Source organism: Pseudomonas sp. S2_H01 (assembly GCF_054668305.1).
In genome coordinates this window covers 2,126,340-2,182,759 of record NZ_CP162756.1, presented here as the reverse complement: position 1 = coordinate 2,182,759, position 56,420 = coordinate 2,126,340, and the positions used below count along the sequence as shown (strand labels likewise).

Here is a 56,420-nt window from a genome sequence, read left to right as displayed (position 1 = left end):
GCAGCCCATCTGCAGGCTCTCACGCAGCAGCGGCTCGAAACGCTGGCCGATGATGAATTCGGTACTGCCGCCGCCAATGTCGGCGACCAGACGCTTGCCCGGTGTGTCCGCCAGCGTATGGGAAACACCCAGATAGATCAGGCGCGCTTCTTCACGACCGGAAATCACTTCAACCGGATGGCCGAGGATCTCTTCGGCGCGGTGAATGAATTCGTTGCGGTTGCGCGCTTCGCGCAGGGCGTTGGTGCCTACGATTCGTACGGCGCCGCTGGGCATACCGTTGATCAGTTGGGCAAAACGCTTGAGGCAATCGAGCCCCCGCTGCATGGATTCTTCGCTGAGCTGGCGCTCGTCGTCGATTCCGGCGGCCAGCTGCACTTTCTCGCCGAGCCGCTCAAGGATGCGGATTTCGCCCTGATTAGCTTTGGCAACAACCATATGGAAGCTGTTGGAGCCCAAGTCGATCGCGGCGATCAGCGAGAGATTTTTGGCGGTGGATGGCGGCATGGTGAAAGGTCTCGGTCGATAACCCCGACATCGTGCCACGATCCATCACTGCCGCCAAACGGGGAAACTGATATCCATGCCTGGCACAGATCACCTGTAGGAGCTGCAGGAGGTTACGACGGTGGCGAACGCGGATTGTCATCCACCGCAGATGTCGCCCTGCGACCGAGTTCGCCAGCAAGCCGGCTCACCATTCTGATGGCTGCCTCAACTTCCGGGAACGTCGCAATCCCTGTAGGAGACGTCCGAGGTTACGAGGGCAGCGAATGCTGAGTATCAGCTACTGTGGAAGGCGCTGACCCACCGCATTCGCCAGCAAGCCGGCTCCTACAGTGTCCGCATCGTTCTTCAGTCTTCGGAACGACGCAGATGCTGTGGGAGACGTCCGAGGTTACGAGGGCCGCGAATGCTGAGTATCGGCTACTGTGGATGGCGCTGACCCACCGCATTCGCCAAGCCGTCACGAGGTTGCGGTGTCCTCAAGCCTGTTCGACGGACCCGATGAAGTTCGCCAGCTCAGGCGTTTTCGGGTTGGCCATCAATTCTCGCGGGTCGCCCACCTCGTGCACTTTGCCCTGATGCATGAACACCAGCTTGTCGCCGACTTCACGGGCAAAGCGCATTTCGTGGGTGACCATGATCAACGTCATGCCGTCTTTGGCCAGCTCGCGCACCACGCTCAGTACTTCATTGACCAGCTCAGGGTCCAGTGCCGAAGTGATTTCGTCGCACAGCAGCACTTTAGGCGACATCGCCAGGGCACGGGCGATGGCGACGCGTTGCTGCTGGCCGCCCGACAGGCGATCCGGAAATGCATCGAATTTTTCACCGAGCCCCACGCGGTTGAGCATCTCCTTGGCCAGCTTGGTCGCCTCTGCCTTGGAGACCTTCTTGACCACCTGTGGCGCGAGCATCACGTTCTCGCCCACGGTCAGGTGTGGGAACAGGTTGAACTGCTGAAAGACCATGCCGACCTTCTGCCGAAGGCTGCGCAAATCCGCGCGGGCCGCGTCCAGGTATTCGCCATCGACTTCGATCACACCGTCGTTGATCGACTCAAGGCCGTTGAGCGTGCGCAGCAACGTGCTTTTGCCCGAACCGCTGCGACCGATGATCGCCACGACCTGACCTTCTTCGACGGTGAGGTCGATGCCTTTGAGGACGTGGTGGTCGCCGTAATATTTGTGCAGGGCGGAAATTCTAAGCAGAGGCATGAAGTCTCCTTTCCAGGTAGCGCGCGCTGAGCGACAACGGATAGCAAAGCAGGAAGTAGCCCAAGGCGACGAAGCCGTAGACCATGAAAGGCTGGAACGTGGCATTGGCGAGCATGCCGCCGGTTTTGGTCAGCTCGGTAAACCCGATGATCGAGGTCACGGCGGTGCCCTTGACCACTTGCACCGAGAAACCCACCGTGGGCGCCACCGCAATGCGCAACGCTTGCGGCAGGATCACGTAGCGCAGTTGCTCGAATGGCGTGAGCGCCAGGCTGGCCGAAGCTTCCCATTGACCATTGGAAATCGACTCGACGCAGCCCCGCCAGATTTCGGCCAGATAGGCGCTGGTAAACAGCGTCAACGCCAGCGCTGCCGCGAGCCATGGCGAAATGTCGATGCCCATCAAAGCCACACCGAAGAACACCAGAAACAGCTGCATCAGCAGCGGTGTGCCCTGAAACAGCTCGATGTAGCAGCGGGCGAGGGTGCGAACGGCCGAGGTGTCGGAGATGCGCATCGTCATGACCAGCAAGCCGATCACGCCTCCGCCGATGAAGGCCACCAGCGACAGCGCCAGCGTCCATTGCAGGCCCGTGAGCAGGTTGCGCACGATGTCCCAAAGCGTGAAATCCATCAGCTATTCCTCGCGATGTAGCGACGCCCGATCCATGCCAGCAACTGACGAATCAGCAGGGCCATGCACAGGTAAATCAGCGTGGTGATGATGTACGTCTCGAAGGCGCGGAAGTTGCGCGACTGAATGAAGTTGGCGGCGAAACTCAGCTCCTCGGTGGCAATCTGCGAACAGACGGCCGAGCCGAGCATGACGATGATGATCTGGCTGCTCAGTGCCGGCCAGACCTTGCCCAGCGCGGGCACCAGCACCACGTGGCGAAAGGTCTCGAAACGCGTCATCGCCAGCGCGGCGGAGGCCTCCAGTTGTCCGCGAGGTATCGCCTGGATGCCCGCGCGGATGATCTCGGTGGAGTAAGCCCCCAGGTTGATCACCATCGCCAGCACCGCCGCCTGCCACTCGGAAATCTGCACGCCCAATGAGGGCAGGCCAAAGAAAATGAAGAAGAGCTGCACAAGGAACGGCGTGTTGCGTATCAGCTCGACGTAGACCCCGAAGATCACCGAGAAGGGCTGGATCTTCCAGGCTCTGACGATCGCGCCAACGATGCCCACGCTGACGCCGAGCAAGGTGCCGATGGCCGTCAGCTCCAGCGTGAACAGGGCCCCGCGAAGCAGCAAGTCAGCGTTTTGCAGGACCGGAATGAAGTCGAACTGATAAGCCATCTAAAAGCCTCGGGTCAGCAATCGAAAATCAAAGATCGGCCGGCAGAGGCTGCTTGAGCCAGGTCTGCGAGTTCTTTTCCAGCGCACCGTCTTTCTTCGCCGCTTCGAGGATTTCGTTGACCTTGGCCAGCAGCTCAGGTTGACCCTTGTTGACGCCGACATACACCGGCGAGTCCTTGAGCTTTACTTTCAGCGCGGGGATGCGCTTAGGGTTCTTCTCGCTGATCGCGACCATCACCACGTTACCGCTGGCGATCAGGTCGGTCTGGTTGGCCAGGTAGGCGGCGATGGTCGAGTTGTTGTCTTCGAAGCGCTTGATGGTCGCTTCTTTAGGGGCGACGGCGGTCAGTTCGATGTCTTCGATGGCGCCACGGGTGACACTGATGGTCTTGCCCTTGAGGTCGTCCACGCCGGCGATGGCGGCGTCAGGCGGGCCAAACACCGCGAGGTAGAACGGCGCGTAGGCGTGGGAGAAGTCGATGACTTTCTCACGGTCCGGGTTTTTGCCGAGGCTGGAAATCACCAGGTCGACCTTGCCGGTGGTCAGGAACGGGATGCGGTTGGTGCTGTTGACCGGGGTCAACTCGAGTTTGACCTTCAATTGATCGGCGATCAGCTGCGCGGTGTCGATGTCCAGGCCGCGAGGTTTCATGTCCGGGCCGACCGAGCCAAAGGGCGGGAAGTCTTGCGGTACGGCGACTTTCAGGACACCGCGTGCGGTCACGTCATCCAGGCCGTTGGCATGGGCAGGGGCCTGGCCGAGCATGAGGCTGGCAAACAGGGCGGCAAGCAGAGCGCTGTAACGCTTGGTCATGTGACGTCTCCGAAATCAGGGCGAGTCGTGGGTGATGACGAATCTCCAGTGCACAGCCCATGCCAGCCGCGAATTCGCGACCATTAAATGCGGGCTGCAAGCCTCTTGCGGTCTAACTGGTCTGAACAGTTGGCGATTCGCTCGCCCTGCTTTGGCGCGCCTCAAAGCCGCGGCGCCCCTTGCTTGGGCGTCACTTGCTGAATCTTCGCGATGGCGATACAAGAGGTTTTTTCCACGGTTATTGCGTTTGAATCGCCATGCACCCGAGCCCAATTGCAGTACCTGAAGCCGCCTTTCAAGCGATCCGCAAACTGATCGCCGAGCAGGGCTATGGCCCCGGCGACAGCTTGCCTTCGCAGCGGGATCTGGCGGTTCGCCTGGGTGTCAGTCGCGCTTCGTTGCGCGAAGCGCTGTCTTCGTTAAGCGCGCTGGGTGTGGTCAGTGTGCAGCCGGGGAAAGGCGTATTCGTTCAGGCGATTTCTGAACCACAACAGAGCACGAGTGGTTTTTCCTGGCCTTATGCTGCCCAGGCGTCGCCTTCGGAGACGTTTCAACTGCGTTATGCGCTGGAAGGTTTTGCGGCGGGGCTGGCGGCAGTCACGCTGACGGCCGATGAGCGCGATGTGCTGGAAGACAACGTCGAAGCCATGCGCCTGGAGTTGAAGGCCGGGGATTTCGACTGTGCGGCAAAACTGGATTTCGATTTCCACCGGCGCATTCTGGTCGCCAGCGGCAATCAGGCCATTCTCGGGATCATCACCGCCAGCGCCGACATTTTTCTGGAAAGCCAGAAACTGCCTTTCATTCGAGCGGGCAGGGCGATGGAGACGTGGCAGGAACACCGCAAGATCCTGCGCGCGCTAGCCCGCAACGCCTCGGGCCCGGCGCAAAAAGCCATGCAGGAGCACATCAGAGGCGCTGCATTGCGGACCGGAATCGTCTTCGTCGCGCCTTCTGCCTAGGTGCACAAACAGCCAAGCGCATGATCCTGTGGGAGCGAATTCAGTCGCATTGGCCGTGACATCCAACGCATCTTCATTGAACTCACCATCGAATCGCGAATGAATTCGCTCCCACAGGGCGTCTCGCGCTCGGTATCTGGCACTCCGTACATTGTAGGAGCGCGCTTGCCCGCGATCTGGCGCGCAGCGGCAGCAAACCATTCGATCTCGTGGTGTCAGGGCCAACCACGCAGCTGGCGCCTTGGGCAGAAGCGAACTCAGGTTGGTCCGCCAGTCACTTCGATAAAGCTAGTCATAAATGTTCATAGCAAGAGACAATCGCCCGCGCCTTCCTGTCACGGCGTGACACAGTTATGATGGTCCACGTTTTTTTGCCTATGACCTCGGAGACATCTCATGAGTAGCGACCTTATCAAACACGTCAGCGACGCGAGCTTCGACGCCGATGTCCTGAAGGCTAGCGCTAGCGTTCCTGTGCTGGTTGATTACTGGGCTGAGTGGTGTGGCCCATGCAAAATGATCGCTCCGGTTCTGGACGACATTGCTGGCACCTACGAAGGCAAGCTGACCATTGCCAAGCTGAACATCGACGAAAACCAGGAAACGCCAGCCAAGCACGGCGTTCGTGGGATTCCGACCCTGATGCTGTTCAAGGACGGTGAAGTGTCAGCGACCAAGGTCGGCGCACTTTCCAAGTCCCAGCTGCAAGCATTCCTCGACGCCAACATCTGATGGCGCAAAGGCCCCGCAAATAGCGGGGCTTTTTTTCTGGTGTTGCACTAGACGCTCGGAAAATCAAGTGGTACATTCGGCCCCGCAACGGCTTCTCCGTTGCCCCCTGCTAGCCGTCGCCGACGCTCTCCTTTCGATTTGTACGCGATCCTGTCGCCTTCTCTGCGGCGCGGCCTCATTAAGCCAAAAGCTTAATTTCCCCCTCCATACATGATTACGTCATTCCTATATGAACCTGACTGAACTCAAGCAAAAGCCTATTACCGATCTGCTCGAAATGGCCGAACAGATGGGCATAGAAAATATGGCCCGTTCGCGCAAGCAGGATGTGATCTTCTCCCTGCTGAAGAAGCACGCTAAAAGCGGCGAGGAAATCTCGGGTGATGGCGTGCTGGAGATCCTCCAGGATGGCTTCGGCTTCCTTCGTTCTGCAGACGCCTCCTACCTTGCCGGCCCAGACGACATCTACGTCTCGCCGAGCCAGATCCGCCGTTTCAACCTTCGCACGGGCGACACCATCGTCGGCAAGATCCGTCCACCGAAGGAAGGCGAGCGTTACTTCGCACTGCTCAAGGTCGACACGATCAACTTCGACCGTCCAGAAAACGCGAAGAACAAGATTCTGTTCGAAAACCTGACGCCGCTGTTCCCGACCGTGCGCATGAAGATGGAAGCCGGTAACGGTTCCACCGAAGACCTCACCGGTCGCGTCATCGACCTGTGTGCACCGATCGGCAAAGGTCAACGTGGTCTGATCGTTGCACCGCCGAAGGCGGGCAAGACCATCATGTTGCAGAACATCGCGTCGAACATCACCCGCAACAACCCTGAAGTTCACCTGATCGTTCTGCTGATCGACGAGCGTCCGGAAGAAGTGACCGAGATGCAGCGCACCGTGCGCGGCGAAGTGGTTGCCTCCACCTTCGACGAGCCACCTACCCGTCACGTGCAAGTCGCCGAAATGGTGATCGAGAAGGCCAAGCGCCTGGTCGAGCACAAGAAGGACGTGGTCATTCTGCTCGACTCCATCACCCGCCTGGCTCGCGCCTACAACACCGTCATCCCGAGCTCCGGCAAGGTACTGACCGGTGGTGTCGACGCTCACGCTCTGGAAAAACCAAAGCGTTTCTTCGGTGCGGCTCGTAACATCGAAGAAGGCGGCTCGCTGACTATCATCGCCACCGCGCTGGTTGAAACCGGCTCGAAGATGGACGAAGTGATCTACGAGGAATTCAAAGGCACCGGCAACATGGAACTGCCTCTGGACCGCAAGATCGCCGAGAAGCGCGTTTTCCCGGCCATCAACATCAACCGTTCCGGCACGCGCCGCGAAGAGTTGCTGACCGCCGACGACGAGCTGCAGCGTATGTGGATTCTGCGCAAGCTGCTGCATCCGATGGATGAAGTCGCTGCCATCGAGTTCCTGGTCGACAAGCTGAAACAGACCAAGACCAACGATGAGTTCTTCCTGTCGATGAAGCGCAAATAACGCGCTGAACGGCGGTAGAAAAATGGTGTCCTTTTGGGGCACCATTTTTTTTGCCTTTTTTTCAGTCACAGCGCCAGACAAGGAGCGTCATGCACACCTTTGGAAATCGTCGTGACATCGACGGGCTGCGGGCCCTGGCCGTCATTCCCGTGGTGCTCTACCACTTCGGCTTCGGTGCCTTCAGTGGCGGGTTCGTGGGTGTCGATGTGTTCTTCGTCATCTCCGGCTTTCTGATCACCTCGATTATCGTTCGGGAAATCAGCGCCGGACGCTTCAGCTTTGTCGATTTCTGGGCGCGGCGTGCGCGCCGTATCATTCCTGCCCTGAGCGTCATGATGCTCGCCGCGCTGGTGGTGGGCTGGATCATCATGCCCGCCAATGATTACTCGCAGCTTGGCCGAGCCGTGCGCTATCAGGCGATGTTCGCGTCCAACATCCTGTTCATGCGCCAGGACGGCTACTTCAACCCGGCTTCGGACTTCAAGCCGTTGCTGCACACCTGGTCGCTGTCGGTCGAAGAGCAGTACTACATTCTGTTTCCTCTCTTGATGGTGCTGTTGACCCGCTTCCTGCGGCACTGGCGCTGGATGTTATTCGGGCTGTTGGTCGTGTCATTTGCGGTCAACGTATGGGCCATCAAACGTGAGCCCGACGCCGCGTTCTTTCTGTTGCCCATGCGGGCGTGGGAGCTGCTGTGCGGCGCGATGCTGGCAGTGATTCCGGCAGCCAGTCGCGAGCGGCCGGCGTGGGTGTATCAACTGGTCAGCACGCTGGGCCTTTGCGCGGTGCTGTACGCCATTTTCGGATTTGATAAATACACACGATTCCCAGGCTGGGCGGCACTGTTTCCAGTGCTGGGCGCTACGGCGATGATTTGGGCCAACGGTCATGCGCCCACGCTGGTTGGGCGCCTGTTGAGCGTGAGGGCAATGGTCGGCGTCGGCCTGATTTCGTATTCGTGGTACCTGTGGCACTGGCCGGTTTTTGTCTACGCCAACGCCGTTTCCGTGGACGGCATGCAGGCGTTGGAGGCCGCTGGATGGGTCGTGTTCACGCTGCTTCTCGCGTGGATGAGCTGGTGTTTCGTCGAGCTGCCCTTCCGCGAAAAGCGTTTGCTGGCCGGGCGTAAGCCCGTACTGGCAGCCGGACTGGCTGCGTTGCTGGTCATTGGCGTCGCCGGGCAACTCGTGCGCGACGCTGATGGCGTGCCGGCACGCCTTTCCGGCCAGGCGATGCAATATGCCAAGGCCCGCGATTGGCAGCAGGGGCAGATGGAGTGCCTGCTGCAGCGTAAAAGTGAGGATCTGACGAAGGTCTGTCGCTTCGGCGGTGACGAGCACACGCCGCCTGTGCAACTGGTATGGGGCGACAGTCATGCCGCCGCGTTGAAGCCTGCAATCGAGGCAGACGCCGAGCGTTACGGGATTCCCGTCTGGCTCGCCAGTCTCTCCGGTTGCTTGCCGATCCTGGGTCACGAAACCCGTCAGCAATGTCAGGATTTCAATCAGGCTACGCTGCAATCCATTCGCGAGTACAAGATCCGCGACGTCGTCCTGGCTGCGCGCTGGAGCCTGTATCTGTACGGCGAAGAAGACGGTGACATGCAGCACGTGCTGTATCGCGACGACAGCCGCCCGGTCGCCGAGCAGCAAGTGGCGAAGGACCTCACCGCCATGGTTCACAGTCTGCGAGCAACAGGCGCACGCGTATGGATTTTCAAGGAGGTGCCGCTGCAACGGCAGGGCACTGTGGCGCGCCTGGCGAGTCTGGCCATGATCGGGCGGTCTGCCGAACGGTTGGGGCGCCCGATCGCCGAGCATCTTGCCCGTCAGCAGTTCCTGAGTTCGCTGTTCAGTCAGTTAAGCAATGAAGACCCGCAAGTACGCGTCCTCGACCCGACGGCATTAATGTGCCCCGGCGGTATTTGTCGCGCTGAGTTCGACGGCTATTCGCAATACATGGATGAAAATCATCTGTCTGATAAAGGTGGCGAGCGCATGAAGCCTTTGCTGGCGCCGATCTTCCTCAGCGAAAACGCCGTCCAAGGCGGGTGATTACGCTTCAGGCTGCTGCCGTCGGCCGTCAGAGCAGGTAGGATGTGCATCTATTTGTTAAGTGGCCGGGTTAATGAAATTCAAGGATCTACGGGATTTCGTGCAGCAGCTTGAGCAGCGCGGAGAGTTGAAACGCATTCAGGTACCCATTTCTCCCGTGTTGGAGATGACCGAAGTCTGCGACCGGACCCTGCGCAACAAAGGGCCGGCCTTGCTGTTCGAGAACCCGACCGGCTTCGATATCCCGGTGCTCGGCAACCTGTTCGGCACGCCCGAGCGCGTGGCGATGGGCATGGGCGCCGAATCGACCGAAGAGCTGCGTGAAATCGGCAAACTCTTGGCGTTCCTCAAAGAGCCCGAGCCACCCAAGGGGCTGAAAGACGCCTGGTCCAAGCTGCCCATCTTCAGAAAAGTCATCGCCATGGCGCCGAAAGTCGTCAAGGACGCGCCTTGCCAGGAAATCGTGATCGAGGGCGACGACGTCGACCTCGGCGTGCTGCCCGTGCAAACCTGCTGGCCCGGCGACGTCGGCCCGCTGATCACGTGGGGGCTGACGATCACCCGAGGCCCGAACAAAGAGCGGCAGAACCTTGGCATCTATCGCCAGCAGGTGATTGGTCGCAACAAGGTCATCATGCGCTGGCTCAGCCATCGTGGCGGCGCGCTGGACTTCAAGGAGTGGTGCAATAAGCATCCTGGTCAGCCATTCCCGGTGTCCGTGGCCTTGGGTGCAGACCCGGCAACCATTCTCGGTGCCGTGACTCCCGTGCCAGACAGCCTCTCCGAATACGCGTTCGCCGGCCTGCTGCGTGGCAACCGGACCGAGCTGATCAAATGCCGTGGCAACGATCTGCAGGTGCCGGCTAGTGCTGAAATTGTGCTGGAAGGCGTTATTCATCCGGGTGAAATGGCCGATGAGGGCCCTTACGGCGACCACACCGGTTATTACAACGAAGTCGACAGCTTCCCGGTGTTCACCGTCGAGCGCATTACCCACCGCATCAAGCCGATCTACCACAGCACCTACACCGGCCGCCCGCCGGATGAACCGGCGATTCTCGGTGTGGCGTTGAACGAAGTGTTCGTGCCGATCCTCCAAAAGCAGTTCCCGGAAATCACCGACTTCTATCTGCCACCCGAAGGTTGCTCGTACCGCATGGCGGTGGTGACCATGAAGAAGCAGTACCCCGGCCACGCCAAGCGCGTGATGTTGGGTGTGTGGTCGTTTTTGCGACAGTTCATGTACACCAAGTTCGTTATCGTCACGGATGACGACATCAATGCCCGTGACTGGAATGACGTTATCTGGGCAATCACCACGCGCATGGACCCCAAGCGCGATACGGTGATGATCGACAACACGCCGATCGACTACCTCGACTTCGCCTCGCCCGTGTCCGGGCTGGGGTCGAAAATGGGGCTCGATGCGACGCACAAATGGCCGGGCGAGACGACCCGTGAATGGGGTCGCGCCATCGTCAAGGACGAAGCCGTCACTCGCCGGATCGACGACATCTGGAATCAGCTGGGAATAGATTGATGCGCGTAACCTTGCAGCCATCGGGCGCCGTACTTGAGACATTGCCCGGCGAGCGGATCCTCGATGCCGCCCAGCGCCTGGGCTACGAATGCCCGCAGAGCTGTCGCAACGGCAACTGCCATATCTGCTCGGCGCTGTTGGTCGAAGGCAGCGTCGTGCAAAACGGTGAGTTGCAGAGCCACGGCGAAATCTATACCTGCCTGGCTGTGCCGCAGGAAGATTGCGTGGTGCTCTGGGACAGCGTATTGCCGCTGGGAGAGTTGCCTGTGCGCACGTTCGCCTGTCAGGTGACTGAGTGCGTGGAAGTCGGCGGGGATGTGTGGCGCGTAATGTTGCGCGCCCCTGCGGGCAAGCCGCCGCGTTATCACGCCGGTCAGTACCTGATGATCGCCCGGGACGACGGCGAGAAGTCCGCTTTCTCCATGGCTTCAGCGCCTGAAAGCGGCCGTGATCTGGAGTTTCATGTGCTGGCTCGCGAAGCCAGTGCGCAGAATCTGATCAAGCAGTTGCAGCGTGAGGGGATGGCGCGCGTTGAGTTGCCCTTTGGCGACACGCACTTGGGCGAACTGCCCGACGGTCCGTTGGTGTTGATCGCGGCAGGGACCGGCATGGGGCAGATGCACAGCTTGATCGAGCATTGCCGTTCCAAGGGGTTCCCGTACCCGGTTCATGTCTACTGGGGCGTGCGGCGGCCTGAAGATTTCTACGAACTCAAACATTGGGACGAGTGGAAAACACTGCCAAACCTGCATTTGCACAAGGTCGTCAGTGACCTGTGTGGCTGGGAAGGTCGTTGCGGCATGTTGCACGAGGCGGTGTGCGAAGACTTCGCCGACCTCAAATCGATTCAGGTCTACGCCAGCGGCTCGCCCAACATGGTCTATTCCACCCTCGATGCCCTCGTGGTCGCCGGCATGGACGCGCATCAGATGCGTGCCGACGTCTTCGCTTACGCGCCACGCTCCTGACCGTCCGCCCGATGGCAGGCGCCGTGGAGAGTTAATTGCATCAGAATAGGTGCAGGGTCGGTTTTAAGGCGTGACGGCCTGCACATTGCTCGCAACGGTGTCTGCCTGTGGATTCGCTGTTGCGTGAGCCGCTTTAGACGTGTTCAGCACTACATTGGCATTACGTTGGCCAATGGGGGAGCCAGATGGGGAATCAAATCAATAGCTTGGTGGAAGCCGTACACGACGGCCTCGGGCTGTCTTACCCACCCGTTATCGACCTTGGGCCGAAGCTGACCCGCGACCAACTCCTCGCTTCCATGCATGCCACTATGTCCCGTCACGAAGGTGGTCCTGTTTGGCTGTTCGCCTACGGATCACTGATATGGCGCCCTGAGTGCTCCGCCGTGGAGCGTCAGCGCGGCCGGGTTCATGGCTACCATCGCGGCCTCTACCTCTGGTCTCACGAACATCGTGGCACCCCCGAGCAGCCGGGACTGGTCTTCGGGCTGGACCGTGGCGGCTCGTGCAGCGGTTTCGCCTATCGCCTGCCGGAAGAAAACATCGAAGAGTCATTGCTTGCGCTGTGGCAGCGGGAAATGCCTTTTCCGTCCTATCGCCCGCACTGGCTCAGTTGCCGACTCGAAGATGGCACCAAAGTACAGGCCTTGGGTTTTGTGCTTGAACGCCACCTGCCCAGCTACGCCGGCAACCTGCCTGACAGCGTGCTGACCCAAGTCTTGGCCAGTGCCAGCGGTCGTTACGGCACCACGTGGGAATACGTCGAGCAAACCATTCACGCCCTGCGCAGCCACGCCATGCCGGATTTGAGCCTGGAAGAGCGGTTCAAGCGCTGCAAGCCGATTTTGCTGGCGGTTTGAATACGGCACGAACTGCTCCCACTCTAGCCGCGCTCACAGGATTCGCGCGATCTTCCAGGCCCTTGGCGTCGACGCGGTCCCTGTAGGAGACGTCCGAGGTTACGAGGGCGGCGAACGCGGTGGGTCATTCAGCGCTAATGCTGCTGATCCAGCGTGTTCGTCGGAACGCCGCCCAGACCAAACTCGCTCCCACAGGTTTCGCGTGATGTTCCAGGCCCATGCATCGACGCAGTCCCTGTAGGAGACGTCCGAGGTTACGAGGGCAGCGAACGCGGTGGGTCATTCAGCACTGATGTCGCTGATCCAGCGTATTCGTCGGAATACCGCCCAGACCAAGCTCGCACCCCCTCCGGGCAGACGCACAGAGCGGCGCGCTTGCTCCCTGCGTTCGTTCCCTCAGCGATGGCGCTTGTTAGGCGCCATCGCCAGAGCACCCACGAACGTTTAAGCCGTCGCCTCACGCGACTGACTCGCCACCCGCGTATGCCGCAACGTAGGGATCAGGAAAGCGATCGCCAGTAGGCATGACGCCACGAGAATCACGAAGCCGCCGTCCCAGCCGAAATGGTCAACGGTGTAGCCCATCAGCGCACTGGCCGCGACCGAGCCGCCCAGATACCCGAACAAGCCTGTGAAGCCTGCGGCTGTTCCGGCTGCTTTCTTCGGCGCCAACTCCAGCGCCTGCAAGCCGACCAGCATCACCGGGCCGTAGATCAGGAAGCCGATAGAGACCAGTGCGATCATGTCGACCGTCGGGTTACCCGGCGGGTTGAGCCAGTACACCAGCGTTGCGACCGTCACCAGCGCCATGAACACGATGCCTGTCAGGCCGCGATTGCCCCGGAAGATTTTGTCCGACATCCAGCCGCACAGCAGCGTCCCCGGAATGCCCGCCCACTCATAGAAGAAATACGCCCACGAGGTCTTGTCCACGTCGAAGTGTTTGGCTTCTTTCAGGTAGGTGGGCGCCCAGTCCAGCACGCCATAGCGCAGCAGATAGACGAACACGTTCGCCAGCGCGATGTACCACAGCATTTTGTTGCGCAGCACGTATTTGACGAAGATTTCCTTGGCGCTGAATTCTTCTTCGTGGCTCGCGTCGTAGCCTTCCGGGTAGTCGTTCTTGTACTCCTCGACCGGTGGCAAACCCACAGATTGAGGGGTGTCACGCATGGTGATGAAGGCAAACAGTGCCACGAACAATGCCACCGCAGCCGGCACATAGAATGCCGCGTGCCAGTCGTTGGTCCAGCCCAGGCCGAGCAGGAACAGCGGACCAATCAGGCCGCCACCGACGTTGTGCGCTACGTTCCACACCGACACCACGCCGCCGCGTTCTTTCTGCGACCACCAATGCACCATGGTACGTCCGCTCGGTGGCCAGCCCATGCCCTGCGCCCAACCGTTGATAAACAGCAGGATAAACATGATGGTCACGCTCGATGTTGCCCACGGCGCGAAACCGAACACGAACATCACCGCCGCCGACACCAGCAGGCCGAACGCCAGGAAATAACGCGGGTTCGAGCGATCCGAAACCAGCCCCATCAAGAACTTCGACAGACCGTAGGCAATCGCGATCGCCGAGATCGCCACGCCCAGTTCACCTCGGGTGTAACCCTCATCGATCAAGTACGGCATCGCCAGCGAGAAGTTCTTGCGCAGCAGGTAGTAGCCCGCGTAACCGAAGAAAATACCCGCGAAAATCTGCCAGCGAAGGCGGCGGTAGGTGCTGTCGACGCGCTCTGCAGGCAGCGGGGCCTGATGCGCGGCAGGTCGGAAGAAGGAAAACATCGAAACACTCCAAGGGTTTTTATTTTCTTATGCGAAATCGAATATTACATTTTCGTTACAGAAAATAGGAAGGCTTCTCATCGGAAAATATCCCGAATTCAGGCGCATTGGCGTGTTGGATTTCGAACATGGCTTGAGTGTGTAGGCGGACGCTTGATCTTTAGGATCAGTCCTACTCGAGAAACGGACTCGATAACCTTATCCGCGCTGCCTCGCGCACCTACCATCGCGCCCTTCAGTCGTAGTGGCGTTTTGGGGCGAGGTGAATGTGAGCGGGTGGCGAAAGTATGTGAGCGTTCTCGGGCTTTGCCTGATCGCACTAAGCGGCACTGCCGCAGGCAGAGAGATTCATCCGCTGTTTGATCGGTACATCTCGCCGGCTTACCCGTCCGCGCTACGCGGTGGCCGAATGTTCGCGAGCGTGCGGGTGAATTACGACATTCACAACGACGGGTCTGTCAGCGGAATCAGGGTCACCGAGCAAACTGATCAAAAATCAGCCAATGCCGTGCTTTCGGCAATCAAGCGCTGGCGGTTCAAGCCATGGGACGTGACCGAAGACATGCCTGCGTCCATCGGCGAATCCGTGCAATTCGTTTTTGATCAGGAGCGACGTGAGCGTCGGTTGAGAATGGTGATTTCGTGGGCGCGGAGGGAAGTGCCGTGACACGGATGCTGAAATGGCTGATGTTCGCCTCGTCGCTGATTTCTGGGTCGCTGCTGGCTCATGCGGTCGAGCTGAAATATGCGCACCAGCCCGCACCTGCCTACCCGCGCTCATTGTATGAGCAGGCCGTGTCAGGGTTGGTGCTCGTCGAGTTTCGAGGGCACAGCGATGGTTCGATTACAGATGTGAACGTTATCGACAGTTCACATCACAACTTCGCCAAGTCAGTTCTGCGCGCAGTCCCGGGATGGCGGCTCAAGCCTTGGCAGGTCGTCTCTGAAACGCCTGAGACGATCAGCTTCAGGCAGGAGCTCTACTTCACCCACTCAAGTGAGAGGCAAGAGCCACACAGGTGGATACGCCGTCACGTTCGCGTGCTGTCCTGCAACACATTCAACAAAGCACTCAAGACCTTTCGCGCCAATTCGCCCGACCATGATGTGAGGGACATGCATCACATCACCTACACCTTCAGGGTGCTGGGGAGGTCAGCGACGAGGCTGAAAATGACAGACGATCAGAGAGCGGAGCTGGGTGATGATTTTGTTCGGGCAATTCCTGAGGTCATCCAACGATGCAGAGCTCAACCGGGGCTGCGCTACAAAGAAGCGCTGCCGGAAAGTGTGCGTAAGCTGATTTAATTCTGGAGGGGCTTACTTCTTTCGTTAGCGGGCGAAACGCAGAGCGGGTCTGCGTTTCGCCTTTAGTAGGACTTCGTTAGGACTTCATTTACCGGAGCGCGTTAGATGCTGTCCTTGGCCAATGACGGCACGGGGCCGCAGCAGACGTGGCAGACCGTCAGGCGATTCACCTCACCCCAACCACCACCTTCCCAACCGCCTTCCTCTGCCCCAACGAATCAATCGCTTTCCCCGCCTGTTCCAGCGGGTAAACCTTCGACACCAGAGGCTTCAACTTCCCTTCGCCGTACCAGGTGAACAGCTGTTGAAAGTTCGCTGCATTGTCCTGTGGCTGGCGCTGGGCAAATGAACCCCAGAACACACCGACGACCGATGCGCCTTTGAGCAGCGCGAGGTTCACGGGCAGTTCGGGGATGCGGCCGCTGGCGAAGCCGACGACGAGGAGGCGGCCGTTCCAGGCGATGGCGCGGACGGCCTGGTCGAAGAGGTCGCCGCCGACGGGGTCGTAGATGACGTCGACGCCGTTGCCGTTGGTGAGGCGTTTGAGTTCGTCCTTGAGGCTGGTTTCGCTGTAGTTGATGAGTTCATCGGCGCCGGCGTTTCTGGCGACTTCGAGTTTGTCGGCGCTGCTCGCGGCGGCGATGACGCGGGCGCCCATGGCTTTGCCGATTTCTACGGCGGCCAGGCCCACGCCGCCTGAGGCGCCGAGCACAAGAAGGGTTTCGCCAGGTTGCAGATTGGCGCGTTGTTTGAGGGCGTGCATGGAGGTGCCGTACGTCATGCTGAAGGCGGCGGCGGTGGTGAAGTCCATGGCCTCGGGAATCGGCAGGACGTTGTAGCCCGCGACGGCGATTTGTTCGGCGAAGCTGCCCCAGCCGGTAAGGGCCATCACGCGGTCGCCGACCTTGAGGTGGCTGACTTTTTCGCCCACGGCGGCCACGACGCCAGAGGCCTCTCCCCCCGGGGAGAACGGGAAGGGTGGTTTGAACTGGTACTTACCCTCGATGATCAGGGTGTCGGGGAAGTTGACCCCGGCGGCGTGCACGTCCAGCAGGATTTCATTTTTCTTGGGTTCGGGGGCTGGGATGTCTTCCAGCACCAGATTTTCGGCGGGGCCGAAGGCTTTGCAGAGCACGGCTTTCATCGGGGACTATTCCTTTTCCAGTGATGGCCGATAAGTGTAGGTAGAGGGGGTGTGGGGTCAATGAGCATGCCCCGGCCTGATAGGCGTGCATAAGCTGAAGTAAGCTATGCCGCGAACCGGATTGAGGAGTGGAATGTGAAAGCGTGGATTCTGATGCTGTTGGCGTTGTCGATGCCTGTTGTGGCCCTGGCCGAAGAGGGTGGTGGCGAGAAGGATGACCCGAACAAGGTGTCTTACGTGGCGCTGACCCCACCCTTCGTGGGTAACTACGCGCTGGACGGCGGCCCTAAGCTGCACGTCTATAAGGCTGACGTGGCGCTGCGGGTCAAAGGGGCCGAGGCGCAGAAGCTGGTTAAACAGAACGAGCCGCTGATCCGTAACCAGTTGGTCGCGCTGTTCACGCAACAGACGATCGACAGCATGGGTAACGTCGACGCCAAGGAAAAGCTTCGTCAGGAAGCCTTGAAGCAGACCCAGCAGGTGCTCACCCAAGAGACCGGCCAGCCTGTGGTTGAGGACTTGCTGTTCAATAACTTTATTGCGCAGTAAGACGGCTCCCTTTCCGGCGTGAGCGTGCTCGCGATTGCGGTGTGTCAGATTGATGCAATCTGATCAGACAAAAAGCAACCGCGGGCAAGCGCGCTCCTACAGGGATGTGCACCGCCCGCTCAGCGCAACGCCAGTACCGCCGCCCACTGTTCGGCGGTCACCGGCATGACTGACAACCGGCTGCCTTTTTGCACCAATGGCATCTGCTCCAGTGCGGTTTGCTGTTTCAGGTAGCCCAGGTTCAGCACCTTGGGAAAGGTTTCGACAAAGGCGACGTCGATGGCGCTCCATGGGTTCTTTTCCTGGGTGGCTTTGGCGTCGAAGTAGTGGCTCTTGTTGTCCAGAGCGGTAGGATCCGGGTAGGCGGCCTGGATGATCTTGCCGATGCCGGCGATTCCGGGCTCCGGACAACTTGAGTGATAGAAAAAGAATTCGTCGCCGACCGCCATCGCGCGCACAAAATTGCGGGCCTGGTAATTGCGAACGCCGTCCCAACGGGCTTGGCCGAGTTTTTGCAAATCCGTAATCGAGAGCTCATCGGGCTCGGATTTCATCAGCCAATAGGCCATATGTTGTGTCTCCCGGAGGGTAACTGGACAGGTTGTCCTACGTTTTCATGACAAACCGACAGTCGGCTGGCGCCAGTATTTGCGTGTTGGTTCACGTTATCGCAGAATGCCGGGATTTTAAGGGTTACACCGTTACGCGGCCTACAGAAAGACGCTGCGGACGTCAGTTTTTGATTCGCCAAAGGGGGGCAGTCAATGCAACGCAAGCCGGATTTACTATGGATTTTGGTCATTTTGTTCGGCTTGGGCATTGTCACCACCGGGTATGCGCAGGGTCTGTGGTCCGCCAAGGCCGACGCGCCGGTTGAGATCACTCAGCAGCAACAGCAGCAACCGACCCGCCGTTAGTTTTATTTAGCTTTTCTTTTTTGTAGGAGCGCGCTTGCCCGCGATGAGACCCGCGCGGTCGATGCAGGTGTGTTGCCTGGAAGATTTTCGCGGGCAAGCGCGCTCCTACAAAGTCAAAGCCCCGATCAGACTAAATACCATCGCTTGTCCGACACCGTTCCCTGCAACGGCACATCCCAACTGGCGACCGCCAGCTTTCCGACTTTCTGACACTCATGGGCCAGACCGAGCAGCACCGGTTTCTGCCAGGCTTTGCGACGCGCCTGATACGCCAGACTGCGGTCGTAGAATCCACCGCCCATGCCCAGTCGACCGCCTTGGTCATCGAAACCCACCAGCGGCATCAGAATGAGGTCCAGCGCCCAGATCTTGCGTTGTTTTCTCGCGTCGATCCGTGGCTCGGGAATGCGGAATCGGTTCGGTCGAAACCTTTCTCCCGGCTTCACCCGCTGAAACACCATTTTGGTTCGGGGCCAGGCACTCAGCACCGGCAGATAGGTTTTCTTGCCCCGTCGCTGTGCTTCGCGAAGCAGCAGGCGCGGATCGATTTCACCGTCCATCGGAAGGTAGAGCGAAACGTGTCTGGCACGACGAAAAAGCGGATCTTGCGCCAACTGGCGGTACAAACCCTGCGCCGCCTGTCGCTGTTCTGCGCGGTTGAGCGAGCGACGGGCCGTGCGCAGGAGACGACGCAATTGTGGGCGGGAAAGGGCAGAGGAATCGTTCAGGGAAGCGGCGCCAGAAGAAGTCATGCAGGCGGGTCCGTGCGATTTGGATGGGGGCTCGAGAGATCAGGCTGATTCACGATAGCTGTCCCCAGTTCCACCGCCAGGCGGGGCGCTTGGCAATGGCTTGAGATGTGAGACTCCCCGACGAACCGCTGTCGGTGTAGCCCTTGAACCCGAAAGTTCAAGGTGGAGATTGCAGGAGGTTTTAAGGCTTTCCGTCGAGCGGACATGCACACCAACCCCAACGTGCAACCCCCGTGGTTGTGCGTATCGGCTCAGGGACATGACCGACTGGCAAGCACTCCAGGGAGCGGTCGCAAGTATACCGAATCATGTCGGAACAATCAGCCTTGTGCTTTTGGTTCATCCGTGGCAAGGACCAGGTCCACCCGGTCCAGAAGGTCGCGCACTTGCTCGCGGGTCGAGCCACTTGCCTGGTTCGTTTCAGGCAACTCCTGCTTATGCAGCAGGTCATGGGTAATGTTCAGTGCGGCCATCACCGCGATACGGTCGGCGCCGATGACTTTGCCGCTGCTGCGAATCTCGCGCATCTTGCCGTCCAGGTAACGCGCTGCGCTGACCAGATTGGTGCGCTCCTCTTGAGGGCAGATGATCGAATACTCTTTGTCGAGGATTTGCACGGTGATGCTGTTGCCATTACTCATGAGTCTTGCTCCAGGGCCTTGAGGCGCGAAATCATGGACTCGACCTTTTGCCGGGCGATTTCGTTTTTTTCAATGAGGTGAGCGCGTTCCTCGCGCCAGGTTTTTTCCTGAGCTAATAAGAGTCCGTTTTGACTTTTTAGTTGCTCGACACGATTGATCAATAACTCCAGTCGAGCCATCAGCGCTTGCAGGTCGTTGTCTTCCATTGTTTTCCACTGATTACTTTCAGATGAGTGGTGCAGGAGCTGGCGTCTGGATTCGCCTTGAATATCGCCTGATAGCTTGGGCGCGTCTGCCGGTGCTAGGATACAAGGCCTTCATTCTAGACATTGCGCCGCTTGGCGCCTAGTTACCCATGCCCAATCAGAATTCCCCGTATAACGCATTCGTTACCCTCCTCAAAGACAGTGGTCACTCTGTCTCTCCTGCAGAACTGCAGGGGATGTTGCTCGGCCGCAGTTGCTCGGGCGCCGGTTTCGACGCCGATGAATGGATCGCCGACGCACTTGAACTGCTGGTGAAAGAGCCTGAGGACAAAGTCCGCCAGGCGTTGATTGGCTTGCAGGAGATGGTGAAACACGAACTGACCGGTGACGACATGGCGGTTGTCCTGCTGCTGCCCGGTGACGATGAACCCCTGACCGCCCGTACCGCTGCAATGGGCCAGTGGTGCCAAGGTTTCCTCATTGGCTTCGCCCGCGTCGGTGGTCAGTCGCTGAGCGAGGACGCCCGGGACGTGTTGCAGGATCTGGCTGCCATCGCGCAGATTCAGGACACGCTGGAAGAGTCCGAAGACGGCGAAAGCGACTACATGGAAGTCATGGAATACCTGCGCGTCGCGCCGCTTCTGCTGTTCACCGAGTTCAACAAGAAAGCGGAACCTGAAGCGAAACCGTCTTTGCACTGATTGCTCATCGTCGCCGACCCGGTCGTTGTCTCCCCGCAGGCGTCGATGACCGGTGCGCTCATCCGGAGGACCGCAGTTGCCCATGATCCATATCCCGAAAGCCGAATACGCCCGTCGCCGCAAAGCGTTGATGGAGCAGATGGAGCCTAACAGCATCGCCATTTTGCCGGCGGCTGCCGTGGCCATTCGGAATCGAGATGTGGAACATGTGTACCGTCAGGACAGTGATTTCCAGTACCTGAGCGGCTTCCCCGAGCCTGAGGCCGTTATCGTGCTGATCCCCGGTCGGGAGTACGGCGAGTACGTCTTGTTCTGCCGCGAGCGCAACCCTGAGCGCGAGCTGTGGGACGGGCTGCGTGCCGGTCAGGACGGAGCGATCAGCGATTTCGGCGCCGACGATGCGTTCCCCATTACCGATATCGACGACATCTTGCCCGGCCTCATCGAGGGCCGTGACCGTGTGTATTCGTCGATGGGCAGCAATCCGGAATTCGACCGTCATGTGATGGAGTGGATCAACGTCATCCGTTCCAAGGCACACCTGGGCGCTCAGCCGCCGAAAGAGTTCGTTGCGCTGGATCACCTGCTGCATGACATGCGCCTGTATAAGTCGGCCGCCGAAGTGAAAGTCATGCGCGAGGCTGCGCAGATCTCGGCGCGCGCTCATGTGCGTGCGATGCAGGCCAGCCGTGCTGGCCTGTATGAGTTCAGTCTGGAAGCCGAGCTGGATTACGAGTTTCGTAAAGGCGGTGCGAAGATGCCGGCTTACGGCTCGATCGTGGCCTCGGGTCGCAATGCTTGCATCCTGCACTATCAGGAAAACGATGCGGCGCTCAAGGACGGTGACCTGGTGCTGATCGACGCCGGTTGCGAGATTGACTGCTACGCCAGCGACATCACACGCACCTTCCCGGTCAGTGGGAAATTCTCCGCCGAGCAGAAAGCGATCTACGAACTGGTGCTCAAATCCCAGGAAGCGGCGTTCGCGGTCATCAAACCAGGCAACCACTGGAACCAGGCGCATGAGGCGACCGTTCGGGTGATCACGGCCGGATTGGTAGAGCTGGGCCTGTTGCAGGGCGAGGTCAATGAACTGATCGCCGCTGAAGCGTACAAAGCTTTTTATATGCACCGCGCCGGTCACTGGCTGGGTATGGATGTGCATGATGTCGGCGAGTACAAGGTGGGCGGCGAATGGCGCGTGCTTGAGGCTGGCATGGCGCTGACGGTCGAGCCCGGTATTTATATTTCGCCGGACAATCAGAACGTCGCGAAGAAATGGCGCGGGATCGGCGTACGAATCGAGGACGATGTCGTGGTGACCAAAAAAGGCTGTGAAATTCTCACTGGCGGCGTGCCCAAATCCGTCGCAGACATCGAGGCCTTGATGGCCGCTGCAAGAGCTGATGCCGCATGAGCCGTTTCAATCTGGCCATCGTCGGTGGCGGGCTGGTGGGCGCGAGCCTGGCGCTGGCATTGCAAGCGGGCGCCAAGGCGCGCGGCTGGAAGATCGTTCTGATCGAGCCTTTTGCGCCGGGCGACACGTATCAGCCGAGCTACGATGCGCGTTCTTCCGCGCTGTCTTTCGGCGCGCGGCAGATCTACGAGCGTTTAGGGCTGTGGCAGCAGATCAGCCGCCGCGCCGAACCCATCCTGCAGATTCAGGTGTCCGACAAAGGCCGCTTCGGCGCAGCGAGACTGTCCTCGATGCAGGAAGGCGTGCCCGCGTTGGGTTACGTCGTCGAGAACGCCTGGCTCGGCCAATGCCTGTGGCAGGGGTTGGATAAAGACGTGATCAGCTGGCGCGTGCCGGCTGAAGTCAAACACATGCAGGCGTTGCCCGAGGGCTATCGCCTGACTTTGAGCGACGAAACACAACTGGACTGCGATCTGGCGGTACTCGCCGATGGCGGTCGCTCCACCCTCCGCGAGCAGTTGGGCATTGGCGTGCGCACGACGCCTTACGACCAGAGCGCGCTGATCGCCAACATCACGCCTGGCGAGGCCCATTGCGGTCAGGCGTTCGAGCGATTCACCGATGAAGGTCCGATGGCGCTGCTGCCGCTGCCGGAAAATCGCTGCGCGCTGGTGTGGACTCGCAAGCCCGAAGAGATAAAGCGCCTGATGGCGCTGGACGACCGCAGTTTCCTCGCCGAGCTGCAAGGCGTGTTCGGCTATCGCCTCGGCGCGTTAAAGCAGGTGGGTGTGCGTCATACCTATCCGCTGTCGCTGATTGAGGCCGAGGAGCAAGTGCGTGCTCACCTGGTCGTTTTGGGCAACGCGGCACACAGCCTGCACCCGATTGCCGGTCAAGGTTTCAACCTGTCGCTGCGCGATGCGGCGTCACTGGCCGAAGCACTGCTCGCCAGCGATGCGAATCCTGGCGATCTGGCGACGCTGCAGGTGTATCGGGATCGGCAGCGCATGGATCAGAAACTCACGGTCGGCTTCTCCGATCAGGTCACCCGCCTGTTTGGCAGCCAGCAACCCGTGATTACGGCAGGCCGCAATATCGGCTTGCTCGGCCTGGACCTGTTGCCTTCGGCCAAGAGCTGGTTCGCCCGCCAGGCCATGGGGCTGGGAACGCGGGCCGATGTTTAACCCCTCTTTTCATTCGTGGCCGTTGCCACACGCGAGAACGATTTAAAGCATGGAAACGCGCGCAGATCTGCTGATTGTCGGGGCCGGAATGGTCGGTAGCGCACTGGCGCTGGCGCTGCAAAACAGCGGGCTGGATATTCTGGTGGTGGACGGAAGCCCGATGAGCGTCAAACCGTTCGACCAGGCCTCGCCGTTCGAGCCGAGGGTCAGTGCACTGTCTGCGGCCAGTCAACGCATTCTCGAACGTTTGAATGTCTGGGACGGTATCGTTTCGCGTCGCGTCAGCCCGTATGGCGAGATGCACGTGTGGGACGGCAGCGGAACCGGCAAGGTGCATTTCTCGGCGTCGAGCGTGCACGCTCAGGTGCTGGGCCATATCGTTGAAAACCGCGTGGTCCAGGACGCATTGATCGAGCGGCTGCATGACTGCGACATCGGCCTGCTGGCCAATGCGCGTCTGGAGCAGATGCGTCGTTCCGGTGATGACTGGCTGCTGACGCTGGCCGACGGCCGCACCTTGCGCGCGCCGCTGGTGGTGGCAGCCGACGGCGCCAACTCCACCGTGCGGCGCATGACTGGCACTGCGACGCGGGAGTGGGACTACCTCCACCACGCCATCGTGACCAGTGTGCGCACGGCGGAATCCCACCGCAAAACGGCCTGGCAGCGCTTCACCGATGACGGCCCGCTGGCCTTCTTGCCGCTTGAGCGTGAAGGCGAGCACTGGTGTTCGATCGTCTGGTCCGTCACGCCGACGGAATCCGAGCGCTTGATGAAGCTGGAAGACGACGGGTTCTGTCGCGAGTTGGAAAAGGCGTTCGAGGGTTGTCTTGGGCAGGTCGTTTCGACGGATGCGCGCTTGTGCGTGCCGCTGCGTCAGCGTCATGCCAAACGTTACGTGGCTGAAGGTCTGGCGCTCATTGGCGATGCTGCGCACACCATCCACCCTTTGGCCGGGCAGGGCGTGAATCTGGGTTTCCTCGATGCGGCCGTGTTGGCTGAGGTGCTGCACAGCGCCGTCGAGCGAGGCGAGCGTCTGGCCGATCCAAAAGTGCTGAGCCGCTACGAGCGTCGGCGCATGCCGCACAACCTGGCGCTGATGGCGGCGATGGAAGGCTTCGAGCGGCTGTTTCAGGCCGACCCGCTGCCGGTCCGCTGGCTGCGCAATACCGGCTTGAAGATGGTCGATCAGTCTGCCGAAGCCAAGGCCATGTTTGTGCGTCAGGCGCTGGGGCTGAGCGGGGATTTGCCGGAGCTGGCCCGTATTTGATTGCACCGTAGCGTCTGCGGGACAAACCGGATCCTTGTAGAAGCGCGCTTGCCCGCGAAGCCGTCAGTACATCCACCGCACCTTCAGCGTTAGTTACTCAGCCTTCGCGGGCAAGCGCGCTCCTACAGAAGAGAACGCTTGGGCGTACTCCGCAACATCTCGTAACGGCTCTGCTCAGACTTCGTTGATGCGATTCACTACCATTTCGCCTCATTTTTCAAACGAGGTCTCAGCATGCAGGCGAGCAAGCGTCTTCTGGCTGTCCTGGCATTGGCCGTGCTCGGCAGCACTGCCCAGGCGGCTGATGAAGTGGTGGTGTATTCCTCCCGGATCGACGAGCTGATCAAACCGGTTTTCGATGCCTACACCGCCAAGACCGGCGTGAAGGTAAAGTTCATCACCGACAAGGAAGCGCCGTTGATGCAGCGCATCAAGGCCGAAGGGCAGAACGCGACGGCCGACCTGCTGCTGACTGTGGACGCCGGCAACCTCTGGCAAGCCGAGCAGATGGGCATCCTGCAGCCGTTCACATCTGCGGTGATCGACGCGAATATCCCGTCGCAATACCGATCCTCTGCTCATGCCTGGACAGGCCTGAGCCTGCGCGCACGAACCATTGCCTACTCGACCGACCGGGTCAAACCCGAAGAGCTGACCACCTATGAAGCCCTGGCCGATAAGCAGTGGGAAGGGCGTCTGTGTCTGCGCACCGCGAAGAAGGTCTATAACCAGTCGCTGACCGCAACGCTCATCGAGACCCATGGTGCAGAGGCGTCGGAAAAGATCCTCAAGGGCTGGGTCAACAACCTGTCCACCGATGTGTTCTCCGATGACATTGCGGTGCTGGAGGCGATCAATGCCGGGCAATGCGACGTCGGCATCGTCAACACCTACTACTACGGTCGGTTGCACCAGCAAAACCCGAATCTGGCCGTACGGCTGTTCTGGCCGAACCAGTCGGACCGTGGCGTTCACGTCAATCTGTCGGGCATCGGTTTGACCAAGTACGCGCCGCATCCCGAGGCCGCCAAAGCGCTGGTCGAGTGGATGACCGGGCCTGAAGCGCAGACGATTTTCTCCGGCACCAATCAGGAGTTCCCGGCCAACCCGAAGGTTGCGCCGTCGGCAGAAGTCGCGAGCTGGGGCGCGTTCAAGGCGGACACCATCCCCGTCGAGGTGGCCGGACGACGCCAGGCCGAAGCGATTCGCATGATGGATCGCGCTGGCTGGAATTGATCTTTCGCGACCTTGATTATTTGATTGATCGCGGATACGGCGGAAGAAACTGGGCCCTGTGGGAGCGAATTCATTCGCGATGGGCCGGTGCATCCGCCACATTTCCATCGGCTGTGCCAACGCATCGAGAATGAATTCGCTCCCACCGGACGCATCCGCTAACTCCGACGCCTCACGAGACCTCCCCGTGGCCCATCCCGCCCAGCGTCGCTGGTATCCCCTGGTTTTCGCCATCGCCGCGCTGGTGTTGCTGCCGCTGAGCGTGCTGCTGCTCTCTTGGCAAACCATCGATTACGAGATCTGGTCCCACCTGTGGGAAACCCAGATGCTCCGGCTGCTCGGCAACACGCTGACGCTGGTGGTGGGCGTAGGGCTGGGCGTGACGCTGTTGGGCGTGAGCCTTGCCTGGCTGACCGCGCTCTGTGAGTTTCCGGGCCGGCGCTGGCTGGACTGGGCGCTCATGTTGCCGTTCGCCATTCCGGCGTACGTGCTCGCATTCGTCTTCGTGGGTCTGCTCGATTTTGCAGGCCCCGTCCAGACGCTGATGCGTGAGTGGTTCGGCACGGGCCTTCGCTTGCCACGTGTACGTTCCACGGGCGGCGTGATCACCGTGCTCGTGCTGGTGTTTTACCCGTACGTCTACCTGTTGGCCCGCACCGCGTTCCTTGCGCAAGGTAAAGGCCTGATGGAAGCAGCACGGATTCTTGGGCAGTCGCCCTGGCAGGCGTTCTGGCGAGTGGCATTGCCGATGGCCCGGCCAGCCATCGGCGCGGGCGTCGCGTTGGCGTTGATGGAAACCCTGGCCGATTTCGGTGCGGTGTCGGTGTTCAACTTCGACACGTTCACCACCGCGATCTACAAGACCTGGTACGGCTTCTTCAGCCTGTCGAGCGCGGCGCAACTGGCGAGCCTGCTGCTGTTGGTGGTGATGGTGCTGCTCTACGGCGAGCGCCGCGCACGAGGCGCCAGCCGGGCGAGCAACGAGCGGCCTCGTGTAAGCGCGCTGTACCACTTGCACGGTTTTAAAGCTGCCGCGGCGAGCACATGGTGTGGGTTGGTATTCGCCTGCGCGTTCGTGGTGCCGCTGATGCAACTGATCGTCTGGGTCTGGCAGCGGGGCCGTTTCGATCTGGACGAGCGCTACACCGGCCTGATCCTGCACACCTTGTACCTGGGGGGCATTGCGGCCTTGGTCACGGTAAGCGTGGCGATGATTCTGGTGTTCGCGCGTCGTTTGGCGCCCACCCGTGCGATCCGCTCAGGCGTGAGTCTGGCGAACATCGGCTATGCGTTGCCGGGCTCGGTGCTCGCGGTGTCGATCATGCTGGCCTTCAGTTATCTGGACCGAGAGCTGGTCGTGCCGCTGTCCGGTTGGCTCGGTGGCGCAGGCAAGCCATTGCTGCTCGGGAGTCTGGCGGCGTTGGTGATGGCGTATCTGGTGCGCTTCATCGCCGTGGCTTACGGTCCTCTGGAAAACAGCCTGTCGCGGATTCGCCCGTCTTTGCCCGAAGCGGCGCGCAGTCTCGGAGTCGGGGGACCGCGTTTGTTTTTCAAGATTTATCTGCCGTTGCTCATTCCGGGCACGTTGAGCGCTGCCTTGCTGGTGTTCGTCGATGTGCTCAAGGAAATGCCCGCCACCCTGCTGATGCGCCCGTTTGGCTGGGACACGCTGGCGGTGCGTATCTTCGAAATGACCAGTGAAGGCGAGTGGGCGCGCGCGGCTTTGCCCGCACTGACATTGGTCATGGTCGGTTTACTACCGGTAATTGGCTTAATCAGACGTTCGGCCAGACCGATCGGCTAGGTGCGGGGTCACAACCTTGCGGCTACAATGCGCCGCAATCGACACGGTCTGTCAGACAATTCCGCAAATTACCAAGGGTTCCAGACCCCGAGTCATGGGGGATTTGCCGTTATTGTGAGCGACCGTGTCTTCGCCAAGCCCGGAAGGAGACACCCATGGGACAGCGCACGCCCCTCTTTGACCTGCACCTCGCGCTTGGCGCGAAGCTGGTCGATTTTGGTGGTTGGGATATGCCGTTGCACTACGGTTCACAAGTCGAAGAACACCATCAGGTGCGCCGCGACTGTGGGATTTTCGATGTGTCGCACATGCACGTCATTGACGTTTCAGGCAGCCAGGCCAAGCCATGGTTGCAACACCTGCTGGCCAACGACGTCGGCCGACTGCAGCACACCGGACGAGCGCTCTACAGCGCCATGCTCGACACCCAGGGCGGGATCGTCGACGACATGATCGTCTACCTGACCGAACAGGGTTACCGATTGGTGGTCAACGCGGCCACCGGCGCCAAGGATCTGGCCTGGATGAATGCCCATCTTTCCGGTTTCGACGTGCACCTGACTCACCGCGCCGAGTTGGCCATGCTGGCCATTCAGGGTCCGCACGCCCGGCAGAAGATCGGCGAGCTGGTAACACAGGCCCGCGCTGAACTTATCCACACCCTGCGACCGTTCGAAGGCCAGCAGGAAGGCGACTGGTTCATTGCCCGTACGGGTTACACCGGCGAGGACGGGCTGGAAATCATCCTGCCGGCCGAGCAAGCCTGCAGCTTCTTCAACGACATGGTCGGAGCGGGCATTTCCCCGATCGGGCTGGGTGCGCGCGATACCTTGCGTCTGGAAGCCGGCATGAACCTGTACGGTCAGGAAATCGACGAGCAGGTGTCACCCTTGATCTCCAACATGGGCTGGACGGTGGCCTGGAAACCGGAGGACCGCGATTTTATCGGCCGTGCTGCGCTGGAAGCCGAGCGCACCAAAGGAATTGCCTCCAAGCTTGTCGGGCTGGTGCTCGAGGAACGGGGTGTTCTGCGCGCGCATCAGGTCGTCCGAATAGCGGAAGTTGGCGAAGGAGAGATCACCAGTGGTAGTTTCTCTCCTACGCTAAGCAAGTCGATTGCCTTGGCGCGTGTTCCGATGGCGACCGCTGATCGTGCCGAGGTGGAAATCCGTGGCAAGTGGTACCCGGTTCGCGTGGTCCAGCCGACGTTCGTGCGCCATGGAAAGGCCCTGATTTAACAACTCCCTGGCGGGTTTCTCCGCTGACCTGATGATGTAGAGAGGATAAAAAATGAGCACTATTCCCGCCGAACTGCGTTTTGCCGAAAGCCATGAGTGGGCCAAGCAAGAGGGTGATCTGATCGTGGTCGGTATCTCCGATCATGCGCAAGAAGCGCTGGGCGACGTGGTGTTCGTCGAGCTGCCGGAAATCGGCAAGGTATTCGCCGCTGGCGATGCAGCCGGTGTGGTGGAGTCTGTAAAAGCCGCTTCCGACATCTACTCGCCGGTGGCTGGCGAAGTGGTCGAAGTCAACGAAAGCCTGGGCGACGCACCGGAAGAGCTAAACAATTCGCCTTACAGCTCGTGGATCTTCAAGGTCAAACCAAGCAACGCCGACGGTGATCTGGCCAAACTGCTGGATGCGGATGCTTACAAGGCTGCGATCGGCGAGTAATTGCGTAGATCTAACACTGTAGGAGCGTGGCTTGTCCCGCGATCTGCTGCGCAGCAGCAGCAAAATCAGACGCAATCTCTGCGTCAGGCAAACCGCGTTTACCGGGTTTGCTGCCGGTGCCCGGCAGATCGCGGGACAAGCCACGCTCCTAAAACGATTGCATTGCTGGCCACGCTCCTGCAGTGACTGCATTGCACTCATCTATAGACTTTCTCCACACAACCGCCAATCCCTTTCTAGACTCTAAAGCTCCGCCCATCGCGGCTTAGTCGTCCAGTAAAGAGAGAGGCCGTTATGTCCACGTCGCCATCCCTGAGCCAGTTGCACGACCCCAATGCGTTTCTGCGTCGCCACCTCGGCCCCGATGCCGCCGAGCAGCAGGCGATGCTTGAATCCCTCGGCCTTGCCAGCCGCACCGAGCTGATTGAACAAACCGTCCCGCCTGCCATCCGGCTGAACCGTGCGCTGGACTTGCCCGCAGCACTGAGCGAAGAAGCCGCGTTGAGCAAGCTGAAAGCTTATGCCGTTCGCAATCAGGTGTGGACCAGTGTCATCGGCATGGGCTATCACGGCACAATCACGCCCAACGTTATCCTGCGCAACGTGCTGGAAAATCCCGGCTGGTACACGGCCTACACGCCTTATCAACCCGAAATCGCCCAAGGTCGACTCGAAGCGCTGCTCAACTTTCAGCAGATGACCATCGACCTCACCGGTCTTGCCATGGCCAACGCTTCGCTGCTCGATGAGGCCACGGCGGCAGCCGAAGCGATGGCGTTGGCCAAGCGCATCGCCAAATCCAAAAGCAACGCCTTCTTCGTCGACGAAAACTGTCACCCGCAGACACTGTCGGTGGTGCAAACCCGTGCCGAAGGTTTCGGGTTTGAGCTGATCGTGGGGCCTGTGGATAACCTCGCCAGCCATCAGGTGTTCGGCGCGCTGCTGCAATACCCAGACACCCATGGAGAAATACGTGACCTGCGGCCGCTGATCGAACACCTGCACGCACAGCAGGCGCTGGCCTGTGTGGCTGCCGACTTGCTGAGTCTGCTGATGCTTACACCGCCAGGGGAAATGGGCGCCGATGTCGTGTTCGGTTCGTCTCAGCGCTTTGGCGTACCGATGGGGTATGGCGGCCCACACGCGGCTTATTTCGCGTGCCGTGAAGAATTCAAGCGCGGTATTCCGGGCCGCATCATCGGCGTGTCCAAAGACGCACGCGGCAACGTCGCGTTGAGGATGGCGCTGCAAACCCGCGAACAACATATTCGTCGCGAGAAGGCCAATTCCAACATCTGCACCGCCCAAGTGCTGCTCGCCAATATCGCCAGCCTCTACGCGGTGTATCACGGGCCCGAAGGCCTCAAACGCATCGCCCAGCGCGTGCACCGGCTGACCACAATTCTGGCAACCGGGCTTGAGCGCAAAGGCATTCGGCGCGTCAATCAGCACTTTTTCGATACGCTGACCCTGGATGTCGGCGGCGCGCAGACAGCGATTCTGGAAAGCGCCAGCGCTGCGCAGTTCAACCTGCGAATACTGGGCAGCGGCAAGCTGGGCCTGAGTCTGGATGAAAGCTGTGATGAGCAGACCGTCGACACGCTGCTGGATATTTTCTGCGGTGCCGATCATGGCTTGAAGGTCGCGGACCTCGATGCCGAAATGTTGGCATCGGGCATTCCTGACAGCCTGGCGCGCGGTTCGCCTTATCTCACGCACCCGGTGTTCAACGCTCATCACAGCGAAACCGAAATGCTGCGTTACCTCAAGCAACTGGAAAACAAGGATCTGGCGCTGAACCAGTCCATGATTCCGCTCGGCTCCTGCACCATGAAACTCAACGCGACCAGCGAGATGATCCCGATCACCTGGCCGGAGTTCGCCAACGTGCATCCCTTTGCGCCCGTCGAGCAGGCCAGGGGTTACAAGGCAATGATCGATGAGCTGGAGGCCTGGCTGTGCGCGATCACCGGGTTCGATGCGATTTGCATGCAGCCCAACTCCGGCGCCCAGGGCGAGTACGCGGGTTTGCTGGCCATCCACAAGTACCACGAGAGTCGCCAGCAGGGGCGCCGTGATATCTGTCTGATTCCGTCCTCGGCCCACGGCACCAACCCGGCTTCGGCGCAGATGGCCGGGATGCGCGTGGTGATCGTCGAATGCGACGCCGCGGGCAACGTCGACCTTGAGGATTTGAAAGCCAAGGCCCAGGCCGCTGGCGAAGACTTGTCGTGTCTGATGGCGACCTATCCTTCGACCCATGGCGTATACGAGGAGGGTATCCGGGACATTTGCGAGGTGATCCACCAGCACGGCGGTCAGGTGTACATGGACGGCGCCAACCTCAATGCACAGGTCGGCCTGGCGCGTCCGGCCGACATCGGCGCAGACGTGTCCCACATGAACCTGCACAAGACGTTCTGTATTCCCCATGGCGGCGGCGGACCGGGCATGGGGCCCATTGGCGTGAGGGCGCACCTGGCGCCGTTCGTGGCCAACCATCCGGTGATCTCGCTGGAAGGCCCGAATGCCGAGAACACCGCTGTCAGCGCAGCCCCGTGGGGCAGTGCGAGCATCTTGCCGATCAGCTGGATGTACATAGCGATGATGGGGCCGCAACTGGCAGACGCCAGCGAGGTGGCGATTCTGTCGGCCAACTACCTGGCTCAGCAACTCACAGGCGCGTTTGCGGTGCTGTACACCGGGCGCAACGACCGCGTCGCTCACGAGTGCATTATTGATCTGCGCCCGCTCAAAGCGGAAACCGGAATAAGCGAGGAGGACGTTGCGAAACGCTTGATGGATTACGGTTTCCACGCACCGACCATGTCATTCCCGGTACCCGGAACGCTGATGATCGAGCCCACCGAGAGCGAGCCCAAGGCGGAACTGGATCGCTTCATCGAAGCGATGCTGAGTATTCGCGCCGAGATCACTCAGGTTCAGAACGGCACGTGGCCGGCAGAAGACAACCCGCTCAAGCGCGCGCCGCACACCTTGGCGGACATCACGGGTGTCTGGGACCGTCCCTACAGCATTGCCGAGGCGGTAACGCCGACGGCGCACACGCGTCAGCACAAATACTGGCCGACCGTGAACCGGGTCGACAATGTCTACGGCGACCGCAACCTGTTCTGCGCCTGCGTGCCGGTGGACGATTACCGTTGACACAAAAATGCCGCTCCGAAGAGCGGCATTTTTGTGTGCAGCATGTTTACTGTTCGGCGACGAGGTTCTTCGCCAGAATCGCGTTGGCCAAGTCCATGTCCGAGGCGTTCAGGCCAGGGTTGTCCTTGCGAACCTGATCCATGGCCGCTTCCAGGTAAGGACCGCGGATCGCGCCGTTGCTGGCGACGAAGCTGCCGGCGTCATCCTGCGCCGCGACGATCAGCTTGTGGTGCCGGAAGGTCAGGTAGGTAGAGCCTGTGGTTGCGCCGGACGAAATGACGTCGCGCAAGAAGCCGTCAGCCATTGCTGAACCGACTGGCAGGGAAAGCAGAGCTAACGTGGCTACAGCAAGTTTGAGACGCATGGCGGGTTACTCCGACTTGGTTTGTTCTGAAATGATTTGATACGCCCGGCCCCGATCTAGTTCCGTGGGGGCAGTGAAAACCGGGCGGCTCTGGCCAGATCAGGCATTCCATGTTGACGAGCGCGAATCACACCGCCTCAACCTTCAGAATCGCGCCGTCTTGAGCGATGACCCTCACCTGATTGCCCACCGGTGTATCGGGGCCAACCACCATCCACACGCCGTCACCGACCTTGATCTTGCCGCGCCCTCCGACAATGGCGTCGTGCACCACGAAGGTTCTGCCGATCAGCTCTGAGCCGCGCATGTTCAGGCCCGGTTGATCGGATTGACGCAACACGCTGCGCTGGCGCCGCCACCAATACAACGCGGTCAGCACCGACAGCACCGCGAACAGCAGAAACTGCACCTCCCAGCTCATCGCCGGAATCACGTACGTGAGGATGCCGACCCCCGCTGCCGCCACGCCAATCCACAGCAGATACCCGCCAGCGCCGAACACTTCCAGGATCAGCAGTACCGTGCCTAGCCCCAGCCAGTCCCAGAACGACAGATTTTGCAGGTAATCCCACATGGCTCAGACTCGCCGGCCGGCATCGGGGCGGTTTTTGTCGGGACCGCCTTTGTCGAATGTGGCTTTGACGATCTCGCCAATGCCGCCAATGGCACCGATCATCTGGCTCGCTTCCAGCGGCATGAGGATCACCTTGCTGTTGTTGGCCGATGACAACTTGCCCAGGGCATCGATGTACTTTTGCGCAACGAAATAGTTGATGGCCTGCACGTCACCGGCGGCAATCGCCTCGGACACCACTTGTGTGGCGCGAGCTTCCGCTTCGGCCTGACGTTCACGGGCCTCGGACTCCAGAAAGGCGGCCTGACGCTCGCCTTCGGCTTCCAGAATCTGCGCCTGCTTTTTACCTTCAGCGGTCAGAATCGCCGACGCGCGCGAGCCTTCTGCTTCCAGGATCTGAGCACGTTTGATCCGCTCGGCTTTCATCTGCCCGGACATCGCCGCCATCAGGTCGGCGGGCGGGCTGATGTCCTTGATTTCGATCCGGGTGATCTTGATGCCCCATGGCGCGGTGGCTTCATCAATGATGCGCAGCAGGCGTTCGTTGATACCGTCACGCTGGCTGAGCATGGCGTCCAGTTCCATGGAGCCGAGTACGGTACGGATGTTGGTCTGCAGCAGATTGCGAATGGCATGCTGCAGGTTGTTGACCTCGTACGCGGCCTGGGCGCAGTTCACGACCTGGTAGAAGCACACGGCGTCGATCTGCACGGTGGCGTTATCCGAGGTGATGACTTCCTGCGGCGGAATGTCCAGAACGGTTTCCATCATGTTGATCTTGTGCCCGATGCGATCCATCACCGGCACGATGATGTTCAGGCCGGGCTTGAGGGTGTTGGTGTAGCGACCGAAGCGCTCGACGGTCCACTGATAACCCTGCGGCACGACCTTGAAGCCCATGAACACGATGGCGATGGCCAGCGCGACGAACAGTAAAACCACACTACCGATTTGCATAACGTATCCCTGTTGGCTGCTGATGAATTAAAGATCCGGCAGAGAGTACGGGGATCGGAATCCGCTCTGCGACTTTTTCTGTATCAATTGAAGAATAGCTCGCGCATCAGATTGAAGGCTGTGGTCTTCACGGCGGTGTCCAGCGACGTCCAGCCCAGGCCGGTGACGGCACGGAAATCACCGAGGTTCAGCGGGCGCGACACCACGTTGGGCGGCAGCGCGCGTCCCGCATGTTGAGGTAACAGGCCGATGCCAAGACCTGCCGACACCAGCGCGAGCATCGTCGTGAATTCACCAAGCTCGTCGGCGATGTCCAGTTTGCCGCCGTGTTCGGAAATCGCGCGCATAAGCCCGTCATGAAAGCCGGCGGCGTAACGCCGGGCGAGCACCAGAACGGGCTGTTGTGCGAGTTCAGTGACCTCGATGATCGAATGCGCGGCAAGCGGATGATCGGCCGGCAGCGCGACGATGATCGACTCGTGCAGCACGACCTGCGTTTGCACGCCGGAGTACGGAGCGGGCAGGCGCATCAGGCCGAAGTCGAGTTGACCGCTCTTGAGGGCCTGCACCTGATCGGGGCCGGGCATGTCCTTGAGCTCCAGCTTGATGCCGGGGTAACGCTGGTGGGCGTGTCGAATCAGCGTCGGTAGCAGCTCTGGCAACACCGAGGACACGAAACCGAGACGGATTCGACCGGTTTCCCCGCGGCCCAGCCCTCGCGCCACGTCGGCCGAGCGTTGCGCCTGGTGCAACGTGGCACGGGCTTCTTCGAGAAACAGCCGGCCCACCTCGGTGAGCGTCACTGAGTGTCGATTGCGATCGAGCAGACGAACACCCAGCCACTCCTCAAGTGCCTTATCTGCATGCTCAGCGCCGGCTGCACGATGGCGAGCCGCTGTGCCGCACGACCGAAATGCAGCTCCTCGGCCAACGTGACAAAGGCTCGCAGGTGTTTGAGTTCCATCAACGGATCCGCGGGTTATCAAAAAACATGATCAGGACATCACCAATCACCATTGGACGAAGGGCTGCAGGTGAGCTGAAGTGCTGTCATGAAGGGATGATGGGCCCTGCAGCCCCTCATCACAACGCATGATCGACTGTCGGCCGCATAAGAGGAGAAAGACTAATGGCTGTTCTGGAAAGTTTTCGTCTCGACGAAAGAGTCGCGCTGGTAACCGGCTCCAGTGCCGGCATCGGGCTGGCCATTGCACGAGGATTGGCCGAGGCGGGGGCCACCGTTGTCCTCAACGGCAGAAACGCCGACACCCTGAACGCCGCAGCCGCCACATTGGCTGCGGACGGGCACGAGGTTCACACTCAATGCTTCGATGTCACCGACAGCGCAGCGGTCAGTGCTGCCGTTCAGGCGATCGAAAGCCGGGTCGGACCGCTGGATATTTTGGTCAACAACGCCGGAATCCAGCGACGCGGGCCGCTGGCGGATTTCACCGAAGCGAACTGGCACGAGTTGATGCGCACCAATCTGGACAGCGCTTTTTTCGTCGGTCAGGCAGTGGCGCGTTGCATGATTCCTCGCGGGCGCGGGAGGATCATCAATATCTGTTCAGTGCAAAGTGAGCTGGGCCGCCCCGGCATTGCGCCCTACACCGCCAGCAAAGGCGCGCTGAAAATGCTGACCAAAGGCATGGCGATCGACTGGGGTCCTTATGGCATCAACGTCAACGGCATCGGGCCGGGTTACTTCAAGACCGAGCTGAACGCTGCGTTGGTCGCCAATCCTGAGTTCAGCGACTGGCTGGTGCAGCGTACGCCGAGCCGTCGCTGGGGTGAGGTGTCTGAACTGAAAGGCGCGGCGGTGTTCCTCGCGTCCGACGCCGCCAGCTTCGTCAACGGCCACATCCTTTACGTCGACGGCGCCATCACAGCGTCGTTGTAATCCGGAGAACCTTCATGCAAGCCATTGTCTGCCACGCCCCGAAAGACCTTCGCGTAGAAGCCGAAGACCAAGCTGCTGCGCTGACGTCCGGCCAGCTTCGCGTGCGCGTTGCCCGGGGCGGGATCTGCGGCTCGGATCTGCATTACTACCAGCACGGCGGTTTCGGTGCGGTGCGTCTGAAAGAGCCGATGGTGCTCGGCCATGAAATCTCGGCCGTTATCGCGGAAGTGGGTGATGCGCAGAGCGGGTTCAGTGTCGGCCAGCGTATTTCTGTTTCACCTTCCCGGCCGTGTGGCGGCTGCACGTACTGCCACGAGGGCATGCTCAATCACTGCCTGAACATGCGTTTTTACGGCAGTGCGATGCCGTTCCCCCATATTCAGGGGGCGTTTCGGGAAACGCTGGTGATCGAGAGCAGCCAGGCGCATGTGCTGGCGCCGACGACAACCTTGGCTGAAGGGGCGCTGGCCGAACCGTTGTCAGTCGGCCTGCATGCGATTCAGCGCGCGGGCGGTGTGTTCGGCAAGCGTGTTCTGGTGACTGGCTGTGGGCCGATTGGCAATCTGTTGATCGGCAGCCTGAAAGCGGCAGGAGCGCTGCAGATCGTTGCCGCAGACTTGAGCGACAGTGCGCTGGCGTGCGCGCGGCGGATGGGCGCCAGCGACATCCACAACCTCAAGCACGAGCCCGAAGCCCTGGCGCGATACACCGCCGAAAAAGGCCATTTCGATGTCATGTTCGAAGCGTCGGGTAGCGCCCAGGCACTGCGTGATGGGCTGGCCTGTATGAGGCCACGTGGTGTGGTGGTCACGGTTGGGCTGGGCGGGGATGTGTCTATCCCGCTGAACCTGATCGTCGGCAAGGAAATTGACCTGCGCGGCACGTTTCGCTTTCATCCCGAATTCGCCCAGGCAGTGGACCTGCTCAATCGGAAAGTGATCGATGTAACGCCTGTCATCTCGCACACCCTACCGTTTCACGAGGCAGTGCAGGCGTTCGAGCTGGCGGGTGACAAGCAGCAGGCGATGAAAGTCGTGCTGGATTTCGGGGTGAAGGATGTGTGAGTAACCCCTGTAGGAGCGCGCTTGCCCGCGATAGATATATCAGGCGACACGGGTGCGTCGGATGTACCGGCATTTCGCGGGCAAGCGCGCTCCTACAGTTGATTGAGGTACGACGCAAAATCGCTGACACCGCATGATTTGTAGGAGCGCGCTTGCCCGCGATAGATGTATCAGGCGACACAGGTGCATCGGATGGACCGGCATTTCGCGGGCAAGCGCGCTCCTACAGTTGATTGAGGTACGACGCAAAATCGCTGACACCGCATGATTTGTAGGAGCGCGCTTGCCCGCGATAGATGTATCAGGCGACACAGGTGCATCGGATGTACCGGCATTTCGCGGGCAAGCGCGCTCCTACAGTGGATTGAGGTAAGACGCGAGGTTGCTGGCACCACATAACCTGTAGGAACGCGCCTGCCCGCGATGGATGTATCAGGCGACACAGGTGCATCGGATGGACCGGCATTTCGCGGGCAAGCGCGCTCCTACAGTTGATTGAGGTACGACGCAAAATCGCTGACACCGCATGATTTGTAGGAGCGCGCTTGCCCGCGATGGATGTATCAGGCGACACAGGTGCATCGGATGTACCGGCATTTCGCGGGCAAGCGCGCTCCCACAGGCGTTTCGGGGCAGCCAGAGCTAGCGCTGTTCGCTCTGCGGTGTCACGCGCAGCACTTCCTCGACAGTCGTCAACCCGGCCGCGACTTTCTGTGCGCCGGACAACCGCAAACTGCGCATCCCGTCTTTAAAGCCTTGCCGGCGCAGCGCCGTGAGGTCGAGGTCCGCCGTGATCAGCGATTTCACGGCGTCGGACATCAGCATGATTTCGTACACCCCGGCGCGTCCGCGATAGCCGGTGTCACGGCACTCCGCGCACCCGACGGCGCGGTGGGCACCGGTGGGCACAGCCGCTTGCCACGGACGCGTCAGGGTTTGCCAATCCACCTCATCGATCTCCACCGGCGCCTTGCAGTGCGGGCAAAGTGTGCGCACCAGACGCTGGGCCATAACGCCGAGAATCGTTGCCTTGAGCAGGTAATGCGGCACGCCGAGTTCCAGCAGACGACTGATCGCACTCGGCGCATCGTTGGTGTGCAGGGTCGACAGCACCAAGTGACCGGTCAACGCCGCCTGGATCGCCATTTCGGCCGTCTCCAGGTCGCGAATCTCGCCGATCATGATGATGTCAGGGTCTTGCCGCATCAACGCACGCACGCCGCTGGCGAAGGTGAGGTCAATGTTGTGCTGCACCTGCATCTGGTTGAACGAGGGCTCGACCATTTCGATCGGGTCCTCGATGGTGCAGAGGTTCACTTCCGAGGTCGCCAGCTTCTTCAGCGTGGTGTACAGCGTGGTGGTCTTGCCGGAACCGGTGGGTCCGGTCACCAGGATGATGCCGTTGGGTTGATGCGTCATGCCTTCCCAGCGACGCAGGTCGTCTCCCGAGAAACCCAGTTGGTCGAAGTCCTTGAGCAGCACTTCAGGGTCGAAAATCCGCATCACCATTTTTTCGCCGAACGCCGTCGGCAGCGTCGACAAGCGCAATTCCACCTCGCCGCCGTCCGGAGTCTTGGTCTTGACCCGCCCGTCCTGCGGCTTGCGTTTCTCGGCGACGTTCATGCGCCCCAGGCTCTTGAGTCGGCTGGTGACCGCCATCGTCACTTGAGGTGGAAATTGATAAACGGTGTGCAGCACACCGTCGATACGGAAGCGCACGGTGCCTGCTTCCCGGCGAGGTTCGATGTGAATGTCGCTGGCGCGCTGCTGATACGCGTACTGGAACAGCCAGTCGACGATGTTGACGATGTGCGCGTCGTTGGCATCGGGTTCCTGATCGCTGGCGCCGAGCTTGAGCAGCTGTTCGAAGTTGCCCAGGTTGCTCATTTTTTGATCGGTCGCGCTGGCGCCGCTGACCGACTTGGCCAGTCGATAAAACTCCACCGCCAGCTTCTGCACATCGACCGGATTGGCGACCACGCGCTTGATCGGCATCTTCAGCACGTGCGTCAGGTCGGCTTCCCACGCTTTCACAAAAGGCTGCGCGCTGGCAATGGTTACAGCGTCCCGGTCCACGGCGACCGCCAGAATCTTGTGGCGTTGGGCAAAGGCATAGGACATCACCGGAGTGACGGCCGCCACGTTGATCTTCAGCGGGTCGATGCGCATGTACGGCTGGCCGGCCTGTTCGGCCAGCCACGCGGTGAGGGTTTCCAGATCGAGCTTTTTGCCGGGGCGTTTAAGGTTGTCGAACTGCTGGGCGGAAATGAACTCAAGGGGATGAATTTGCAGATTTTGCGCGGTTCGGCGCAGGGTCAATGCGTATTCAGCATTGTCCTGATCGATGTATTCCTGTGCGACGAGATCACGCAGGACTTCATTCAGATCCAGCCAGCGGTCCTGGGATGATGAGGCGAGGACGGACATGCGGGCTCCTTCGGACGAGACGACTTACTTCGTGAGTAAGCAAGAGTAGTCCCAAGCGTGCCAGTTGTTGCGTCCTGCAGGTAGTGAAGCGTTGCCAATATTTTCGGCCACTCAACCGACAGCGAGTGAGACGGGCTCGGATAGGACGTGCAAATCGCCGATCGGTTCCAGATCCACTGAGCAAACATTGATCAGATTGCGCATTTTTTCGCCAATGACCTGAGCGCGATGCCAGGTCATGCCATCCACTTCGGCCTCGATCATCAGCATGCCTTCCTGCTGCAGCACGCTGACTTGCTGAGGAATCAGGTATTGCATGGCGAACAGGTTCAACACCCGGCAAATCAGGTCAGGCTCGGCTTCAGCGAGGATCTGGAAGCGCGACCGACAGTGGGCGTTGCTAACAGACCAGGCGTCGGGGCGAAGCGGGGCGCAGGGCACTGATTCGAGGTGAGGCATGTTGAACGCTCCTGTTTTCGTCGTCGGTCAGCGGGACCGCGATGAGCTGTGTGAGTGAGAGAAATTTTTACATGCTGAAAAAGAAATTTCTGATCCAAGATCGGCTGGTTTACGCTTGTTTAGACTTGTTAATGCGCAGCTTGATGATTTAGGAGATAACTTATGCAAATCGAGCTGGATGCCTACGATCGCAAGATACTGGCGCTTCTTCAGGAAGATGCCTCGCTGTCGAGCGCGCAGATCGCTGAAGAGGTTGGTCTGTCCCAATCGCCATGCTGGCGAAGGATCCAGCGATTGAAGGACGAAGGCGTGATTCGGCGGCAGGTGACCTTGCTGGATCGCAAGAAGATTGGTCTGAACACCCAGATCTTCGCGGAGGTGAAACTCAACGCCCACGGGCGTTCCAACTTCACGGAATTCACCGAAGCCATTCGCGGATTTCCGGAGGTGCTGGAATGTTATGTGCTGATGGGGTCGGTGGACTTTCTGCTGCGCATCGTGACACCGGACATCGAAGCGTATGAGCGGTTTTTCTTTGAGAAGCTGTCGCTGGTGCCAGGGATTCAGGAGGTGAACTCGACCGTTGCGCTGTCGGAGATCAAATCGACGACGAGTTTGCCGATCGTGAAGTGATCGTGGCCCGGATCTTTTGCATGCGGCTGAACATGGCGTTATCCCTTGCAGGAGCGCGCTTGCCCGCGATTAAGGGGGTGTCAGCCGCCATCCATGTGACTGATCCACCGCCTTCGCGGGCAAGCGCGCTGCTACAGGTATTGGGACCGGGCCTTAAAGCTTCAGCAACGTCTTCCACGCCCGGCTTTGCAGCACAGTAATGGTTTGCTGCACGCGGGCTTCGAGGATTTCGTCGCTGATGTCCAGATGCGCCAGCTGCTCTAGCTTGTTCATCTCGCCGTACAAGCGATCCAGTTCCGGCAGCTCCAGCGTGTGACGTGCGTAATGCAGCCACACCTGAATGCGCTCGATGCGTGGCAGTTGCTCGGCCAGATCTTCGGGCTGTTGCTGGTAGCGCGCCAGATTGAGCGCCGTTGCCTCGTCACCGAGGAAGCGCGGGACCCAGCTGCTGAGCATCGCGTTGCCCTGACGATTGCCACGGTTGTTGCGCTCGGCGGTCCAGCTGCGCTCCATCAACCAGCGCGAGGTGGTGAGCGAGAACAGGCCCCAACGCGGGTCTTCCAGCTCTTCGATGAACTGCTCATGCGCAGCAGCGCGCACATCGGCATCATCCCGACCGGCCAGCACCAGCGTGCGCCAGTCTTCCAGCAACGCATCAAGCGCAGCACGCAGATCGTGGGTGGTGGCGCGTGGAGCAGCCTGACCCAGGCTGCCGGTCAGTGCGCGCAGCTCGGCGAGCACCTCGACCCATTCCTGCAACAGGTTCCAGTGACCGTTGAAGCGATACTGCTCAGCCAGGCGCTGGCTGCTGCCCAACAGGTACCAGGCCACCGCATTGTAGGCGTCGTCAACGCAGGTTTCGGCGTGCAGCTCAGGCGCCGGCAGCTTGACCGAGTAACTGCCAGCGTCGAACAGGCGATAACCACGCTCGGCCTTGCTGATGTCACACGGCATCAATGCCAGCTTCTCGGCCAGCTCGGCGGCCAGCTCCAGCAGGGCAGCGGGTTCGCCTTCGCGCAGTTCCAGCTCCAGCTCGCAGATTTCCTCCTTCTGCTTGCCGACGATGACGTTGCCCAAGTCCAGCGCCGCTTCGATCACGACCTTGGATTTGCCGCGGCCCCAGGCAATCTCGGCCTTTTCGCGGACGAAATCGGTGGTGAACAGCGGCTTGATGGTTTTCTTGTCCAGATCCGCCAGTTGCTCGGGCCAGCACTCGCCGTCGAGCTTCTTGAGGTCCAGCTTGGCCTTGGGCACGTCCCAGTTGTATTCGTTACGCTCGGACAGACCGGCGACGCTCTGGCCGCGGGTCTTGAGGGTCTGGATGATCGCGTCGCCGTCACGGCGCAAACGCAGCGCAACCTTGGCCTGAGCGAGTTCGCGCTCAGGTGTGTCGAAGTACTGATTGAACAGCTCCAGACGCTCCCAGCCGCTTTTGTTGCGTTTTTTCAGCAACGGGTGCTCGCGCAGGGCAATAAGGGTTTCGCGGCTGACGCGGAGTTTGATTTCGGTTTCTTTCTGCATGGCCGGGAATCCAGGCGCTCTATCGCTGATAAACAGGGGGCGCAGCCGGAATCGACACAGCTGCGTGGGTCGTGCAGTGTACAGGACATCACCCGTGACGGTTTATTCCTGCTGTCCAATCACCCTATGATGACCATCACGTCGCACTGCATTTCAGGAGTCGTCCATGCCGTTGCCGTCCATGAAAGACCAGTTCGCGGCCCTGATCGCCGCGCCTTCGGTGAGTTGTACGCAGCCCTCGCTGGACCAGTCCAACCGCGCGGTCATCGATCTGCTCGCCGGTTGGCTCGGCGATCTGGGTTTTGCCTGCGATATCCAGCACGTCAGCCCCGGCAAATTCAATCTGGTGGCGACCTATGGCACCGGCCCCGGCGGCCTGGTGTTGTCCGGCCACAGCGACACCGTTCCCTACGACGACGCACTCTGGAAGACCGACCCGCTGAAGCTGACAGAAGTCGACGGCCGTTGGGTGGGGTTGGGCAGCTGCGACATGAAGGGGTTCTTCGCACTGGCCATCGAGGCGTTGCAGCCCTTGCTGGACAAGCCGTTCAAGCAGCCGCTGATCATTCTGGCGACGTGCGATGAAGAGAGCTCGATGTCCGGCGCGAAGGCGTTGGCCGCCGCAGGCGGCGTGCTGGGACGCGCTGCGGTGATCGGCGAACCGACGGGCCTCAAGCCGATTCGCCTGCACAAAGGCGTGATGATGGAGCGCATCGAGATTCTTGGGCGAAGCGGTCACTCGTCGGATCCCAGTCTGGGACACAGCGCGCTGGAGGCGATGTATGACGCGATTGGCGCGCTCAAGGGCCTGCGTCAGCAGTGGCAGGAGAAATACCGGAACCCGCAATTCAGCGTCCCGGCACCGACCATGAACTTCGGCTGCATCCACGGGGGCGATAATCCGAACCGGATCTGCGGGCAGTGCTCGCTGGAATTTGACCTGCGTCCGCTGCCAGGCATGGACCCGGAAATGCTCCGTGCGGCGATTCGGCAAAAGCTGCAACCGCTCGCTGAACTGCACCAGGTAAAGATCGATTACGCGCCGCTGTTTTCGGAAGTGGCGCCATTCGAACAGAGCGCCGATGCGGAACTGGTTCGCGTTGCCGAACGTCTGACAGGTCATACGGCCGAAGCAGTGGCATTTGGAACCGAAGCGCCTTATCTTCAGCGCCTTGGTTGCGAAACGATCGTGTTGGGCCCCGGCGACATCGCCTGTGCGCACCAGCCGGGCGAATATCTCGAAATGTCACGTTTGCAGCCTACAGTGCGTCTATTGCGTCAGTTGATTGAACATTACTGCCTTTCTCCTGTGTGAGTAGGCCTCAGCCCAGAGGAGATAACGCGTGTTGCGATGCCTGTTCCGACGATAAAGCCCATGCCGTTGTGAGTGCTTTCACCCTTCGTCCATTTTTTACAGGCTCTTTCGGATATGCCCGATTACGTCAATTGGCTCCGCCACGCGTCTCCCTATATCAATGCCCACCGGGATTGCACCTTCATCGTCATGCTTCCGGGCGACGGCGTTGAGCACCCGAACTTCGGCAATATCGTCCATGACCTGGTGTTGCTGCACAGCCTGGGCGTTCGCCTGGTGCTGGTCCACGGTTCCCGTCCGCAAATCGAAAGTCGCCTCGAAGCGCGCGGCCTGACGCCGCATTTTCATCGCGACATGCGCGTGACTGACTTCGCCACCCTTGAGTGCGTGATCGACGCGGTGGGTGCGCTGCGCATCGCCATCGAAGCGCGCCTGTCGATGGACATGGCGGCGTCTCCGATGCAGGGTTCGCGGTTGCGAGTCACCAGCGGCAACTTTGTGACCGCCCGCCCGATTGGCGTGCTCGAAGGCGTGGACTATCAGCACACCGGTGAAGTCCGTCGGATTGACCGCAAGGGTATCAACCGCCTGCTCGACGAGCGCTCCATCGTTCTGCTGTCGCCGCTGGGTTATTCGCCGACGGGCGAGATCTTCAACCTCGCCTGTGAAGACGTCGCCACCCGCGCGGCCATCGACCTGGGCGCGGAGAAACTGCTGCTGTTCGGCGCTGAGTCGGGCCTGCTCGACGAACAAGGCCGTCTGGTGCGTGAACTGCGTCCGCAGCAGGTTCCGGCGCATCTGCAGAGGCTGGGCAACAACTATCAGGCCGAGCTGCTGGATGCCGCCGCACAGGCCTGCCGTGGCGGCGTGGCGCGCAGTCATATCGTGAGCTATGCCGAAGACGGCGCCTTGCTGTCGGAACTGTTCACCCGCGCAGGCGGCGGCACGCTGGTCGCCCAGGAGCAGTTCGAACTGGTTCGCGAGGCTTCGATTGGTGACGTCGGTGGGTTGATCGACCTGATCACGCCGCTCGAAGAGCAAGGCATTCTGGTGCGCCGTTCTCGTGAGGTGCTGGAGCGTGAGATCGAACAGTTCAGCGTGGTTGAGCGCGAGGGATTGATCATCGCCTGCGCTGCGCTCTACCCGATTGCTGATTCAGAAACGGGCGAGTTGGCGTGTCTGGCCGTGAACCCGGAATACCGCCACGGTGGGCGAGGGGATGAGTTGCTGGAGCGCATCGAAGAAAGGGCACGGGCACAGGGTTTGAAGACCCTGTTCGTGCTCACCACCCGCACGGCCCACTGGTTCCGCGAGCGTGGTTTCGAACCAAGCAGCGTAGACCGCCTGCCCAGCGCGCGAGCGTCGCTGTACAACTATCAGCGTAATTCGAAGATTTTCGAGAAGGCGATTTGAGCGAAGTGCGTCGGGCCTGGAACGAGGCCTGACGCATGCTTGGGTCCTGATGGGAATGTCTGTGGGAGCGAGCTTGCTCGCGAAGCTCCCTCCCACAGTGCTTATCGGCGTCTTGTCAGTTACTGATCGCCAGAATGCTCGCCTGATACGCGCCGACAAAGGTGTCGAAATCCACAGGCTCTTCGCTTTGTTCCATTTCGGACTGCTGCGCCAGAGACTCGCGGGCTTTGGTTTCAAAGTGCGTCTGGTCCTCGACGCTCAACGGCCGGCCGCGGAAGTACTCGGCATGCGTGCGCGATTGACGCAGCGAAAACGCAGTGAAGCCTTCCTTATGCTCGGTCATGGCAGCCAGCACTTGTGCCGACGGCGTCAGGGACGTGTCTGCAACTTTGGCGCGCTGCACTTCCAGCGACTTGGCGTGCTCGTCGATACCCTGGCTCTGGTCCAGCAATCTGCTGATCGGCTCGATCGTGTCCAGCAGCTCGTTGGCCCAGTCTTTCAGGTCAACGGTTGAGGTGTTCCGGCTCAGTTGCAGCCCAGGACGACGGCCTTCTTTCACCACTGTCAGGAAGTTGCTGCTGGCATTACCGCACTCGCAGTCCGCCAGCTGGGCGCTTTCCTGCAGGGCGCAGAACAGGATAAAGGCGTCGATGAAGCGTGACTGCTGCAGATCGATGCCGACCGGCAGGAACGGGTTGATGTCCAGGCAACGCACTTCAACGTACTGCACGCCTCGGGCCATCAGGGCCTGAATCGGACGCTCGCCCGAATAGGTGACGCGCTTCGGACGAATCGTCGAGTAGTACTCGTTCTCGATCTGCAACACGTTGGTGTTGAGCTGAATCCACTCGCCATCCTTGTGCGTGCCGATTTCGACGTAAGGCGCGTAAGGCGTTGCCACGGCTTTGCGCAGGCTGTCGGTATAGGTCAGCAAATCGTTGTAGCACGGCGTCAGGTCGGCCTGGGCGTTGCTCTGGTAACCCAGATCGCTCATGCGCAGACTGGTGGCGTACGGCAGATACAGCGTGTCGGCGTCGAACTGCTCCAGTTGGTGCGAGCGGCCGCGCAGGAAGCTGGCGTCCAGTGCCGGCGACGCGCCGAACAGGTACATCAACAGCCAACTGTAACGACGGAAATTGCGGATCAGGCCAATGTAGCTTTCGGACTGGAAATCACGGTCGCTGCCTTCGAAGGCTTCGGTCTGCTTGAGCACCGGCCAGATGGCTTCTGGCAGCGAGAAGTTGTAGTGAATTCCGGCAATGCATTGCATCGTCTTGCCGTAGCGCAAAGCAAGGCCCTGGCGGTAGACATACTTGAGCTTGCCGATGTTCGAGGTGCCGTAATACGCGATCGGAATGTCTTCTTCGGCCGGCAGCGGGCACGGCATCGAAGGGCTCCAGATGTACTCGCCGCCCAGCTTGCTGTAGGCGAAACGATGAATCTTTTCCAGGCTGTCCAGCGTATCGGCCGGGTTGGTCAGCGCCGGCGTGATGAACTCCAGCAGCGACTCGGAGTAGTCGGTGGTGATCTGTTCGTTGGTCAGCGCGGAGCCCAGGGCTTCCGGGTGCGGAGTCTGGGCCAGCCGGCCCTCGTCAGTAACGCGCAGGCATTCACGTTCGATACCGTGCAGGCACTTCTCCAGAAGGGAGAGGTGAGAGTGCTCGCCAAGCAAAGCCAGGCGGCGGTTGAGAAGTTCGCTCAAGTTGGATTCCTTCACGCGTCAGTCGGCCCTATATGGGGGCGATATGGCGGTCTACAAGGGTGAAGAAAGGAACTGGCGTTTTCGCCTCGTTTTTGGCCCGAACGCCGATGCCCGTCGCTGATCAATCTTAAAAGGCGATCAGAAAATTTCGACACTGTTACACAGTGTCGAAATTAACTCATATCGCTATCAGACAGCTAGACGATCGCGAACGTGCCCTGCGCTTTCGCGACGAGCTTGTCGTCCTGGCGCACTTCGGCTTCCACGACCAGCGTGCGCCGGCCTGCGTGCAGCACCGTGCCGATGCAGGTGACTTCGCCATCCGGGACGCCGCGCACGTAGTTGATCTTGCACTCGACGGTGACGCTTTGCTTGTCGAAGCCGTGGGAGCTGGAACAGGCCAGTCCCATGGCGATGTCCACGAGGCTGAACAACGCGCCGCCATGCATGACATTGCCGCGATTGCGCAGATGAGGCTCCAGCGCCAGCGTGACCTCGGCCACACCGTCGCCGAGTCTTACCAGCGTGCAGCCCAGGGTCTTGAAGTAAGCGCTCTCGGTCAGGCCTTCCGGAATTTCCATCAGCGTTTCTTCAGTTGCTTGGCGTTGGCGAACAGCGATGCCATGGCGTTGTTGGCCGGGGCAGCTGTTGCGGTTTCTTTGCGTGGCGCGCTGCTCTGCTGCTGACGCGGTGCCGCGCCTGGACGCGCGCCCCGTGCGCCGTCGATCTTCTCGCCGGGCGTGTCGCTCATGCGCATCGACAAGCCGACACGTTTGCGCGGGATGTCGACTTCCATGACCTTGACCTTCACCACGTCACCGGCCTTGACCGCCTCGCGCGGATCTTTGATGAATTTCTCCGAAAGTGCGGAGATGTGCACCAAACCGTCCTGATGCACGCCGATGTCAACGAACGCGCCGAAGTTGGTCACGTTGGTCACCACGCCTTCGAGGATCATGCCCAGTTGCAAATCCTTCAAATCCTCGACGCCGTCCTGGAATTCAGCCGTCTTGAATTCGGGGCGCGGGTCGCGGCCTGGCTTTTCCAGTTCCTGAAGAATGTCGGTCACAGTCGGCAGGCCGAAGGTCTCGTCGGTGAATTTCTTCGGGTCCAGGCGCTTGAGGAAGCTGGCATCGCCGATCAGCGAACGGATGTCGCGGTCGGTTTCAGCAGCGATGCGCTGCACCAGCGGATAGGCCTCAGGGTGAACGGCGGACGAATCCAGCGGGTTGTCGCCGTTCATGACGCGCAGGAAGCCTGCAGCCTGTTCAAAGGTTTTCTCACCCAGGCGTGCGACTTTCTTCAGCGCTGCGCGAGTCTTGAAGGCGCCGTTCTCGTCACGGTGTGTGACGATGTTCTGCGCCAGAGTGGTGTTCAGGCCGGAAATCCGCGCCAGCAGCGCGACCGATGCGGTATTCACGTCGACGCCCACGGCGTTCACGCAGTCTTCGACGACGGCGTCCAGGCCACGCGCCAGCTTGAGCTGAGACACGTCGTGCTGGTATTGGCCGACACCGATGGATTTCGGGTCGATCTTCACCAGTTCAGCCAATGGGTCCTGCAGGCGGCGAGCGATGGACACCGCGCCGCGAATCGACACGTCCAGGTCCGGGAATTCCTTGGCGGCGAGTTCCGACGCGGAATACACCGACGCACCCGCTTCGGACACCATGACCTTGGTCATTTTCAGGCCTGGGTATTTTTTGATCAGGTCGGCGGCCAGCTTGTCGGTCTCACGGCTGGCGGTGCCGTTGCCGATCGCGATCAGGTCAACCGAGTGCTTGGCGCACAGGGCCGCGAGCACTGCGATGGTCTGATCCCACTGGTTCTTCGGCACGTGCGGGTAAACCGTGGCGTAATCCAGCAGCTTGCCGGTCGCATCGACCACCGCGACCTTACAGCCGGTGCGCAGGCCGGGGTCCAGGCCCAAGGTGGCGCGTGGGCCGGCTGGAGCGGCGAGCAGCAGGTCGTGCAGGTTGTGAGCGAACACGTTGATCGCCTCAGTCTCTGCACCCTCGCGAAGCTCACCCAGCAGGTCGGTTTCCAGGTGCGAATACAGCTTGACCTTCCAGGTCCAGCGCACGACTTCGGCCAGCCATTTGTCGGCCGGGCGATTCTGGTTCTGCAGGCCAAAACGCTCGCTGATCATCATTTCGCACGGATGCAGCGTGCCGGGGAGTTCTTCGCCGACTTTCAGCGCCGAACTCAGAATCCCCTCGTTGCGGCCGCGGAAGATCGCCAGCGCGCGGTGGGACGGCATGCTTTTGAGCGGCTCGTCATGCTCGAAGTAATCGCGGAACTTGGCGCCTTCTTCTTCCTTGCCAGCCACCACGCGGGCGCTGATCACGGCTTCTTGCTTGAGGAAGCTGCGCAGCTTTTCCAGCAGCGTGGCGTCTTCGGCGAAGCGTTCCATCAGGATGTACTTCGCGCCTTCGAGTACGGCCTTGACGTCAGCGAAGCCTTTTTCGGCATCGACGAAACGGGCGGCTTCGGTCTCGGGATTTTGCGTAGGGTCGTTGAACAGACCGTCTGCCAGCTCGCCCAGACCGGCTTCCAGCGCGATCTGGCCTTTGGTGCGACGCTTCTGTTTATAGGGCAGGTACAAGTCTTCGAGGCGGGTCTTGGTGTCGGCCAGCTTGATGTCGCGCGCCAGCTCCGGTGTCAGCTTGCCTTGCTCTTCGATGCTGGCAAGGATGCTGATGCGACGCTCGTCGAGCTCGCGCAGATAGCGCAGGCGCTCTTCCAGATGACGCAGTTGCGTGTCATCGAGGCTGCCAGTCACTTCTTTACGGTAGCGAGCGATGAAAGGCACCGTTGAGCCTTCATCCAGTAGCGCGACGGCCGCTTCGACCTGTTGCGGGCGGACGCCGAGTTCCTCGGCGATGCGGCTGTTGATACTGTCCATAAAACCACCTGGCAAATGTGTGTGCAAAGAATCAGCTGCTGGCGAACCGCCGCAAGCGCGTGTTGCCTGACCTTGAGGGCGGCGCATTATACCCAGTGAGCCCCGATTAGGGGATCGCCCTGTCAGTTGCCGGAAATCCTGCCGCCGGACTGCGCCGTGCGCGGCTAAATAGGGCAGGGAAGAGCGCCAGTGGCGGCTCAGGAAAAATCTGCTAACAATGCACACGGTGCGCATCACAGCAGCTACGCCATAATGCGCGCCGAGATCAAAGGAGCTTCCAATGAACAGCACTGCACAAACGGCTGAAGGCGAGAAAATCCTCATCGTTGATGATGACCCGGGTCTGAGCAGCCTGTTAGAACGCTTTTTCACCAGCAAAGGCTATCGTGCCCGTGCTGTTGCCAACGTTGAGCAAATGGACCGGCTGTTGGCTCGCGAAGTCTTCCACCTCGTGGTGCTGGATCTGATGCTGCCGGGCGAAGACGGCCTGTCTGCTTGCCGCAGACTGCGGGCCGCCAACAATCAGGTCCCGATCATCATGCTGACCGCCAAGGGCGATGAGCTGAGTCGTATCAAGGGGCTGGAGCTGGGTGCGGACGACTATCTCGCCAAACCTTTCAACCCCGATGAACTGATGGCGCGTGTCAAAGCGGTTCTGCGTCGCCAGGCAGTACCGGTTCCCGGTGCGCCTGCCAGTGAAGACGAAACGGTCACGTTTGGTGATTACGAACTGTCGCTGGCGACCCGTGAGCTCAAGCGCGGTGAGGAAGTCCACATGCTCACCACGGGCGAGTTCGCGGTGCTCAAGGCACTCGTCATGCACGCCCGTGAGCCGCTCACGCGCGACAAGCTGATGAATCTGGCGCGGGGTCGTGAGTGGGACGCGCTGGAGCGATCCATCGACGTCCAGATATCCCGTCTGCGTCGTCTGATCGAAGTCGATGCCGCCAAGCCGCGTTACATCCAGACGGTATGGGGCGTGGGATACGTGTTTGTTCCAGACGGCGCCAACAAGCAGTAACAGCAACAGACAGATTGCCTGTCAGGCGCACTGCACGCCTGCATTGCGAGCCAGTCACCCCGATGCTCTTGAAAGGAGCGAGGGGGTGACTGGTTTTTGCTGTCTCTTGTGATCCGCGAAATTTCGCGAGCCTGGCTCGCTCCTGCATAGTGTGTAGCTGCTGTTATGAAAACACCGCTCTGGTTCCCGCAAAGCTTTTTCTCCCGCACCTTGTGGCTGGTGCTCATCGTCGTGCTGTTTTCCAAGGCGCTGACCCTGGTTTATCTGTTGATGAACGAGGACGTGCTGGTTGACCGTCAGTACAGTCACGGCGTGGCCTTGACCTTGCGCGCGTATTGGGCGGCAGACGAAAGCGACCGGCAGACCATCGCCGATGCGGCCGGTCTGATCCGCGTGGTGGGCGGCGGGGTTCCGGAGGGTGAGCAGCATTGGCCTTATTCGGAGATCTATCAGCGGCAGATGCAGGACGAACTGGGCGCGGACACCGAAGTTCGCCTGCGCGTGCATGCGCCACCCGCGCTGTGGGTGCGAGCTCCCAGCCTGGGCGATGGCTGGTTAAAAGTCCCGCTGTACCCGCATCCACTGCGTGGCCAGAAGATCTGGAGCGTTCTGGGCTGGTTCCTGGCGATCGGCCTGTTGTCCACAGCGTCGGCCTGGATTTTTGTCAGTCAGCTCAACCAGCCTCTCAAGCGTCTGGTCTTCGCCGCGCGGCAGCTGGGGCAGGGCCGCAGCGTGCGATTGCCTGTCAGTGACACGCCCAGCGAAATGACCGAGGTGTACCGTGCGTTCAACCAGATGGCTGAAGACGTCGAGCAGGCAGGGCAGGAGCGGGAGTTGATGCTGGCGGGCGTGTCTCACGACCTGCGTACGCCGTTGACGCGGCTGCGGTTGTCGCTGGAGCTGATGCCCAAAGACAACGAGTTCATGGACGGCATGGTTCGCGACATTGAGGACATGGACGCCATCCTCGATCAGTTCCTGGCCTTCATTCGTGACGGTCGCGATGAAGAGGTCGAGGAGGTCAACCTCGTCGAGTTGGTTCACGAAGTCGTGGCACCCTATAACAGCCCGGTCGAGCAGGTGCGCTTGTGCCTGGAGTCGATCCCGCCATTTCCGCTGCGCCGGGTTTCGATGAAGCGTCTGCTCAACAACCTCATCGGCAACGCGATGCACCATGCCGGTGACGGCGTTGAGGTGGCCGCTTATGTGTCTGGAGACAGCGGCGCGCCGTACGTCGTGTTGAGCGTGCTGGACCGTGGCATGGGCATCGACCCGTCGGAGCTCGAAGGCATTTTCAACCCGTTCATCCGTGGCGACCGCGCCCGCAGCGGCAAGGGCACCGGACTTGGGCTGGCAATCGTCAAGCGCATTGCCGCGATGCACGGGGGCAATGTCGAATTGCGAAATCGATCGGGTGGCGGACTTGAAGCACGCGTGCGCCTGCCGCTTGGTTTGATGCTGCCGCGGGATGCCGTTTGACCGCACGGGCGGTGACGGTCCATGTGTAAGCGCTGGCCTGCTGGCGAATGCGTGAGCGCCTGCCCCAGCGCTTCGTCAGCAAGCCGGCTCCTATAGAGCGTTTTTACGAATCAGCCCTTACCCTTCGTCCGCGTCATGTGCGGCCCACCGTTTTTCTCGATGTACTGAATGATCATCCCGGCCACGTCCTTGCCGGTGGTGGTTTCGATGCCTTCCAGGCCCGGCGATGAGTTCACCTCCATCACCAGCGGCCCGTGGTTGGAGCGCAGGATGTCCACGCCTGCGACGCTCAGTCCCATCACCTTGGCGGCACGAATGGCGGTCATGCGTTCTTCCGGCGTGATTTTGATCAGGCTGGCCGTGCCGCCCCGGTGCAGGTTGGAGCGGAACTCGCCGGGTTTGGCCTGGCGCATCATCGACGCGATGACCTTGTCCCCCACTACGAAGCAGCGGATATCCGCACCACCGGCTTCCTTGATGTACTCCTGAACCATGATGTCCTGCTTGAGGCCCATGAAGGCTTCGATCACGGATTCCGCTGCGGTTGCGGTTTCGCACAGCACCACGCCGATGCCCTGAGTGCCTTCCAGCACTTTGATCACCAGCGGCGCACCGTTGACCATCTGGATAAGGTCCGGGATGTCGTCGGGAGAGTGCGCGAAACCGGTTACGGGCAGGCCGATGCCGCGCCGCGACAGCAACTGCAGCGAGCGCAGCTTGTCCCGGGAGCGGGCGATGGCAACGGATTCGTTCAGCGGAAACACGCCCATCATTTCGAACTGACGCAACACGGCGCAGCCGTAGAAGGTCACGGAAGCGCCGATCCGCGGGATGACCGCATCAAAGCCTTCCAGGGGTTTGCCTCGGTAGTGAATCTGCGGCTTATGACTGGCAATGTTCATATAGGCGCGCAGGGTATCGATCACCACGACCTCGTGGCCACGCTGAATACCAGCTTCGACCAGGCGACGAGTTGAATACAGACGCGGGTTTCGCGAAAGCACAGCGATCTTCATGCAACACCTGTGGGAGAGGAATTAGAGGCCGGAAACACCGGCTTGTCCTGAACATAAGTAATCCCCGGATTGACCACCAGTTGGCCGTCAATCAGGGCTTTGGAACCCAATAACAAGCGATAACGCATGGCTTTGCGGCACGCCAGCGTGAACTCCACCGGCCAGACTCGATCACCCAGCGCCAGCGTTGTGCGAATCACATAACGCACTTGTGCGTGCCCGTTGGAGCTTTTGATGGTTTTCATCGCCACCAACTGGGCCTCGCAACGTCGATGGCGCAGCTGCACCACCGTGCCCAGATGCGCGTTGAAGCGCACCCATTTCTCGCCGTCGCGTTCGAAGGGCTCGATTTCCGTGGCGTGCAGACTGGACGTGCTGGCCCCGGTGTCGATCTTCGCGCGCAGACCGGCAACCCCCAAGTTGGGCAGCGCCACCCATTCGCGAAGGCCGATGACTGTGAGATGGTCGAATGTTTTCAAAGCGATTCCGTACGTTGCGCGTTCTGCCTGACGCCAGATTCAAGCTGGGCCAATGCCTTGGATACAGTGCGTATAACCCGTGCCCTGCATCAGAAAAATCCGCGTCGACGAAAAAGTCCCATTCCCAGGCGTGCATGACGCCTGATGGGTGACTCTAACGCTCAACTCGGTCCACATTGTGACAATCCCGGGAACGATAGCCTGACGAACACCAGAACGCATTCCCTTGCTTGCATGCGGGGGATTCTAACCAAGGCTTGAGATTACTGCGTGCTCGACGTTGCGTAGTACAGTTCTGACTATCACCAGATTGAGGAATTCAGATGACACAAAAGTCAGATGAGGATGACAAGGTTCGTTTGGACAAATGGCTGTGGGCTGCGCGCTTCTTCAAGACGCGTGCGCTGGCCAAAGCTGCAATCGAAAGCGGCAAGGTGCACTGCCGGGGCGAGCGGTGCAAACCGGGCAAGGAACCTCGCGTGGGCGACGAGTTTCAGATCCGTGCCGGGTTCGATGAACGCACGGTGGTGGTCAAGGCGTTGTCTATCGTGCGTCGTGGTGCTCCGGAGGCTCAACTGCTTTACAGCGAAACCCCAGAAAGCCTGGCCAAGCGTGAGCAGGCGGCCGAGATGCGCAAGGCCGGCAGCCTGGGCGTCACGACCGATGGCAAACCCACGAAGAAGCAGCGCCGCCAGTTGTTTCAGTTTCATTCCGGGGATGATTGAGCCAGTCGCTCATTCATTCCTCTGATTTGGCGGGCGGTGGGCGCGAACTCGCTCCCACCGCAAAAGCGCTGACTGAGCGCTGTACGCTCAGGCGCGTGCTCCGGGCTTCATGATGCTCAGGCAACGAATCAATGGCAGGCGGCCGAACAGATTGAAGAGCGGTGCCGTGACGCGCAGCAGGAACCCGGTCGCCACCGCCGCAAAGGGCGTGTAGCAGCTCCAGCCCAAAGCCAGCAGTGCGATCATGACGCCGCCGATGTAGTCGTCCTGCCCCCAATGCGCACCGGCCACCAGACGCGGCATCATGAACAGCAACGCGAGTGCCCAGATAATCAGGCGTTGGCCGACGGTGCGGCTGTAGACGGTCATGAACATCGCCCAGATCAGCAACACCGAGGCGTGGTCACCGGGGAAGCTCTGGCTGGATCGATCTTTGAGCTGCCATTTGTCTTCGAGGGTCGGAAAAATATCGCTGAGCTTGATGGCGTCAGGGATCACCATCGACGCGCTGTCATGCTGCAGCGAGGTGTGATCGATGATTTTGGAGAACACCGTGCGAATGATCAGCAGCAGGATCAGCGTCAGCACGAAGCCAATCAGCGCCGCGCGGGTCTGAACCTGCTTGAACACCCAGTCGCCTTTGATCAGCAGCATCAGCAGGATCAGGCCAACCACGACATCGAAGGGGCGCATACTGGCAACTGTCCAGGTCCAGAGCCACACTTTGTTTTCCAGCAATGGCCGATTCAGCAAATGGAAAAACCATTCGTCGAATCGGGTGAAAAGGGCATGACCTGTAGGCCAGATCCACACCAGCAGAAGCGCCAGCGCCACGAGATGACACAGCAAGAATTTTTTGGCGTTCCACTTGGGTTGGAAGAGCGCGGGATAGTCCATAAAATGCCCCCATCGGCATGACAATGCACCAAGCGGTGCTAAATCGCGTTTTATAGGCGTTTGTCATCAATTTGTCATTACTTCAGATACCTATTTTCTATGCATGATTTCCCGGATATCGATTACACCCAGCGTTTCATCTTCGACGAGAGCGACGTTCGCGGTGAGCTCGTGGCATTGGAGCGCAGCTACGCCGAAGTGCTCGCCAAGCATCCCTACCCTGAGCCGGTCGCACAATTGCTGGGCGAAATGCTCGCTGCGGCGGCCTTGCTGGTCGGTACGCTGAAGTTTGATGGCTTGCTGGTTCTTCAGGCGCGGTCACTTGGACCGGTTTCGCTGTTGATGGTCGAATGCTCCAGCGAGCGTGAGATTCGAGGCATCGCCCGGTACGACGAAAGCCTGATCACCCCGGATGCCACGCTCCAAGAGCTGATGCCTGACGGCGACCTGACGATGACCATCGACCCACGTCAGGGCAAACGCTATCAGGGGATCGTCGGCCTGGACGGCGTCGATCTGTCAGCTTGCCTCTCCAGCTACTTCGTGATGTCCGAGCAATTGCCGACACGGTTCTGGATCAAGGCCGACGGCAAGCGCGCGCGTGGCTTGCTGCTCCAACAGTTGCCAGCCGCTCGCCTGACTGACCCGGAAGAGCGCGAAGCCAGCTGGCAACACGTCAATACGCTGGTCGACACCCTGACTGCCGAAGAGCTGTTAAGCCTGAACAACGAAACCGTGCTGCACCGTCTGTTCCACGAAGATGCCGTGCGCATGTTCGATATCCAGCCATTGGTGTTCCGTTGCAGCTGCTCGCGCGAACGTTCAGCCAACGCTCTGGTCAGTCTTGGTCTGGAAGACGCACAGCAGTTGGTGATCGAGCACAACGGCACCGTTGAGATCGATTGCCAGTTCTGCAACCAGCGCTACCTTTTCGACGCAACCGATGTAGCGCAGCTGTTCGCAGGCGGTGGAGTCGATACGCCATCTGACACCCGTCATTGATGTAGTTTTTATGTAGTGCCGGGACCGGGCTGAATGGTTTCCGCCCAGCGGGCCGCGTTCTTCATTATGTAGTTCTGACAGGAGGGCCCTACCTTTTTTGGGCTTTTCTGGCATAATCCGGCCCACTTTTCAGCTGTAGTAGTTTGGGTTTTTCTACTACAAAACGTTTGGAGCACTCGGCCAGCGGGCCGACGGGGAATCTCATGACGCAAGCCAATAACGCCGTTCACACCGATCTCAGTGTCGACGATCTGGTTAAAGAAGCCCTCAAACGCGAAGAAGGCGTCCTGTCCGATACTGGCGCATTCGTCGTGAAAACTGGCCATCGCACCGGTCGTTCGCCAGTTGATCGCTTCATCGTTG

General features: G+C 60.2%; 53 protein-coding genes, 1 other RNA gene and 1 pseudogene (2 of these 55 cut by a window edge). 30 read left to right on the top strand and 25 right to left on the bottom strand.

Features of this window, described 5'->3' with window-relative positions:
* From ppx to AB4N84_RS09580, 5 genes are all read right to left on the bottom strand, one after another.
* On the bottom strand, window positions 1-507 hold the start of the coding sequence (gene ppx / locus AB4N84_RS09600) for an exopolyphosphatase (RefSeq protein WP_346828564.1). Its footprint begins 996 nt before the window's first position; the window shows 507 of its 1,503 coding nt (coding positions 1-507); it begins with the start codon at window positions 505-507; its stop codon lies beyond the left edge, outside the window.
* 479 nt (window positions 508-986) lie between these two features.
* Complete coding sequence (locus tag AB4N84_RS09595; protein ID WP_074754558.1) at window positions 987-1,721, bottom strand: amino acid ABC transporter ATP-binding protein; 735 nt, start codon at window positions 1,719-1,721, stop codon at window positions 987-989.
* Complete coding sequence (locus AB4N84_RS09590; protein ID WP_460046980.1) at window positions 1,708-2,358, bottom strand: amino acid ABC transporter permease; 651 nt, start codon at window positions 2,356-2,358, stop codon at window positions 1,708-1,710. Before AB4N84_RS09590 ends, AB4N84_RS09595 begins: the two co-directional genes overlap by 14 nt.
* On the bottom strand, window positions 2,355-3,020 hold the full coding sequence (locus AB4N84_RS09585; protein ID WP_074754553.1) for an amino acid ABC transporter permease: 666 nt from the start codon (window positions 3,018-3,020) through the stop codon (window positions 2,355-2,357). The genes AB4N84_RS09590 and AB4N84_RS09585 overlap by 4 nt, the downstream gene beginning before the upstream one ends.
* A gap of 28 nt (window positions 3,021-3,048) precedes the next feature.
* Window positions 3,049-3,834: a transporter substrate-binding domain-containing protein gene (locus AB4N84_RS09580; protein WP_460046131.1), complete on the bottom strand. Its 786-nt coding sequence runs from the start codon at window positions 3,832-3,834 to the stop codon at window positions 3,049-3,051.
* 257 nt (window positions 3,835-4,091) lie between these two features.
* Between AB4N84_RS09580 and AB4N84_RS09575 the strand changes: the two genes are divergently transcribed.
* From AB4N84_RS09575 to AB4N84_RS09545, 7 genes are all read left to right on the top strand, one after another.
* A complete protein-coding gene (locus AB4N84_RS09575) occupies window positions 4,092-4,796 on the top strand; it encodes a FadR/GntR family transcriptional regulator (protein ID WP_074754549.1) in 705 nt (234 codons plus the stop codon).
* A gap of 396 nt (window positions 4,797-5,192) precedes the next feature.
* Window positions 5,193-5,528: a thioredoxin TrxA gene (trxA, locus tag AB4N84_RS09570; protein WP_460046130.1), complete on the top strand. Its 336-nt coding sequence runs from the start codon at window positions 5,193-5,195 to the stop codon at window positions 5,526-5,528.
* A 229-nt stretch (window positions 5,529-5,757) separates the two neighbouring features.
* A complete protein-coding gene (gene rho, locus AB4N84_RS09565; protein ID WP_027979976.1) occupies window positions 5,758-7,017 on the top strand; it encodes a transcription termination factor Rho in 1,260 nt (419 codons plus the stop codon).
* An 89-nt stretch (window positions 7,018-7,106) separates the two neighbouring features.
* A complete protein-coding gene (locus AB4N84_RS09560) occupies window positions 7,107-9,071 on the top strand; it encodes an acyltransferase family protein (protein ID WP_460046129.1) in 1,965 nt (654 codons plus the stop codon).
* 73 nt (window positions 9,072-9,144) lie between these two features.
* A complete protein-coding gene (ubiD, locus tag AB4N84_RS09555; RefSeq protein WP_460046128.1) occupies window positions 9,145-10,611 on the top strand; it encodes a 4-hydroxy-3-polyprenylbenzoate decarboxylase in 1,467 nt (488 codons plus the stop codon).
* A complete protein-coding gene (locus AB4N84_RS09550; protein WP_460046127.1) occupies window positions 10,611-11,579 on the top strand; it encodes a CDP-6-deoxy-delta-3,4-glucoseen reductase in 969 nt (322 codons plus the stop codon). Before ubiD ends, AB4N84_RS09550 begins: the two co-directional genes overlap by 1 nt.
* Before the next feature lie 185 nt (window positions 11,580-11,764).
* Window positions 11,765-12,439, top strand: coding sequence for a gamma-glutamylcyclotransferase (locus AB4N84_RS09545; RefSeq protein WP_074754539.1), 675 nt, complete (start codon window positions 11,765-11,767; stop codon window positions 12,437-12,439).
* Between the two features lie 444 nt (window positions 12,440-12,883).
* Here the strand turns inward: AB4N84_RS09545 and glpT are convergent, their stop codons facing one another.
* Window positions 12,884-14,233 (bottom strand): glycerol-3-phosphate transporter, encoded by a 1,350-nt coding sequence (gene glpT / locus AB4N84_RS09540; protein WP_074754537.1) that lies wholly within the window; start codon window positions 14,231-14,233, stop codon window positions 12,884-12,886.
* Window positions 14,234-14,522: 289 nt separating this feature from the next.
* Here glpT and AB4N84_RS09535 point away from each other — a divergent pair, with 289 nt between their 5' ends.
* On the top strand, window positions 14,523-14,900 hold the full coding sequence (locus AB4N84_RS09535) for a TonB family protein (RefSeq protein WP_460046125.1): 378 nt from the start codon (window positions 14,523-14,525) through the stop codon (window positions 14,898-14,900).
* 5 nt (window positions 14,901-14,905) lie between these two features.
* Window positions 14,906-15,541, top strand: coding sequence for an energy transducer TonB (locus AB4N84_RS09530; protein WP_460046979.1), 636 nt, complete (start codon window positions 14,906-14,908; stop codon window positions 15,539-15,541).
* Window positions 15,542-15,707: 166 nt separating this feature from the next.
* On the opposite strand, the gene AB4N84_RS09525 is transcribed toward AB4N84_RS09530, so the two are convergent.
* Window positions 15,708-16,685 carry an NADPH:quinone oxidoreductase family protein gene (locus AB4N84_RS09525; RefSeq protein ID WP_460046123.1) on the bottom strand — a complete coding sequence of 326 codons (978 nt, stop codon included), beginning with the start codon at window positions 16,683-16,685 and terminating at the stop codon, window positions 15,708-15,710.
* 135 nt (window positions 16,686-16,820) lie between these two features.
* On the opposite strand from AB4N84_RS09525, the gene AB4N84_RS09520 reads away from it, so the two are divergent.
* Entirely contained in the window at window positions 16,821-17,234 is a 414-nt protein-coding gene (locus AB4N84_RS09520; protein ID WP_074754529.1) for a flagellar basal body-associated protein FliL, read from the top strand.
* 119 nt (window positions 17,235-17,353) lie between these two features.
* Here the strand turns inward: AB4N84_RS09520 and AB4N84_RS09515 are convergent, their stop codons facing one another.
* Window positions 17,354-17,803: an EVE domain-containing protein gene (locus AB4N84_RS09515; RefSeq protein ID WP_460046122.1), complete on the bottom strand. Its 450-nt coding sequence runs from the start codon at window positions 17,801-17,803 to the stop codon at window positions 17,354-17,356.
* 195 nt (window positions 17,804-17,998) lie between these two features.
* Here AB4N84_RS09515 and AB4N84_RS09510 point away from each other — a divergent pair, with 195 nt between their 5' ends.
* On the top strand, window positions 17,999-18,151 hold the full coding sequence (locus AB4N84_RS09510) for a hypothetical protein (RefSeq protein ID WP_143024423.1): 153 nt from the start codon (window positions 17,999-18,001) through the stop codon (window positions 18,149-18,151).
* A gap of 125 nt (window positions 18,152-18,276) precedes the next feature.
* On the opposite strand, the gene AB4N84_RS09505 is transcribed toward AB4N84_RS09510, so the two are convergent.
* The 4 genes from AB4N84_RS09505 to AB4N84_RS09490 form a co-directional block, all read right to left on the bottom strand.
* Window positions 18,277-18,903 carry a 5-formyltetrahydrofolate cyclo-ligase gene (locus tag AB4N84_RS09505; protein WP_460046120.1) on the bottom strand — a complete coding sequence of 209 codons (627 nt, stop codon included), beginning with the start codon at window positions 18,901-18,903 and terminating at the stop codon, window positions 18,277-18,279.
* Window positions 18,904-19,013: 110 nt separating this feature from the next.
* Window positions 19,014-19,192: non-coding RNA, 6S RNA (gene ssrS / locus AB4N84_RS09500), on the bottom strand.
* Between the two features lie 31 nt (window positions 19,193-19,223).
* Window positions 19,224-19,544: a cell division protein ZapA gene (locus AB4N84_RS09495; RefSeq protein WP_346828578.1), complete on the bottom strand. Its 321-nt coding sequence runs from the start codon at window positions 19,542-19,544 to the stop codon at window positions 19,224-19,226.
* On the bottom strand, window positions 19,541-19,750 hold the full coding sequence (locus AB4N84_RS09490; protein ID WP_062379587.1) for a TIGR02449 family protein: 210 nt from the start codon (window positions 19,748-19,750) through the stop codon (window positions 19,541-19,543). The genes AB4N84_RS09495 and AB4N84_RS09490 overlap by 4 nt, the downstream gene beginning before the upstream one ends.
* A 149-nt stretch (window positions 19,751-19,899) precedes the next feature.
* On the opposite strand from AB4N84_RS09490, the gene AB4N84_RS09485 reads away from it, so the two are divergent.
* The 9 genes from AB4N84_RS09485 (at window position 19,900) to gcvP (ending at window position 32,204) form a co-directional block, all read left to right on the top strand.
* The gene (locus AB4N84_RS09485; protein ID WP_460046119.1) at window positions 19,900-20,451 is read left to right on the top strand and encodes a YecA/YgfB family protein; all 552 of its coding nucleotides are present in this window, start codon (window positions 19,900-19,902) and stop codon (window positions 20,449-20,451) included.
* A gap of 82 nt (window positions 20,452-20,533) precedes the next feature.
* Window positions 20,534-21,868 (top strand): Xaa-Pro aminopeptidase, encoded by a 1,335-nt coding sequence (pepP, locus tag AB4N84_RS09480; protein WP_074754519.1) that lies wholly within the window; start codon window positions 20,534-20,536, stop codon window positions 21,866-21,868.
* Window positions 21,865-23,052, top strand: coding sequence for a 2-octaprenyl-6-methoxyphenyl hydroxylase (gene ubiH, locus AB4N84_RS09475; RefSeq protein ID WP_460046118.1), 1,188 nt, complete (start codon window positions 21,865-21,867; stop codon window positions 23,050-23,052). Before pepP ends, ubiH begins: the two co-directional genes overlap by 4 nt.
* 49 nt (window positions 23,053-23,101) lie before the next feature.
* A complete protein-coding gene (locus tag AB4N84_RS09470; RefSeq protein ID WP_460046117.1) occupies window positions 23,102-24,322 on the top strand; it encodes a 2-octaprenyl-3-methyl-6-methoxy-1,4-benzoquinol hydroxylase in 1,221 nt (406 codons plus the stop codon).
* 234 nt (window positions 24,323-24,556) lie between these two features.
* Complete coding sequence (locus AB4N84_RS09465) at window positions 24,557-25,558, top strand: extracellular solute-binding protein (protein ID WP_460046115.1); 1,002 nt, start codon at window positions 24,557-24,559, stop codon at window positions 25,556-25,558.
* Window positions 25,559-25,745: 187 nt separating this feature from the next.
* Window positions 25,746-27,362, top strand: coding sequence for an ABC transporter permease (locus tag AB4N84_RS09460; RefSeq protein WP_460046114.1), 1,617 nt, complete (start codon window positions 25,746-25,748; stop codon window positions 27,360-27,362).
* 155 nt (window positions 27,363-27,517) lie between these two features.
* Window positions 27,518-28,600 (top strand): glycine cleavage system aminomethyltransferase GcvT, encoded by a 1,083-nt coding sequence (gene gcvT / locus AB4N84_RS09455; RefSeq protein ID WP_074754509.1) that lies wholly within the window; start codon window positions 27,518-27,520, stop codon window positions 28,598-28,600.
* Between the two features lie 52 nt (window positions 28,601-28,652).
* Window positions 28,653-29,036, top strand: a complete 384-nt coding sequence (gene gcvH / locus AB4N84_RS09450) for a glycine cleavage system protein GcvH (RefSeq protein WP_460046112.1) — start codon at window positions 28,653-28,655, stop codon at window positions 29,034-29,036.
* A 294-nt stretch (window positions 29,037-29,330) separates the two neighbouring features.
* Window positions 29,331-32,204, top strand: coding sequence for an aminomethyl-transferring glycine dehydrogenase (gene gcvP, locus AB4N84_RS09445; RefSeq protein ID WP_460046110.1), 2,874 nt, complete (start codon window positions 29,331-29,333; stop codon window positions 32,202-32,204).
* Window positions 32,205-32,250: 46 nt separating this feature from the next.
* Here the strand turns inward: gcvP and AB4N84_RS09440 are convergent, their stop codons facing one another.
* The 4 genes and pseudogenes from AB4N84_RS09440 to AB4N84_RS09425 all read right to left on the bottom strand — a co-directional run bounded on the left by AB4N84_RS09440 (window position 32,251) and on the right by AB4N84_RS09425 (window position 35,063).
* Window positions 32,251-32,568 (bottom strand): DUF2388 domain-containing protein, encoded by a 318-nt coding sequence (locus tag AB4N84_RS09440; protein WP_074754503.1) that lies wholly within the window; start codon window positions 32,566-32,568, stop codon window positions 32,251-32,253.
* 127 nt (window positions 32,569-32,695) lie between these two features.
* A complete protein-coding gene (locus AB4N84_RS09435) occupies window positions 32,696-33,142 on the bottom strand; it encodes an NfeD family protein (protein ID WP_460046109.1) in 447 nt (148 codons plus the stop codon).
* A gap of 3 nt (window positions 33,143-33,145) precedes the next feature.
* A complete protein-coding gene (locus AB4N84_RS09430; protein ID WP_074754499.1) occupies window positions 33,146-34,099 on the bottom strand; it encodes an SPFH domain-containing protein in 954 nt (317 codons plus the stop codon).
* 83 nt (window positions 34,100-34,182) lie between these two features.
* A pseudogene (locus AB4N84_RS09425) lies at window positions 34,183-35,063 on the bottom strand (LysR substrate-binding domain-containing protein).
* Between the two features lie 165 nt (window positions 35,064-35,228).
* Here AB4N84_RS09425 and AB4N84_RS09420 point away from each other — a divergent pair.
* Window positions 35,229-35,999 carry a glucose 1-dehydrogenase gene (locus tag AB4N84_RS09420; protein WP_460046107.1) on the top strand — a complete coding sequence of 257 codons (771 nt, stop codon included), beginning with the start codon at window positions 35,229-35,231 and terminating at the stop codon, window positions 35,997-35,999.
* A 14-nt stretch (window positions 36,000-36,013) separates the two neighbouring features.
* A complete protein-coding gene (locus AB4N84_RS09415; RefSeq protein ID WP_460046106.1) occupies window positions 36,014-37,063 on the top strand; it encodes an L-idonate 5-dehydrogenase in 1,050 nt (349 codons plus the stop codon).
* A 642-nt stretch (window positions 37,064-37,705) separates the two neighbouring features.
* Here the strand turns inward: AB4N84_RS09415 and AB4N84_RS09410 are convergent.
* A complete protein-coding gene (locus AB4N84_RS09410) occupies window positions 37,706-39,490 on the bottom strand; it encodes a GspE/PulE family protein (protein ID WP_074757902.1) in 1,785 nt (594 codons plus the stop codon).
* A 111-nt stretch (window positions 39,491-39,601) separates the two neighbouring features.
* A complete protein-coding gene (locus AB4N84_RS09405; protein ID WP_460046105.1) occupies window positions 39,602-39,949 on the bottom strand; it encodes a hypothetical protein in 348 nt (115 codons plus the stop codon).
* Between the two features lie 162 nt (window positions 39,950-40,111).
* On the opposite strand from AB4N84_RS09405, the gene AB4N84_RS09400 reads away from it, so the two are divergent.
* The gene (locus tag AB4N84_RS09400) at window positions 40,112-40,582 is read left to right on the top strand and encodes an Lrp/AsnC family transcriptional regulator (RefSeq protein ID WP_074757906.1); all 471 of its coding nucleotides are present in this window, start codon (window positions 40,112-40,114) and stop codon (window positions 40,580-40,582) included.
* Between the two features lie 153 nt (window positions 40,583-40,735).
* Here AB4N84_RS09400 and AB4N84_RS09395 read toward each other — a convergent pair whose 3' ends face one another.
* On the bottom strand, window positions 40,736-42,103 hold the full coding sequence (locus tag AB4N84_RS09395) for a CYTH domain-containing protein (protein WP_074757908.1): 1,368 nt from the start codon (window positions 42,101-42,103) through the stop codon (window positions 40,736-40,738).
* Between the two features lie 166 nt (window positions 42,104-42,269).
* On the opposite strand from AB4N84_RS09395, the gene argE reads away from it, so the two are divergent.
* A complete protein-coding gene (argE, locus tag AB4N84_RS09390; protein WP_460046103.1) occupies window positions 42,270-43,418 on the top strand; it encodes an acetylornithine deacetylase in 1,149 nt (382 codons plus the stop codon).
* Between the two features lie 114 nt (window positions 43,419-43,532).
* Complete coding sequence (gene argA, locus AB4N84_RS09385) at window positions 43,533-44,831, top strand: amino-acid N-acetyltransferase (RefSeq protein WP_074757912.1); 1,299 nt, start codon at window positions 43,533-43,535, stop codon at window positions 44,829-44,831.
* A gap of 115 nt (window positions 44,832-44,946) precedes the next feature.
* Here the strand turns inward: argA and gshA are convergent, their stop codons facing one another.
* The 3 genes from gshA to AB4N84_RS09370 form a co-directional block, all read right to left on the bottom strand.
* A complete protein-coding gene (gene gshA, locus AB4N84_RS09380) occupies window positions 44,947-46,533 on the bottom strand; it encodes a glutamate--cysteine ligase (protein WP_074757914.1) in 1,587 nt (528 codons plus the stop codon).
* Window positions 46,534-46,730: 197 nt separating this feature from the next.
* Window positions 46,731-47,114, bottom strand: coding sequence for a PaaI family thioesterase (locus AB4N84_RS09375; protein WP_460046102.1), 384 nt, complete (start codon window positions 47,112-47,114; stop codon window positions 46,731-46,733).
* Entirely contained in the window at window positions 47,114-49,438 is a 2,325-nt protein-coding gene (locus tag AB4N84_RS09370) for a Tex family protein (RefSeq protein ID WP_460046100.1), read from the bottom strand. The genes AB4N84_RS09375 and AB4N84_RS09370 overlap by 1 nt, the downstream gene beginning before the upstream one ends.
* 280 nt (window positions 49,439-49,718) lie before the next feature.
* Between AB4N84_RS09370 and ompR the strand changes: the two genes are divergently transcribed.
* Window positions 49,719-50,459, top strand: a complete 741-nt coding sequence (ompR, locus tag AB4N84_RS09365; protein WP_062379541.1) for an osmolarity response regulator transcription factor OmpR — start codon at window positions 49,719-49,721, stop codon at window positions 50,457-50,459.
* 165 nt (window positions 50,460-50,624) lie between these two features.
* Entirely contained in the window at window positions 50,625-51,938 is a 1,314-nt protein-coding gene (locus AB4N84_RS09360) for an ATP-binding protein (protein ID WP_074757920.1), read from the top strand.
* Between the two features lie 110 nt (window positions 51,939-52,048).
* Here AB4N84_RS09360 and rimK read toward each other — a convergent pair whose 3' ends face one another.
* Both rimK and rimB read right to left on the bottom strand, forming a co-directional pair.
* Complete coding sequence (gene rimK, locus AB4N84_RS09355; RefSeq protein WP_074757922.1) at window positions 52,049-52,954, bottom strand: 30S ribosomal protein S6--L-glutamate ligase; 906 nt, start codon at window positions 52,952-52,954, stop codon at window positions 52,049-52,051.
* Window positions 52,951-53,433 carry a retropepsin-like aspartic endopeptidase RimB gene (gene rimB, locus AB4N84_RS09350; RefSeq protein ID WP_074757924.1) on the bottom strand — a complete coding sequence of 161 codons (483 nt, stop codon included), beginning with the start codon at window positions 53,431-53,433 and terminating at the stop codon, window positions 52,951-52,953. Before rimB ends, rimK begins: the two co-directional genes overlap by 4 nt.
* 323 nt (window positions 53,434-53,756) lie before the next feature.
* On the opposite strand from rimB, the gene AB4N84_RS09345 reads away from it, so the two are divergent.
* Entirely contained in the window at window positions 53,757-54,158 is a 402-nt protein-coding gene (locus AB4N84_RS09345) for an RNA-binding S4 domain-containing protein (RefSeq protein WP_074757926.1), read from the top strand.
* 87 nt (window positions 54,159-54,245) lie between these two features.
* Here the strand turns inward: AB4N84_RS09345 and AB4N84_RS09340 are convergent, their stop codons facing one another.
* Window positions 54,246-55,055: a phosphatase PAP2 family protein gene (locus tag AB4N84_RS09340; protein WP_460046098.1), complete on the bottom strand. Its 810-nt coding sequence runs from the start codon at window positions 55,053-55,055 to the stop codon at window positions 54,246-54,248.
* Between the two features lie 99 nt (window positions 55,056-55,154).
* Between AB4N84_RS09340 and hslO the strand changes: the two genes are divergently transcribed.
* Window positions 55,155-56,057 carry an Hsp33 family molecular chaperone HslO gene (hslO, locus tag AB4N84_RS09335; protein WP_074757930.1) on the top strand — a complete coding sequence of 301 codons (903 nt, stop codon included), beginning with the start codon at window positions 55,155-55,157 and terminating at the stop codon, window positions 56,055-56,057.
* A 203-nt stretch (window positions 56,058-56,260) separates the two neighbouring features.
* Window positions 56,261-56,420: the beginning of a phosphoenolpyruvate carboxykinase gene (locus AB4N84_RS09330; RefSeq protein WP_074757932.1), read on the top strand. The gene runs 1,382 nt beyond the window's last position; 160 of the gene's 1,542 nt are visible here — the first part of the coding sequence; it begins with the start codon at window positions 56,261-56,263; its stop codon lies off the right edge, out of view.

Coding starts and splice junctions, on each gene's coding strand:
- AB4N84_RS09595 (WP_074754558.1), bottom strand. CDS start 1,721: ATGCCTCTGCTTAGAATTTCCGCCCTGCACAAATATTACGGCGACCAC.
- AB4N84_RS09585 (WP_074754553.1), bottom strand. CDS start 3,020: ATGGCTTATCAGTTCGACTTCATTCCGGTCCTGCAAAACGCTGACTTG.
- AB4N84_RS09580 (WP_460046131.1), bottom strand. CDS start 3,834: ATGACCAAGCGTTACAGCGCTCTGCTTGCCGCCCTGTTTGCCAGCCTC.
- AB4N84_RS09575 (WP_074754549.1), top strand. CDS start 4,092: ATGCACCCGAGCCCAATTGCAGTACCTGAAGCCGCCTTTCAAGCGATC.
- trxA (WP_460046130.1), top strand. CDS start 5,193: ATGAGTAGCGACCTTATCAAACACGTCAGCGACGCGAGCTTCGACGCC.
- rho (WP_027979976.1), top strand. CDS start 5,758: ATGAACCTGACTGAACTCAAGCAAAAGCCTATTACCGATCTGCTCGAA.
- AB4N84_RS09560 (WP_460046129.1), top strand. CDS start 7,107: ATGCACACCTTTGGAAATCGTCGTGACATCGACGGGCTGCGGGCCCTG.
- ubiD (WP_460046128.1), top strand. CDS start 9,145: ATGAAATTCAAGGATCTACGGGATTTCGTGCAGCAGCTTGAGCAGCGC.
- AB4N84_RS09550 (WP_460046127.1), top strand. CDS start 10,611: ATGCGCGTAACCTTGCAGCCATCGGGCGCCGTACTTGAGACATTGCCC.
- AB4N84_RS09545 (WP_074754539.1), top strand. CDS start 11,765: ATGGGGAATCAAATCAATAGCTTGGTGGAAGCCGTACACGACGGCCTC.
- glpT (WP_074754537.1), bottom strand. CDS start 14,233: ATGTTTTCCTTCTTCCGACCTGCCGCGCATCAGGCCCCGCTGCCTGCA.
- AB4N84_RS09530 (WP_460046979.1), top strand. CDS start 14,906: ATGCTGAAATGGCTGATGTTCGCCTCGTCGCTGATTTCTGGGTCGCTG.
- AB4N84_RS09525 (WP_460046123.1), bottom strand. CDS start 16,685: ATGAAAGCCGTGCTCTGCAAAGCCTTCGGCCCCGCCGAAAATCTGGTG.
- AB4N84_RS09515 (WP_460046122.1), bottom strand. CDS start 17,803: ATGGCCTATTGGCTGATGAAATCCGAGCCCGATGAGCTCTCGATTACG.
- AB4N84_RS09510 (WP_143024423.1), top strand. CDS start 17,999: ATGCAACGCAAGCCGGATTTACTATGGATTTTGGTCATTTTGTTCGGC.
- AB4N84_RS09505 (WP_460046120.1), bottom strand. CDS start 18,903: ATGACTTCTTCTGGCGCCGCTTCCCTGAACGATTCCTCTGCCCTTTCC.
- AB4N84_RS09495 (WP_346828578.1), bottom strand. CDS start 19,544: ATGAGTAATGGCAACAGCATCACCGTGCAAATCCTCGACAAAGAGTAT.
- AB4N84_RS09490 (WP_062379587.1), bottom strand. CDS start 19,750: ATGGAAGACAACGACCTGCAAGCGCTGATGGCTCGACTGGAGTTATTG.
- AB4N84_RS09485 (WP_460046119.1), top strand. CDS start 19,900: ATGCCCAATCAGAATTCCCCGTATAACGCATTCGTTACCCTCCTCAAA.
- pepP (WP_074754519.1), top strand. CDS start 20,534: ATGATCCATATCCCGAAAGCCGAATACGCCCGTCGCCGCAAAGCGTTG.
- ubiH (WP_460046118.1), top strand. CDS start 21,865: ATGAGCCGTTTCAATCTGGCCATCGTCGGTGGCGGGCTGGTGGGCGCG.
- AB4N84_RS09470 (WP_460046117.1), top strand. CDS start 23,102: ATGGAAACGCGCGCAGATCTGCTGATTGTCGGGGCCGGAATGGTCGGT.
- AB4N84_RS09465 (WP_460046115.1), top strand. CDS start 24,557: ATGCAGGCGAGCAAGCGTCTTCTGGCTGTCCTGGCATTGGCCGTGCTC.
- gcvT (WP_074754509.1), top strand. CDS start 27,518: ATGGGACAGCGCACGCCCCTCTTTGACCTGCACCTCGCGCTTGGCGCG.
- gcvH (WP_460046112.1), top strand. CDS start 28,653: ATGAGCACTATTCCCGCCGAACTGCGTTTTGCCGAAAGCCATGAGTGG.
- gcvP (WP_460046110.1), top strand. CDS start 29,331: ATGTCCACGTCGCCATCCCTGAGCCAGTTGCACGACCCCAATGCGTTT.
- AB4N84_RS09440 (WP_074754503.1), bottom strand. CDS start 32,568: ATGCGTCTCAAACTTGCTGTAGCCACGTTAGCTCTGCTTTCCCTGCCA.
- AB4N84_RS09435 (WP_460046109.1), bottom strand. CDS start 33,142: ATGTGGGATTACCTGCAAAATCTGTCGTTCTGGGACTGGCTGGGGCTA.
- AB4N84_RS09430 (WP_074754499.1), bottom strand. CDS start 34,099: ATGCAAATCGGTAGTGTGGTTTTACTGTTCGTCGCGCTGGCCATCGCC.
- AB4N84_RS09420 (WP_460046107.1), top strand. CDS start 35,229: ATGGCTGTTCTGGAAAGTTTTCGTCTCGACGAAAGAGTCGCGCTGGTA.
- AB4N84_RS09415 (WP_460046106.1), top strand. CDS start 36,014: ATGCAAGCCATTGTCTGCCACGCCCCGAAAGACCTTCGCGTAGAAGCC.
- AB4N84_RS09410 (WP_074757902.1), bottom strand. CDS start 39,490: ATGTCCGTCCTCGCCTCATCATCCCAGGACCGCTGGCTGGATCTGAAT.
- AB4N84_RS09405 (WP_460046105.1), bottom strand. CDS start 39,949: ATGCCTCACCTCGAATCAGTGCCCTGCGCCCCGCTTCGCCCCGACGCC.
- AB4N84_RS09400 (WP_074757906.1), top strand. CDS start 40,112: ATGCAAATCGAGCTGGATGCCTACGATCGCAAGATACTGGCGCTTCTT.
- AB4N84_RS09395 (WP_074757908.1), bottom strand. CDS start 42,103: ATGCAGAAAGAAACCGAAATCAAACTCCGCGTCAGCCGCGAAACCCTT.
- argE (WP_460046103.1), top strand. CDS start 42,270: ATGCCGTTGCCGTCCATGAAAGACCAGTTCGCGGCCCTGATCGCCGCG.
- argA (WP_074757912.1), top strand. CDS start 43,533: ATGCCCGATTACGTCAATTGGCTCCGCCACGCGTCTCCCTATATCAAT.
- AB4N84_RS09375 (WP_460046102.1), bottom strand. CDS start 47,114: ATGGAAATTCCGGAAGGCCTGACCGAGAGCGCTTACTTCAAGACCCTG.
- AB4N84_RS09370 (WP_460046100.1), bottom strand. CDS start 49,438: ATGGACAGTATCAACAGCCGCATCGCCGAGGAACTCGGCGTCCGCCCG.
- ompR (WP_062379541.1), top strand. CDS start 49,719: ATGAACAGCACTGCACAAACGGCTGAAGGCGAGAAAATCCTCATCGTT.
- AB4N84_RS09360 (WP_074757920.1), top strand. CDS start 50,625: ATGAAAACACCGCTCTGGTTCCCGCAAAGCTTTTTCTCCCGCACCTTG.
- rimK (WP_074757922.1), bottom strand. CDS start 52,954: ATGAAGATCGCTGTGCTTTCGCGAAACCCGCGTCTGTATTCAACTCGT.
- AB4N84_RS09345 (WP_074757926.1), top strand. CDS start 53,757: ATGACACAAAAGTCAGATGAGGATGACAAGGTTCGTTTGGACAAATGG.
- AB4N84_RS09340 (WP_460046098.1), bottom strand. CDS start 55,055: ATGGACTATCCCGCGCTCTTCCAACCCAAGTGGAACGCCAAAAAATTC.
- hslO (WP_074757930.1), top strand. CDS start 55,155: ATGCATGATTTCCCGGATATCGATTACACCCAGCGTTTCATCTTCGAC.